At 30.2% G+C, this 57,671-nt stretch carries 57 protein-coding genes and 1 pseudogene (2 of these 58 only partly in view); 37 read left to right on the forward strand and 21 right to left on the reverse strand.

All coding sequences use genetic code 11. The annotated features are described in order from the left end of the window. The 4 genes from H0I28_RS13045 to H0I28_RS13060 all read left to right on the forward strand — a co-directional run. A protein-coding gene (locus H0I28_RS13045) for a hypothetical protein (protein WP_218759376.1) crosses the window boundary here: on the forward strand, positions 1-496 show its 3' portion. 428 nt of this gene lie to the left of the window's left edge; only the last 496 of its 924 coding nucleotides appear in the window; the start codon falls outside the window, past its left edge; it ends in the stop codon at positions 494-496. A 4-nt stretch (positions 497-500) separates the two neighbouring features. Then, entirely contained in the window at positions 501-2,486 is a 1,986-nt protein-coding gene (locus tag H0I28_RS13050) for a TonB-dependent siderophore receptor (protein WP_218759377.1), read from the forward strand. A gap of 39 nt (positions 2,487-2,525) precedes the next feature. Next, positions 2,526-3,398: an MbnP family protein gene (locus H0I28_RS13055; RefSeq protein ID WP_218759378.1), complete on the forward strand. Its 873-nt coding sequence runs from the start codon at positions 2,526-2,528 to the stop codon at positions 3,396-3,398. A 67-nt stretch (positions 3,399-3,465) separates the two neighbouring features. Then, positions 3,466-4,488, forward strand: coding sequence for a cytochrome-c peroxidase (locus H0I28_RS13060; RefSeq protein WP_218759379.1), 1,023 nt, complete (start codon positions 3,466-3,468; stop codon positions 4,486-4,488). Positions 4,489-4,553: 65 nt separating this feature from the next. Here H0I28_RS13060 and H0I28_RS13065 read toward each other — a convergent pair whose 3' ends face one another. Both H0I28_RS13065 and H0I28_RS13070 read right to left on the reverse strand, forming a co-directional pair. After that, complete coding sequence (locus H0I28_RS13065) at positions 4,554-5,846, reverse strand: aminopeptidase P family protein (RefSeq protein WP_218759380.1); 1,293 nt, start codon at positions 5,844-5,846, stop codon at positions 4,554-4,556. Between the two features lie 567 nt (positions 5,847-6,413). Continuing rightward, positions 6,414-7,739, reverse strand: a complete 1,326-nt coding sequence (locus H0I28_RS13070) for a DEAD/DEAH box helicase (protein ID WP_218731910.1) — start codon at positions 7,737-7,739, stop codon at positions 6,414-6,416. 165 nt (positions 7,740-7,904) lie between these two features. Between H0I28_RS13070 and H0I28_RS13075 the strand changes: the two genes are divergently transcribed. Beyond that, the gene (locus H0I28_RS13075; protein WP_218759381.1) at positions 7,905-10,730 is read left to right on the forward strand and encodes a sialidase family protein; all 2,826 of its coding nucleotides are present in this window, start codon (positions 7,905-7,907) and stop codon (positions 10,728-10,730) included. 171 nt (positions 10,731-10,901) lie between these two features. Continuing rightward, entirely contained in the window at positions 10,902-11,459 is a 558-nt protein-coding gene (locus tag H0I28_RS13080) for a transposase (protein ID WP_218759382.1), read from the forward strand. Positions 11,460-11,670: 211 nt separating this feature from the next. On the opposite strand, the gene H0I28_RS13085 is transcribed toward H0I28_RS13080, so the two are convergent. Then, on the reverse strand, positions 11,671-12,594 hold the full coding sequence (locus tag H0I28_RS13085) for an ABC transporter ATP-binding protein (RefSeq protein ID WP_218761751.1): 924 nt from the start codon (positions 12,592-12,594) through the stop codon (positions 11,671-11,673). Positions 12,595-12,912: 318 nt separating this feature from the next. Beyond that, positions 12,913-14,990: pseudogene (locus H0I28_RS13090) on the reverse strand (M13 family metallopeptidase). A 225-nt stretch (positions 14,991-15,215) separates the two neighbouring features. Here H0I28_RS13090 and H0I28_RS13095 point away from each other — a divergent pair. Further along, on the forward strand, positions 15,216-16,277 hold the full coding sequence (locus tag H0I28_RS13095) for an NAD(P)/FAD-dependent oxidoreductase (protein WP_218759383.1): 1,062 nt from the start codon (positions 15,216-15,218) through the stop codon (positions 16,275-16,277). 132 nt (positions 16,278-16,409) lie between these two features. Here the strand turns inward: H0I28_RS13095 and H0I28_RS13100 are convergent, their stop codons facing one another. Further along, complete coding sequence (locus tag H0I28_RS13100; protein ID WP_218759384.1) at positions 16,410-18,569, reverse strand: prolyl oligopeptidase family protein; 2,160 nt, start codon at positions 18,567-18,569, stop codon at positions 16,410-16,412. A gap of 336 nt (positions 18,570-18,905) precedes the next feature. Here H0I28_RS13100 and trxA point away from each other — a divergent pair, with 336 nt between their 5' ends. The 26 genes from trxA (at position 18,906) to H0I28_RS13225 (ending at position 39,555) form a co-directional block, all read left to right on the forward strand. Further along, a complete protein-coding gene (gene trxA, locus H0I28_RS13105; RefSeq protein ID WP_218731916.1) occupies positions 18,906-19,265 on the forward strand; it encodes a thioredoxin in 360 nt (119 codons plus the stop codon). Between the two features lie 234 nt (positions 19,266-19,499). Continuing rightward, on the forward strand, positions 19,500-19,838 hold the full coding sequence (locus H0I28_RS13110; RefSeq protein ID WP_218731917.1) for a PadR family transcriptional regulator: 339 nt from the start codon (positions 19,500-19,502) through the stop codon (positions 19,836-19,838). Between the two features lies 1 nt (position 19,839). After that, entirely contained in the window at positions 19,840-20,490 is a 651-nt protein-coding gene (locus H0I28_RS13115; RefSeq protein WP_218759385.1) for a hypothetical protein, read from the forward strand. Positions 20,491-20,494: 4 nt separating this feature from the next. Further along, positions 20,495-21,142 carry a hypothetical protein gene (locus H0I28_RS13120; RefSeq protein ID WP_218759386.1) on the forward strand — a complete coding sequence of 216 codons (648 nt, stop codon included), beginning with the start codon at positions 20,495-20,497 and terminating at the stop codon, positions 21,140-21,142. 2 nt (positions 21,143-21,144) lie between these two features. Then, entirely contained in the window at positions 21,145-21,798 is a 654-nt protein-coding gene (locus H0I28_RS13125; RefSeq protein ID WP_218759387.1) for a hypothetical protein, read from the forward strand. Positions 21,799-21,800: 2 nt separating this feature from the next. Further along, positions 21,801-22,478 (forward strand): hypothetical protein, encoded by a 678-nt coding sequence (locus H0I28_RS13130; protein WP_218759388.1) that lies wholly within the window; start codon positions 21,801-21,803, stop codon positions 22,476-22,478. Positions 22,479-22,480: 2 nt separating this feature from the next. Then, on the forward strand, positions 22,481-23,164 hold the full coding sequence (locus H0I28_RS13135; RefSeq protein ID WP_218731921.1) for a hypothetical protein: 684 nt from the start codon (positions 22,481-22,483) through the stop codon (positions 23,162-23,164). Then, a complete protein-coding gene (locus H0I28_RS13140; protein ID WP_218759389.1) occupies positions 23,161-23,868 on the forward strand; it encodes a hypothetical protein in 708 nt (235 codons plus the stop codon). Before H0I28_RS13135 ends, H0I28_RS13140 begins: the two co-directional genes overlap by 4 nt. A gap of 52 nt (positions 23,869-23,920) precedes the next feature. Next, on the forward strand, positions 23,921-25,384 hold the full coding sequence (locus H0I28_RS13145; RefSeq protein WP_218759390.1) for a DUF5687 family protein: 1,464 nt from the start codon (positions 23,921-23,923) through the stop codon (positions 25,382-25,384). Positions 25,385-25,411: 27 nt separating this feature from the next. After that, a complete protein-coding gene (locus H0I28_RS13150; RefSeq protein WP_218731923.1) occupies positions 25,412-26,113 on the forward strand; it encodes an ABC transporter ATP-binding protein in 702 nt (233 codons plus the stop codon). Positions 26,114-26,227: 114 nt separating this feature from the next. Further along, positions 26,228-28,450, forward strand: a complete 2,223-nt coding sequence (locus H0I28_RS13155) for a lipopolysaccharide assembly protein LapB (protein WP_254712777.1) — start codon at positions 26,228-26,230, stop codon at positions 28,448-28,450. Positions 28,451-28,493: 43 nt separating this feature from the next. Next, complete coding sequence (locus H0I28_RS13160) at positions 28,494-28,865, forward strand: polymer-forming cytoskeletal protein (protein ID WP_254712706.1); 372 nt, start codon at positions 28,494-28,496, stop codon at positions 28,863-28,865. Then, positions 28,831-29,049 carry an AtpZ/AtpI family protein gene (locus H0I28_RS13165; protein ID WP_208890791.1) on the forward strand — a complete coding sequence of 73 codons (219 nt, stop codon included), beginning with the start codon at positions 28,831-28,833 and terminating at the stop codon, positions 29,047-29,049. Before H0I28_RS13160 ends, H0I28_RS13165 begins: the two co-directional genes overlap by 35 nt. Further along, positions 29,042-29,431, forward strand: a complete 390-nt coding sequence (locus H0I28_RS17740) for a DUF6168 family protein (protein WP_368384399.1) — start codon at positions 29,042-29,044, stop codon at positions 29,429-29,431. Before H0I28_RS13165 ends, H0I28_RS17740 begins: the two co-directional genes overlap by 8 nt. 81 nt (positions 29,432-29,512) lie before the next feature. After that, positions 29,513-30,646: a F0F1 ATP synthase subunit A gene (gene atpB, locus H0I28_RS13170; RefSeq protein WP_218731926.1), complete on the forward strand. Its 1,134-nt coding sequence runs from the start codon at positions 29,513-29,515 to the stop codon at positions 30,644-30,646. A gap of 74 nt (positions 30,647-30,720) precedes the next feature. Then, positions 30,721-30,909 carry an ATP synthase F0 subunit C gene (gene atpE / locus H0I28_RS13175; protein ID WP_068447578.1) on the forward strand — a complete coding sequence of 63 codons (189 nt, stop codon included), beginning with the start codon at positions 30,721-30,723 and terminating at the stop codon, positions 30,907-30,909. Between the two features lie 94 nt (positions 30,910-31,003). Continuing rightward, positions 31,004-31,504 carry a F0F1 ATP synthase subunit B gene (locus H0I28_RS13180; protein ID WP_218731927.1) on the forward strand — a complete coding sequence of 167 codons (501 nt, stop codon included), beginning with the start codon at positions 31,004-31,006 and terminating at the stop codon, positions 31,502-31,504. A gap of 7 nt (positions 31,505-31,511) precedes the next feature. Further along, positions 31,512-32,069: an ATP synthase F1 subunit delta gene (gene atpH / locus H0I28_RS13185; RefSeq protein WP_218731928.1), complete on the forward strand. Its 558-nt coding sequence runs from the start codon at positions 31,512-31,514 to the stop codon at positions 32,067-32,069. Positions 32,070-32,090: 21 nt separating this feature from the next. After that, positions 32,091-33,668: a F0F1 ATP synthase subunit alpha gene (gene atpA / locus H0I28_RS13190; protein ID WP_218731929.1), complete on the forward strand. Its 1,578-nt coding sequence runs from the start codon at positions 32,091-32,093 to the stop codon at positions 33,666-33,668. A 30-nt stretch (positions 33,669-33,698) separates the two neighbouring features. Next, positions 33,699-34,037 carry a four helix bundle protein gene (locus H0I28_RS13195; RefSeq protein ID WP_218759392.1) on the forward strand — a complete coding sequence of 113 codons (339 nt, stop codon included), beginning with the start codon at positions 33,699-33,701 and terminating at the stop codon, positions 34,035-34,037. 29 nt (positions 34,038-34,066) lie between these two features. After that, positions 34,067-34,933, forward strand: a complete 867-nt coding sequence (atpG, locus tag H0I28_RS13200; protein ID WP_218759393.1) for an ATP synthase F1 subunit gamma — start codon at positions 34,067-34,069, stop codon at positions 34,931-34,933. A 173-nt stretch (positions 34,934-35,106) separates the two neighbouring features. Next, a complete protein-coding gene (locus H0I28_RS13205) occupies positions 35,107-35,571 on the forward strand; it encodes a hypothetical protein (RefSeq protein WP_218759394.1) in 465 nt (154 codons plus the stop codon). Between the two features lie 99 nt (positions 35,572-35,670). Beyond that, positions 35,671-36,591, forward strand: a complete 921-nt coding sequence (locus H0I28_RS13210; RefSeq protein ID WP_218759395.1) for a hypothetical protein — start codon at positions 35,671-35,673, stop codon at positions 36,589-36,591. 205 nt (positions 36,592-36,796) lie between these two features. Next, complete coding sequence (locus H0I28_RS13215; RefSeq protein ID WP_218759396.1) at positions 36,797-37,549, forward strand: SDR family NAD(P)-dependent oxidoreductase; 753 nt, start codon at positions 36,797-36,799, stop codon at positions 37,547-37,549. 1 nt (position 37,550) lies between these two features. Beyond that, positions 37,551-38,414 carry an aldo/keto reductase family oxidoreductase gene (locus tag H0I28_RS13220; protein ID WP_218759397.1) on the forward strand — a complete coding sequence of 288 codons (864 nt, stop codon included), beginning with the start codon at positions 37,551-37,553 and terminating at the stop codon, positions 38,412-38,414. Between the two features lies 1 nt (position 38,415). Further along, on the forward strand, positions 38,416-39,555 hold the full coding sequence (locus tag H0I28_RS13225) for an ATP-binding protein (RefSeq protein WP_218759398.1): 1,140 nt from the start codon (positions 38,416-38,418) through the stop codon (positions 39,553-39,555). Between the two features lie 644 nt (positions 39,556-40,199). Here H0I28_RS13225 and H0I28_RS13230 read toward each other — a convergent pair. The 13 genes from H0I28_RS13230 to H0I28_RS13290 form a co-directional block, all read right to left on the reverse strand. Continuing rightward, the gene (locus H0I28_RS13230) at positions 40,200-41,390 is read right to left on the reverse strand and encodes a DUF1501 domain-containing protein (protein WP_218759399.1); all 1,191 of its coding nucleotides are present in this window, start codon (positions 41,388-41,390) and stop codon (positions 40,200-40,202) included. Positions 41,391-41,402: 12 nt separating this feature from the next. Beyond that, on the reverse strand, positions 41,403-42,776 hold the full coding sequence (locus H0I28_RS13235; protein WP_218759400.1) for a DUF1800 family protein: 1,374 nt from the start codon (positions 42,774-42,776) through the stop codon (positions 41,403-41,405). A gap of 132 nt (positions 42,777-42,908) precedes the next feature. Then, positions 42,909-43,772, reverse strand: coding sequence for an SDR family oxidoreductase (locus tag H0I28_RS13240; protein ID WP_218759401.1), 864 nt, complete (start codon positions 43,770-43,772; stop codon positions 42,909-42,911). A gap of 99 nt (positions 43,773-43,871) precedes the next feature. Further along, positions 43,872-44,537, reverse strand: coding sequence for an aspartate/glutamate racemase family protein (locus H0I28_RS13245; protein ID WP_218754759.1), 666 nt, complete (start codon positions 44,535-44,537; stop codon positions 43,872-43,874). Between the two features lie 2 nt (positions 44,538-44,539). Next, complete coding sequence (gene egtD / locus H0I28_RS13250) at positions 44,540-45,541, reverse strand: L-histidine N(alpha)-methyltransferase (RefSeq protein ID WP_254712778.1); 1,002 nt, start codon at positions 45,539-45,541, stop codon at positions 44,540-44,542. A 4-nt stretch (positions 45,542-45,545) separates the two neighbouring features. Continuing rightward, complete coding sequence (gene egtB, locus H0I28_RS13255; protein WP_218759402.1) at positions 45,546-46,694, reverse strand: ergothioneine biosynthesis protein EgtB; 1,149 nt, start codon at positions 46,692-46,694, stop codon at positions 45,546-45,548. A 16-nt stretch (positions 46,695-46,710) separates the two neighbouring features. After that, a complete protein-coding gene (locus H0I28_RS13260) occupies positions 46,711-47,439 on the reverse strand; it encodes a siderophore-interacting protein (protein WP_218759403.1) in 729 nt (242 codons plus the stop codon). A gap of 6 nt (positions 47,440-47,445) precedes the next feature. After that, positions 47,446-48,072, reverse strand: coding sequence for a ferric reductase (locus tag H0I28_RS13265; protein WP_218731942.1), 627 nt, complete (start codon positions 48,070-48,072; stop codon positions 47,446-47,448). Continuing rightward, the gene (locus tag H0I28_RS13270; RefSeq protein WP_218759404.1) at positions 48,072-48,452 is read right to left on the reverse strand and encodes a nuclear transport factor 2 family protein; all 381 of its coding nucleotides are present in this window, start codon (positions 48,450-48,452) and stop codon (positions 48,072-48,074) included. Before H0I28_RS13270 ends, H0I28_RS13265 begins: the two co-directional genes overlap by 1 nt. Before the next feature lie 4 nt (positions 48,453-48,456). Then, positions 48,457-48,654 (reverse strand): hypothetical protein, encoded by a 198-nt coding sequence (locus H0I28_RS13275; protein WP_218759405.1) that lies wholly within the window; start codon positions 48,652-48,654, stop codon positions 48,457-48,459. A gap of 436 nt (positions 48,655-49,090) precedes the next feature. After that, positions 49,091-49,537 carry a MoaF C-terminal domain-containing protein gene (locus H0I28_RS13280; RefSeq protein ID WP_218759406.1) on the reverse strand — a complete coding sequence of 149 codons (447 nt, stop codon included), beginning with the start codon at positions 49,535-49,537 and terminating at the stop codon, positions 49,091-49,093. Positions 49,538-49,627: 90 nt separating this feature from the next. Continuing rightward, a complete protein-coding gene (locus tag H0I28_RS13285; RefSeq protein ID WP_254712779.1) occupies positions 49,628-50,497 on the reverse strand; it encodes an AraC family transcriptional regulator in 870 nt (289 codons plus the stop codon). Between the two features lie 341 nt (positions 50,498-50,838). Then, positions 50,839-51,003 (reverse strand): hypothetical protein, encoded by a 165-nt coding sequence (locus H0I28_RS13290; protein WP_218759407.1) that lies wholly within the window; start codon positions 51,001-51,003, stop codon positions 50,839-50,841. Positions 51,004-51,136: 133 nt separating this feature from the next. Between H0I28_RS13290 and H0I28_RS13295 the strand changes: the two genes are divergently transcribed. The 3 genes from H0I28_RS13295 to H0I28_RS13305 are packed head-to-tail and all read left to right on the forward strand — an operon-like array spanning position 51,137 to position 53,304. After that, positions 51,137-51,664, forward strand: coding sequence for an RNA polymerase sigma factor (locus H0I28_RS13295; RefSeq protein ID WP_218759408.1), 528 nt, complete (start codon positions 51,137-51,139; stop codon positions 51,662-51,664). 4 nt (positions 51,665-51,668) lie between these two features. Beyond that, a complete protein-coding gene (locus H0I28_RS13300; RefSeq protein ID WP_218759409.1) occupies positions 51,669-52,193 on the forward strand; it encodes a hypothetical protein in 525 nt (174 codons plus the stop codon). Continuing rightward, positions 52,174-53,304, forward strand: coding sequence for a hypothetical protein (locus tag H0I28_RS13305; RefSeq protein ID WP_218759410.1), 1,131 nt, complete (start codon positions 52,174-52,176; stop codon positions 53,302-53,304). The genes H0I28_RS13300 and H0I28_RS13305 overlap by 20 nt, the downstream gene beginning before the upstream one ends. Before the next feature lie 62 nt (positions 53,305-53,366). On the opposite strand, the gene H0I28_RS13310 is transcribed toward H0I28_RS13305, so the two are convergent. Further along, on the reverse strand, positions 53,367-54,908 hold the full coding sequence (locus H0I28_RS13310; RefSeq protein WP_218759411.1) for an aldehyde dehydrogenase family protein: 1,542 nt from the start codon (positions 54,906-54,908) through the stop codon (positions 53,367-53,369). Between the two features lie 113 nt (positions 54,909-55,021). Between H0I28_RS13310 and H0I28_RS13315 the strand changes: the two genes are divergently transcribed. Continuing rightward, entirely contained in the window at positions 55,022-56,074 is a 1,053-nt protein-coding gene (locus H0I28_RS13315) for an isoaspartyl peptidase/L-asparaginase family protein (protein ID WP_218733714.1), read from the forward strand. On the opposite strand, the gene H0I28_RS13320 is transcribed toward H0I28_RS13315, so the two are convergent. Next, positions 56,062-56,406, reverse strand: a complete 345-nt coding sequence (locus H0I28_RS13320) for a hypothetical protein (protein WP_218754769.1) — start codon at positions 56,404-56,406, stop codon at positions 56,062-56,064. The two genes, H0I28_RS13315 and H0I28_RS13320, sit on opposite strands and share 13 nt — an antisense overlap. Before the next feature lie 82 nt (positions 56,407-56,488). Beyond that, positions 56,489-57,671 carry the 3' portion of a PorT family protein gene (locus H0I28_RS13325; protein WP_218759412.1) on the reverse strand. The gene runs 149 nt beyond the window's last position, so only the last 1,183 of its 1,332 coding nucleotides appear in the window; the start codon falls outside the window, past its right edge; it ends in the stop codon at positions 56,489-56,491.

Consider the following 57,671-nt stretch of genomic DNA (forward strand, 5'->3'; position numbering starts at 1 on the left):
TGAAACTCAATCTATCGATAAAGTTATCACTGTAGAAGCGCAAACAAATATGAACCTAAACATGACGGCTTTTACAGGCAATGATAACGAGCAGTATTTTATTGCTTTAGTTGCACCTCAAAGTCCGCGTGTGGCACAAAACGATTTGGTTGCTGGTATTTACAAATACAACAAGCCAGCTAATGCGGCAGGAGAATTTCCTGATGTTACGCAATTTTCGTATTCAGCTGTAGAAAATCACACCTTGTTATTAGATCCAAGAATGCCAGAACCTTCTATGGGAAATCATTCATCACTTTATAATGAAGATTTATCCCAAGAAAGCGATGGTTTGTACCATGGAGTAGTAAATTATACCATGACAGGGAACTGGACGTTGAACCTCATTTTAAAAGATGAAAATAAACAAATAATAAAAGGAAACGAAGTTTCTACCGAATTTACTCCTGGAGTAGAAGGAGAAAGAGGTGAACTTCATATTGATATCTTATTTTAAAAATATGAAAGCAATAACAATAGCCATCCTATTATTAGCAACCTTGGCAAATGCACAAACTGTTGAGAAAAAAAAAGATAGTTTAGGAGGCATCTTAGATGAAGTAATAATTATAGCGGCTAAAAAAAAGAAAATAGAAACAGACATGAAAATGGCAGTTTCTGTTGATGAATTTTTAGCTTCTTCAGACAATATCAGTTTTATTAAGCGTGGTGCCTATGCATGGGAACCTCTACTTAATAATATGAGTACAGAACGTTCTATAATTACCATAGATGGTATGCACGTTTTTGGCGCTTGTACCGATAAAATGGATCCGGTAACGTCTTATGTAGAAAGTAATAATTTATCTGATATTGATATAAAATCAGGACAAGAGGGTAGTTTGCACGGAGCAACAGTAGCTGGTAGCATCGATTTGAAAAGGAAAAGTACCGCATTTACAATTGGGGAGAATTACAAAGGTGCCTACCAAACAGGATTCGAGTTTAATAACAAACAGTTTTTTAACCTTGCAAACGCCTCTTATTCTTCTGAAAACTTAGTAATAGATGGAAGTATCTCTAACAGAAAAGCAGAAAATTATACTGACGGTAATAATGACGAAGTACAGCATTCTCAGTTCGAAAAACTGAATGCTTCTTTAGGAGTTGCCTACAAAACGAGTGATTTATCATCTCTAAGAGTAGATGCAATTTTTGATAGAGCTAAGAATGTTGGTTTCCCAGCATTACCAATGGATTTGTCTTTGTCTAGAGCATTAATTACATCGGTTGCATACAAGCAATTTTTTGAAAAAGGAATTGTAAAAGTTTGGGATACCAAAGTGTATTTTAATGCTGTGGAACATTATATGGATGATACTACAAGACCAGAAAATTTGGTTCACATGGATATGCCTGGTTGGAGTACAACGTATGGTTTGGTATCTAAAATAAATCTTCAAAAAGACAATTTATCATCTGAAGTGCAATTAAATGCCTACAATAATTTATCGATTGCAGAAATGCGAATGTATCCGCAAGACAGAAGCGAAAGAACCATGTTTGCTTATAGCTGGCCATGGGTTACCACAACTTATGCAGGACTTTCTATGAATAATTTATGGGATATTTCTGATGCAAGTCAACTAAGTTTTGGAGGCTCTCTAGGTGTCAACTACAATTATTCTAAATACGCAGAATTCAATTGGATTTTTCACCCAGGAACACCACAAGAAAAAACAAGGTTTTTACCAAATTTACATACAAGTTATAATTTAAATATTGGAGATTTTAACTTTTCTGTTGGTGGTGGTTATGGGCACAGAGCGCCTTCTGTTTCTGAAGGTTATGGATATTATATTTATAATAGTTTCGATCGTTACGATTACATCGGAAATCCAGATTTAAAGAATGAAATTTCTTATGAAACCAATGCAAGTGCTGGTTTTAAAAATGAAAAATTGAGTGTGCAAGCCAAAGTAAACTATTTCTATATTCAAAATTATATTATAGGAAGAATTTTAAGTTTGGGGAGTCCAATGAATTATCAATCTGTAGGTGTAAAAGGATACACCTCTTTAGATTATGCAACATTGTTCAATTTTTCACTAAATACCAAGTACAATATTTTGGAAAACTTGCATTGGAAAGGAACACTGACGTATGCGAGAGGTTTAGATGATAATCAAAATAACTTACCATTTATCCGTCCGTTAAGTTACCAAACTTCATTACATTTTTCTCATAAAAATTTCGGTTTTGGAACAGCACTAAATGGTGATTTCAAACAAAATAATTACAGTCCAGAATACGGAGAAGACGAAACTCCATCCTACAAAAATTTTAATATTTCTGCAGATTATACTTTTTACATTAATAATTACAAAACAGTTTTTCAAGTAGGTGCGGAAAACCTGTTTAACGAATATTACAGCACCTACGCAGATTGGGGAAACATCCCCAGAATGGGACGTAACATTTTTACGTCTTTAAAAATCAATTTTTAAAAAAACACAATCAATTAATAATTACAAATTTAAAAAACAATGAAAAATTTAAAGAAGTACCTTTTAGCATCATTAGTATCATTATCAATAATTTCTTGTAGTGAAGATGGTATTCCTGTGGCAAACGATGTAACATTAGAGTTTAATAATACATTTGGAGCAACAACAATTGTTTTAGGAGATGCAACATCTGCAGAAGCAACAATAAATACTTCTTCAGAAAATCAAACACATCATTTTGAAGAACTAAAATATGTAATTAGCAACATTCGTCTTATAGATGTAGAGGGTAATGAGTTTCCTTATAACGTAAATAATTTAGATGAAGGAGCAACTATTATAGATCAATCTAAAACAGCAACTTTACAATATGTTTTAACAGATATTCCTTCGGATGAATACACGCAGATAAAATTTGGATTAGGAGTAAAATCTGAATTAAATACTTTAAATGAAGAACAATTCCCTAATTTTTATGCAGCAGCAGGAGCAAATGATACAGAAATGCATTGGGAATGGGGAACAGGTTACCGTTTTACAAAAATTGAAGGTTTTTATGGTACAGAAAACAATGAATTATCTTTTCACTCTGGAAGTACTGTTGAAGGTACAAGCGGAGAAGAAAGCACTTACACACAAGGTGTTGATGCTTATAGAGATATTACATTAGATCTTTCTACATCTGCAGTTGTTGGTAATAATGCACCAACAATTAAAATTAAAGCAGATTTTGATAAATTTTTAAGCGGAGAAAGTAATACTATAACATTAGTTTCTACGGCAGATATTACAAACAATGCTACGCCAAGTGCTCATACAGCTACAGAAATGATGAAATTTGTAGATAATATTGGAGGTAATGGAGGTACAGACATTAAAGGAATGTTCTCTGTAGAAAGTGTAGAAAACTAAACCTAAAAATAGAGCTGTCTTAAATTTTACTTACGACAGCTCTATTTTCTCTTTTTAAATATTGAAAATGAAAAAAATACTACTGAGTTTCTTTATCATACAGCTAATTTCATCTTGTACTAAAGAAGATGTTTATGAGCCTTTTATTTTTGACAACCCAGAAATAAAAATAAGTATTCCGGTAAATTTCCCAGAATTAAATACTTCATTTTATGCCAACGTTCCTACAAAATATGGAGTTGAATTAGGTAAAAAATTATTTAATGAAAAGAGGTTAAGTGCAGATAATACAATTTCTTGTTCTAGTTGTCATATGCAAGAAAATGCTTTTGCAGATCATAACGAAAAAGGAATTGGTATAAAAGGTAGAATAGGGCTACGTAACGCACCTCCTATCCAAAATATGGCATTTATGCAATTTTATAATTGGGATGGCAATAAACTGGTTTTAGAAAACCAACCGTTAGTTCCTATTATTACTTTCGTAGAAATGGATTCTTCTATTTTAGAGGTTATTGGCAAAATTGAAAATGATGAAGAATATCTAAATTTATTTTACAATGCTTTTGGTGATAAAGAAATTACTGCCGATAGAATTTATAATAGTATTGGTCAGTTTGAATATACATTAATTTCTGCCAATAGTAAATATGATAAAGTAAAGAGACAAGAGGGAGAAGAATATACCGATGAAGAAGCACAAGGATATCAAACTTTTCAAGACAAATGTGCAAGTTGCCATAGTTCCGAATTGTTTACAGACCAAAGTTTTAGAAACATTGGCTTCCCTATTAATCCTGATTCAGAAGAAGGCGGACGCTCTAGAGTTACTGGAGAAATAGATGATTATATGCGTTTTAGAGTACCTTCTTTACGTAACATAGAATATACTGCTCCTTATGGAAGTTTTGGTCAATTTGCTACGTTAAAAGAAGTCTTAGATTATTTAGACAATGGTGTTTTAGATGCCGATAATTTAGATCCAATTTTAAAAGATAATGGAAATAGAATTCCACTTACAGAAAACGAAAAAGAGAACCTTATTTCATTTCTAACAACATTAAGTGATTCTGAATTTGTTGGGCAATAACACGAAGTTTAGAGTATAAAAAAAGCGAGTCGTAAAACTCGCTTTTAAATATTTATTTCAAAGAATTAACTTTGCATTATATCTTCAATTTCATCTGCTTCAATAGGTATATTTCCCATTAAATTAAACGGTTCTCCTTTTTCTTGAACAACGACATCATCTTCTAAGCGAATACCAAAACCTTCTTCTGGAATGTAAATTCCTGGTTCTACTGTAAACACCATATTTGCTTCCATTGGTTTGTGTAATAAACCATAATCATGCGTATCTAAACCAATATGATGACTTGTACCATGCATAAAGTATTTCTTATACGCAGGCCAATCTTTAGGAGCATTCTTTACATCTGCCTTGTCTAATAAACCTAATTTTAATAATTCAGAAGTCATAATATCACCAACTTCTACATGATATTCTTTCCATAATGTTCCTGGAACCAATAATTTTGTAGCTTCCTTCTTAACATAGTTTACAGCATTATAAACGGCTTTTTGTCGGTCTGTAAACTTCCCCGAAACGGGTACAGTTCTAGACAAATCACTTTTATAATTTCCATATTCAGCAGCAATATCAAACAAAATTAAATCACCAGCTTTACATTCTTTATTATTTTCTACATAGTGCAAAACATTTGCATTATTACCACTAGCAATAATTGGTGTGTAAGCAAACCCTTTAGATCTATTTCTTACAAACTCATGCAACAATTCTGCCTCAATTTCATATTCCCAAACACCAGGTTTAATAAAAGATAAAATTCTACGAAAACCTTTTTCAGTAATATTACAAGCATGTTGCATTAAATCCAATTCAATTTGGTCTTTAACAGCACGTAATTTATGTAAAATAGGGCTGCTTTTAGCAACTGAATGTGCAGGATATTTTGCCAATAACCACTTTGTAAAACGATCTTCACGAGTTTCCGTTTCTACATTTGCTCTATAATGTTCGTTTGTGTTAATGTAAAAAGTATCTGCATAAGTAGAAAGTTCAAACAATACCTTCTCTAAATCTTGCAACCAGAAAACTGTTTTAATTCCACTTGTTTCAAAAGCAGCTTCTTTTGTTAATTTTGCTCCTTCCCAGACCGCAATATGATCGTTAGTTTCTCTAACAAATAATATTTCTCTGTAAGCTTCATTAGGGCAATCAGGAAACAAAAATAATACACTTTCCTCTTGATCTACACCACTTAAATATAAGATATCTCTGTGTTGCTCAAAAGGCATTGTACTATCTGCACTAATTGGATAAATGTCATTAGAATTAAAAATAGCCAAACTATTTGGCTTCATTGCAGCAGCAAAGTTTTTTCGATTTTTTATAAATAATTTTGAGTCTATTTTATCGTATTTCATACTGATGAATTTATATTGAAATACAAAGGTAGCAATATTTCGGTGGCTACAAATTCAACACTCATAAAATATAAAAATCTCTTATAACAAGTTTACTTATTAAATTTGACTCTATATTCAAAAACTAAAAACACCCCTTATATTTATTTTTTTTGGCATTCGAACGGGCTTGTAATTTATCTTGAGAAAAGTCGAAAGATTATATCTTTTTGCAAAAAAATCAAAAAGGATGCCATTACAAATGCAAAACATTCACGATTTCAACAATAATAAAAAAGGATGAGTACTCCCTAACGCAAAATAGATCCCAACAATTGTCATTTCGAAGTATTGAGAAATCACATAACAGTGATACCACAATGCCTAACAAACTTCATGTGATTTCTCCCAAAAGGTCGAAAATACAAACTGTGTAGAAGATTTATAAATCACTAAAAAAGCTCATTTCGAAATGACAAATCGAATGGTATTGTACAGAAGTAAAATACATTAATGCTTCTCTAAAAATAAAAATCCTACAAGGTTAACAACCTTGTAGGACAATAAAATTCGTGTAAATTAGAAAAATTAATCTCTAAAACGTTTCTTTTTTGGTGCTCCAGTTCTTCCTCTTCCAGAAGTAGAACCTGCTGGTTTATTTCCTTTAAAATGAGGTTTATTTTTTGGTTTGTCTCCTTGAGAAGATCCTCCATTAGAAGATCTAGTTTTCTTACCAAAAGATCCTTTACTTTGTGTTGCCGCTCTTTTAGGAGCTGCGGTATCTGTAGGTTCGAAGCCTTCTACAATAGAAGTGTTTAATTTCTCTTTTAGTAATTTTTCAATTTCGTTTTGGTACTCAGTTTCTTCACTACAAACTAAAGAAATTGCTTCTCCAGCTGCTCCTGCTCTACCCGTTCTACCAATTCTATGCACATAATCTTCTGGTACATTTGGTAACTCAAAGTTAATAACATGAGGCAATAAAGGAATATCTAAACCACGTGCTGCAATATCTGTAGCAACTAATGCCTTAATGGTGTTGTCTTTAAAGTTTCTTAACGCTTTAGTTCTTGCACCCTGACTCTTATTTCCATGAATTGCTGCTGCAGAAATACCTGCTTTTATCAATTTCTCGGTTAATTTATTAGCACCATGCTTTGTTCTTGTAAAGATTAAAACTTGGTTCCAATTTCCGTCTTTTATCAACTTAATCGTAAACTCTGTTTTTTGGCCTTTATCAACTTTATAAACATTATGAGTTACTTTTTTAGCCGTAGAATTCTGTGGCTCTGCTTCTACAGAGACAGGATTATTTAAAATACCTGACGCTAATTTTTTAATATCAGCAGAAAAAGTTGCCGAAAACATCAAATTCTGACGCTTTGCAGGCATAAAACTAATCAGTTTATTTAAGTCTCTTGCAAAACCCATATCTAACATTCTGTCTGCTTCGTCTAAAATTAAAACATCAATTCTGTTAAAAGAAACCGCTTTCTGACTGTGTAAATCTAATAATCTACCTGGTGTTGCTACCAAAATATCTACACCACTTCTTAGGGTTGCTATTTGTGGTTTTGCATTCACTCCACCAAAAATTACAGCAGATTTTATGTTTACATATTTACTATACTCTCTTACATTATCGTGTACTTGCGCCGCTAATTCTCTTGTAGGCGTTAACACTAACGCTCTTAAAGGTCTATATTTTGGATGCTTTGTTTCAGCTAAATGTTGTAAAACTGGTAATGTAAAACCAGCTGTTTTCCCTGTTCCTGTTTGTGCAGAAGCTAAAATATCTTTACCTTCTAAAATATGTGGAATTGCTTTTTCTTGTATTGGGGATGGTTTGGTATATCCTTTTTCTTCAACTGCTTTTACTAATGCAGCAGATAAACCTAAATCTTTAAATGTCATAAAAATACTTTTTTGAATGCAACTTTATGTAGTTGTTTCAGCCTACAAAGATACGTTGTTTAAAATTGAAGTTGAATTTTTCTTAAAATTCCTTTTTATGTTAATTTTTTTGATATTGATTTTACATGTAGTAATTTCATCACCTTAAAACAAACCTTACTTTTTATGAAGTCTATTTTCACTTTTGCAACACTCTTTCTTTCAGGATTTTTAATTGCACAAACAGTAACAAGTTCAGATATCACTCAACAATCCTTAGAGAAAAAGTCTCAAATGATGAACTCTTCTTTGGTAAAAAATGTTGAATTTACCAATATTGGCCCCACAGTAATGAGTGGTCGTGTGGTAGATATGGATGTAAACCCAAACAATACAACCGAATTTTATGTAGGGTATGCTTCTGGAGGACTTTGGTATACAAACAACAACGGAACAACGCTTACACCTGTTTTAGACAATGCTCCAACCCAAAATATTGGTGATATTGCCGTAGATTGGAAAACTGGAACCATTTGGGTAGGTACAGGAGAAAATAATTCTTCACGCTCTTCTTATGCCGGAATTGGAATTTTAAAATCTACAGATAAAGGCGAAACTTGGCAAAATGTTGGGTTACCAGATTCTCATCATGTTGGTCGAATTTTGATTAACCCAAATAATTCTGATGAAGTTATTGTTGGTGCTATTGGACATTTATACTCTTCAAATGAAGAAAGAGGAATTTTTAAAACTACAGATGGAGGAAAAACATGGAATAAAACCTTATTTATTAATGAAGACACCGGTATTATAGATGTTGATGTTGCTCCAGAAAACTTCAATGTTATGTATGCTGCTTCTTGGGAAAGAGAACGCAAAGCATGGAATTTTGTTGGAAACGGAAAAAATTCTGCTATTTACAAAAGTACCGATGCAGGTACTTCTTGGACAAAAATTGCTGATAATAGTGGTTTTCCTACTGGAGATGGTGTTGGTAGAATTGGATTAGCCGTTTTTAATGCTAACACTGTATATGCTCTGCATGACAGCCAATATAGAAGAGAAGCGAAAAAGAAAACGACTGCTTACAATTTAACAAAAGAGCAATTCGAGAATTTATCATCTGCAGATGTTTTAGCACTTAGAAATAAAACTTTAGACAACTATTTAAAAGAGTATGGTTTTAGAGAAAAATTTAGAGCTGAAAACGCAAAACAATTGTTAAGACCAGGAGGTTTAAAGCCAAAGGAACTAATGGCTTTTTTAGACGATGAAATGGCAATAGCTTTTGAAGAACCTGTAATTGGTGCCGAAGTTTTTAAAACAACTAATGGAGGAACTTCATGGAAAAAAACACACACTGAATATTTAGACGGAGTCAACAGTTCTTACGGGTATTATTTTGGAGAAATTAGAGTGAATTTACAAGATGAAAACAGCATTTATGTTTTAGGTATTGGCATTATAAAATCTAAAGATGGCGGAAAAACATTCTCTTCCATCAGTAGAGAAAATGTACATTCAGATCATCAAGCATTGTGGGTAAATCCTAAAAAACCAGGCCATTTAGTAGAAGGAAATGATGGTGGTTTAAATATTTCTTATGATGATGGAGAAAGCTGGATAAAATTAAACAATGCTGCCGTTGGGCAATTTTATTCTGTAAATGTAGATAATGAAAAAAACTATAATGTTTACGGCGGTTTGCAAGACAATGGTGTTTGGTTTGGTCCACATAATGCAAAAATTGATAAAGCATGGCATCAATCTGGACAAAATCCTTTTAAGTCAATTATGGGTGGAGACGGAATGCATGTTCAGGTAGACAACAGAAACCATAATATTGTGTATACAGGATATCAATTTGGTAATTATTACCGTATTAATTTAGAAACTGAAGAAAATATATACATTCAACCAAAACCAGAAAAAGGCGCAAAACCTTACAGATTTAACTGGCAAACTCCAATTCATTTATCTAAGCACAACCAAGATATTTTATATTTAGGAGGAAATAAATTACACAGATCTTTAAACCAAGGTGATACTTGGGAAACAATTTCAGATGATTTAACAAACGGCGGAAAAGAAGGAAATGTTGCTTACGGAACCTTAACTTCTATTTCTGAAAGTCCGTTTCAATTTGGGTTAATTTATACAGGTTCAGACGATGGTTTTATATATGTTTCTAGAAACGGTGGCGGAAACTGGATAAAAATTTCTGACAACCTTCCAAAAGATTTATGGGTTTCTAGAGTGATTGCTTCAAAATTTAAAAAGGAGCGTGTATATGCAACTTTAAACGGCTACCGTTTTGATGATTTTACACCTTATGTGTACATGTCTGATGATTACGGACAAACTTGGACAAATATTGGAAACACAATCCCTACCTCTTCTGTAAACGTAATTAAAGAAGATACAGAGAACGAAAACATATTGTATTTAGGTACAGATAACGGGCTCTATGTTTCTTTTAACAACGGAACTTCTTGGAATGCTTTTAGTAAAGAATTACCCAATGTTGCTGTACATGATTTAGTGATTCAACCAACAGCAAAAGATTTAATTGTTGCAACACACGGACGTAGTTTATATAAAACCAATATTACCGCAATACAAAAAATGAATGATAGCGTTTTAGCAAAGCCTATTGCGCTTTTTAATGTAGATAATATTAAAAAAAGTAAAAGATGGGGAAGCTCTAGAAGTCAATGGAGAAAAGCAAGTACACCAGAAGTTAAAATTCCTTTTTATGTAAATGTTGATAAAAAAATAACGTTAGATATTTTCTCTGGAAACGTAAAGGTAAATTCAATTTCTATTACTGCAGACAAAGGATATAACAAAGTTGTTTATGATGTTTCTTTTTCTAAAAAAGGATTGAAAGGCTTTAAGAAAGCTAATAAAAAATCTGAAATTGAAAAAGGAAATAACGATGAATATTATTTACCTAAAGGAAAATATACCGTTAAAATTGGTGAAGAAAAAACAAGTTTTAAGGTAGAGTAATTTATTTTGGTTTTTAAACAATAAAAAAATTATAACGTGTACTCGTTACAAACGAGCACCAACTTGTGAGAGCACATCATTTTAGAGGACTTTATCGCTAGCGCTCGTTTTTAACGAGTGCCAGCAACAATGAGAACATTCAAAATTATTTTTTTGTATTTTTGAAAAGCTATGAGTCGAAAATATAAGTTTCACAACAAATCTGCTTTATATTTTGTAAGTTTTGCTACTGTATACTGGATAGAAATCTTTACAAGGCAAGTATATTTTGATGTATTAGCAAAAAGCATCGATTTTTGTAGAGCGAAAAAAGGTATGGAACTGTATGCTTATTGTTTTATGCCTAGTCATGTACACCTATTATTTAGATCCTCTAATGAGCAACCTATGGAGCTGCTACGAGACTTAAAAAAACATACCGCAAAAAAAATAATTGAAGCTATAAAGAACAATCCACAGGAAAGTAGAAAAGAGTTGTTACTTTGGTTATTTGAAAAAGCAGGGAAAGAGAAAGCGAATGTAACTAAATATCAATTTTGGCAACATCACAATAAACCAATAGAATTGTGGAGCGAAAAAGTAATCAAGCAAAAAATAGATTATATTCACAACAACCCTATTGAGCTTGGTTTTGTAACAAACTCAATCGATTGGAAATATTCTAGTGCAAGAAATTTTCAAGATGACCATACCGTTTTAGAAATAGATGAAACTGGTTTTTTAGGTTAAAAAACTAAAGATAATAGTGTGAACGAAGATAAAAAAGCCTTGTGGGTACTCGTTACAAACGAGCACCAGCTTGTGAGAGCACATCATTTTAGAGGACTTAATCGCTAGCGCTCGTTTTTAACGAGTGCCGGAAACAATAAAAAAATAAAACTCAGTACTCCTTGTAAACCAGTTATAGCTTGTAATTTTCACATTTACAAAAGTGGTAGAACTACAAAAATTTCAGATAAATGTTAGCACCTCTATCCAAAATAGAATCATGATTAAAAAACACATTTTGCCCATTAAATTCAGCTTCAATTAACAAATAAGAACCTTTAAAATAAGAATTTAAAACAATTGCTTTTAAATTAGAGTTTTCTACTACTTTTATTTGATGTGGATATACTAAAACTGTTTTATTATTGATGGTAATTTCGTTGACATCATCAAACAAAGCGGCAACGTATTTTCCTGTTGGGTTGTTGTAAATCTCTTTCGGAGCATTGTTTGCTATTATTTTATTGTCTTTGATAATAATAAGTTTGTCTGCAAAGGAAAGTGCATCATTTTTATCGTGTGTAGCAATAATACAAGCAATATTTTTTTCTTTTAAATAACTGAATAAATTTCTACGTAAAGAGTTCTTTTTAAAATTATCTATTTGTCCGAATGGTTCATCTAACAACAATAATTCAGGTTCTTTTGCCAATGCTCTTGCAATAGCAACACGTTGTTTTTGTCCGCCACTTAGGTTTTTAACCATTGTGTTCTCAAAAGACTTCATTTGAATGACTTCTAATAATTCTTGGGTACGTAATTCACTTTCTTCTGGATAAAACCTCGACAAGAATTTTTTAATGTTTTCTGATACAGAAATGTAAGGCATTAAATCGAAGTCTTGAGCTACATATTTAAAGTTTTCGAAACCGGGAACAAGATGTTTCTTTGGACCGAAAATTTGTTCCTCTTTCCAAAATATTTTTCCTTTATTTAAGTCTACTAATCCGTAAATAGCTTTTAAAAGTGTCGATTTCCCACAACCACTTTCCCCCATTACGCAAAGGTGTTCTCCTTGCTGTAAAGTGAAATTAAAATCGTTTAATATTATTTTTTTTTTATGGTAAGAAAATGAAACGTTATCTACTTTTAGCATCTTACAAAAATAAGAATTATTAACAAACCCTAACATAGATTTTGAAACCATGTAAAAAAGTTGAATTTTATGTGGTTGTTAACATGAGACTTCTCAATACTTCTTAGTGAAAAATTTAAATTAAAATGACACTAACAAACCCCGCGTTAGCGATTGAACGGTTTGTCTGAGCTCTTTTTTAAGGTACGAAAAAAAAGCGAGTAGTGAAAGCGCGACCCTTGTGGTAACGCCCAAAAAAAACCGACACTTTCGCATCGGTTTTAATGTTGTTCTTAGGTATGTATTCACAAAAAAATCATACAAAAAAGGTCTGCGACCTTACCAGATTCTTACTCTTTCTTCTGGTTTTAAATACATTTTATCACCTTCTTTAACATCGAACGCTTCGTAAAAAGCATCTACGTTTTTAAGAGGCATATACGCTCTGTACATTCCAGGAGAGTGTGTGTTTGTCATGATTAAGTTTTTTAAAGCTTCATCACGCATTTTTGTTCTCCAAATTGTTCCCCAAGAAAGGAAAAAACGTTGTTCTGGTGTGTAACCATCAATATCTGCTGGTCTACCATTCTTTTGTAAGAAAATATGTAAACCTTCGTAAGCCGCTTGTACACCACCTAAATCTCCAATATTTTCTCCTAAAGTATATTCTCCATTTAAGTGCATAGAATCTATGGCAATAATATCTGAATATTGCTTGATTAATTGCCCGCCAATTTCTTTAAACTTTACAGAATCATCTTCTGTCCACCAGTTATTCAGGTTTCCATCACCATCAAAACGAGCACCAGAATCATCGAAACTATGAGAAATTTCATGACCGATAACAGCTCCAATTCCACCATAATTTACAGCTTCATCTGCTTTATAATCATAAAAAGGAGGTTGTAAAATTGCTGCTGGAAAAACGATTTCATTATTTACAGGATTAAAGTACGCATTTACAGTTTGAGGAGACATTCCCCATTCTGTTCTGTCTACTTCGCTACCTAATTTTGCCATTTCTTTATTGTAGTTCCATTTGGTTACATTAATAGCATTCTCGAAATAAGAACCACCATTTTCTAAACCTTTAACTTGTAATTCAGAATAGTCTTTCCAAACATCTGGGTAGGCTATTTTAACCGTTAATTTATGTAATTTTTCTAACGCTTTTTCTTTAGTAACTTCACTCATCCAAGGTAATTGTGCAATTCTTGCTTCGAAACCAAGCATTACATTATCAATCATTTCTTTCGCTTTTACCTTTGCTTCTGGTGGAAACATTTTTTCTACATACAATTTACCTAAAGCTTCACCAATTGCACCATTTAAGCTACCTAAAGCACGCTCATCTCTTGCACGTTGTTTTTTAGCTCCACGCATTTCTTTAGAATAGAACTCCCAATTTGCAGTTTCTAAATCTGTAGATAAAGAACCTAGAGAGCTATTTATAGTATTCCAACGTAATAATAATTTAAGATCTGCTACAGATGCTTTTGCAAAAACATCGCTAAAAGCTTTAAAATATCCAGGATCTGTAACAATAACTGTTTCTAAATCTGTTACTCCAATACCATCTAAATGCGCTTGCCAATCTATTGAAGGAGACAATTTTTGTAATTCTGCAATCGTCATTGGATTGTAGATTTTACGAATATCTCTGCTTTCTTCTTTAGACATCATTGGTGTTGCCAAACTAGTTTCTAAAGCAACAATTGCTGCTGCATTCTTTTTAGCTGAAGCTTCATCATCACCAAATTCTTGCAACATTTTTGCTACAAAAATTTCGTATTTTTCTAATTTGTCTTTTACTTTAGCATCAACATAGTAATCTCTAGATAAACCTAAAGAACCACCGCCCATATAACCTGCGTATTGGCTACTATTTTTTAAATCGTTATAAACACCAAAACCGTAAAAACCTCCACCACCATAAGGCGCCATATTTGTTAAATACGTTTCTACATCTTTCTTTGTCTTAATTTCATCTACTTTAGCTAAATAAGGCATTACAGGTGCTTTCCCTTGTGCATTTCTAGCTACAGTATCCATTATTGTTTGGTAATAGTTTACTGCTTTTTCTTGATCTGAATCAATTTCATTTCCTTTAGCATCTTTTATTTTAGGAAAATTACTTTCTTCAATTGCTTTGTTTAAAATAGTTAAAACATCTGCATCTGTTTTTTTACGTAATTGATTAAACCACCCCAAGAGGTTTGATCGTCTGGAATTTCGGTTTTATCTAACCAAGTTCCGTTTACGTGTCTAAAGAAATCATCTGTAGGTTTTACAGTTGTATCCATGTTTTCTAAAGCAATACCAGGTGCTTTTTCTTCTTTTGGGCTGTCTTGTTTACAAGCTACTAAACCTAAAGAGGCAATAGCTGAAACAAAAAAAACATTTTTAATTATCTTCATTATTATCTGATTTTTGTTGAGTTTAATTATTTGATTAGTAACAAAAATAGCATATTGTTACATATTTTAAGATTTATTTTTTACTGATTTAGATATTTATCAAAAAAAAGAAAATTTAAGAACGCATAATATTTACCGTTTTTTATTAAAAAATCTGTTTAACTAAATCGATATTCTTCTTGTAGCATTTTTAATTATAGTAGTTTTGTAGAGATAAAACTATTTATGAAGGATTATATAATTATAGGAGCAGGACAATCTGGACTTGCAATTGCGTATCATTTGGCCAAACAAAATGCTAATTTTTTAATTGTTGATGCAAATAAAGAAACCGGCGAACCTTGGTTAAAAAGATGGGATTCTCTAAAATTATTTACGCCTTCTGAATTCAATAGTTTACCGGGAATGGAATTTCCTTATAAAAAAGGACATTATGCTAACAAATATGAAGTTGCTGATTATTTAAAAGCGTATGTCTTTAAGTTTAATATTCCCATTGAATTTAACCAACGCGTAAATTCTTTAAAAAAAGTGGATGGTATTTTCATTTTAAAAAGTGAAAACAAAACTTTTGAAGCAAAAAATGTAATTATTGCTACTGGTCCGTTTCACAAGCCTTTTACACCGAGTTGTCATAAAAAAATATCCAAAGATATTTTACAGATTCATAGTGAACATTATAAAAGTCCAGATCAATTACAAGAAGGTGCAACTTTGGTAGTTGGCGCAGGAGATTCTGGCGTACAAATTTTAAATGAAATTTCTAAAGCAAAGAAAAAGGTTTACTTTTCTGGTAAGACAGATATTGTTTCGCTACCGCAAGAACTTTTAGGAAAAACACTTTGGTGGTGGTTTAGTAAAGTCGGTTTTTTAACAGCGAATAAATATTCTTTTATCGGAAAAAAACTAAGTAACAGCGGTCAGCCAGTTATTGGTACAGATGTAAAAACTTTATTTAAAAAAGAAAATATTACTTGTGTTGGTAGAACTTTAGATGCAAATAACGACACCATCATTTTTGAAAAACAAAAAGTAAACGATATTAAAAATATTGTTTGGGCAACCGGTTTTAAACCTAACTTTAATTGGATTGAAAACATCCAATTAAATGAAAACCAATATCCTAAAAACTACAGAGGTGTTAGCGACATGAAAGGTTTGTATTTTATTGGTTTGCCATGGCTCTACACAAGAGGTTCTGCAACTTTGGGAGGCGTAAAAAAAGACGCTAAGTATTTATGCAATTATATTGCTAAACAACAAAAGAGGCAGACTAAAACGGATTAAATCTTGTCATACTGAACTTGTTTCAGTATCTCAACTTACTGAAATTCAATTTTCATAAGAACCTGAAATAAATTCAAGTTAACAAAAAACTTACTTTTTAGACGACCTCTTTTATCAATCTAGTTTTATAAACTAAGATTTAATTTTAACCGATATCGGATTTGGTAACTGCTCAAACCCCATATTGAATAATGTAAAACCAAAAATATCTGCATATTGCTCAATGGTTTTTGCAACCGGAGTTCCGGCACCATGGCCTGCATTGGTTTCTATTCTAATTAAAACTGGATTTTCTCCTTTGTGTTTTGCTTGCAATTCTGCAGCAAATTTAAAACTATGTGCTGGCACAACTCTATCATCATGATCTCCAGTAGTTACTATTGTTGCTGGATATTCTACACCTTTTTTTACATTATGTACTGGCGAATAGGCTTTTAAATACTCAAACATTTCTTTACTGTCATCTGCAGTACCATAATCATACGCCCATCCTGCACCAGCCGTAAATGTATGGTAACGCAACATATCTAAAACACCAACACCAGGCAAAGCAACTTTCATTAAATCTGGTCTTTGCGTCATAGTTGCACCAACTAAAAGTCCGCCATTAGAACGTCCAGAAATTGCTAAAAATTCTGAAGATGTATATTTTTCTGAAATTAAGTATTCTGCAGCTGCAATAAAATCATCAAACACATTTTGTTTTTTTAGTTGCGTACCTGCATCGTGCCATTTTTTACCATATTCTCCTCCACCACGTAAATTAGGAACGGCATACACACCACCTTGTTCCATCCAAACTGCGTTTGCAATACTAAATGAAGGCGTTAAACTGATATTAAACCCACCGTAACCGTATAAGATAGTCGGATTCTTACCATTTAACTCCACTCCTTTTTTATGCGTGATAATCATCGGAACTTTTGTTCCGTCTTTAGAGGTATAAAAAACTTGTTTACTTGTATATGCATCCGCATTAAAAGCTATTGAAGGCTTCCAATAAGATTCATACGTTCCGTCTTCTGGGTTAAATTTGTATGATGAACCTGGCGTACTGTAATTGGTAAAAGAAAAATACAATTCTTTCGCTGCTGTTTTTCCTCCAAAACCACCGGCAGTTCCAATTCCTGGTAATTTTACTTCTCTAATTAATTTTCCATCAAAATCGTATTGCAATACTTTAGAAACGGCATCTACCATATACGTTGCAAAGAAATAACCTGCGCCAGAATTTAAACTCAATACATTTTCTGTTTCCGGAATAAAATCCTTCCAGTTTTCTGATGTTGGATTTGTTACATCAACAGTTACTACCTTTTTATTTGGCGCGTTTAAGTTTGTTACCAAATACACTTTACTTCCAATATTTTCTATCGGATAGGTATCACTGTCTGTATGATCTAAAATAGTTACCAAAGGACTATTTGGTTTAGACAGCTCTTTAAAAAACAACTTATTACCAGATGTTGATACACTTGCAGAGATAAAAAGGTATTCATTATCTTCAGAAACATTTCCACCAACATAACGGTGTTTTTCTGATGCCTTTTCACCAAAAACCACAACATCATCTTTTTGAGATGTTCCTAATTGATGATAATACAATTTGTGTTGGTCGGTTTTTGCAGACAACTCACTTCCCTCAGGTTTATCGTAACTAGAATAATAAAAACCTTCGTTTTTATACCATGAGATTCCTGAGAATTTTACATCTACTAAGGTGTCTTCTTTAATCGTTTTAGACTCGGCATCCATTATAATAATTTTACGCCAATCAGAACCTCCTTCAGAAATTGCATAGGCAGCAATTGACCCATCTTTAGTAAAACTTAACGAGCCTAAAGAAGTAGTTCCGTCATCAGAAAAATTATTTGGGTCTAAGAAAACTTCTGGTTCAGAATCTCCTTTGGTTCTGTATATAACACTCTGATTTTGCAATCCATTATTTTTAGAGAAATACGTGTAATCGCCTTCTATAAAAGGGGTACCTACTTTTTCATAATTCCATAATTCAGACAAACGTTCCTTTAATTGTTCTCTGTACGGAATCTTGTTTAAGTAATCGAAAGTAACCTCGTTTTCTGCTTTTACCCAAGCTTCGGTTTCTTTACTTCTATCATCTTCTAACCATCTATAATTATCTACAACAGCGGTTCCAAAAAGTGAATCTATTACTGGTTTTTTAGTGGTTTCTGGGTATTTCAAATCGGTGTTTTTTTGTTTAATTTCTTTGTTACAAGAAACAAAAATTGCACTTGCAAATAAAATAGGAATGATTAATTTATTTTTCATGAGTTCAAAGAATTTGGTAATACTAAATAAATTTTAAAATGATTGATGATAAATTTAAGTTATTTTTTCTTAACAAGAGATATAAAATCTAATCATAGCCTTAGCTACGATTCTATTTTATATTGAATTAGTAAGGAAAAAGAAATGAATTTAATCAGTCATTTTGATGTTTACTTGGTATAACTATCAAAATTAAGAATATTTAATTTATACACCGCTATTTTACCATTTTTAACTTTTGAAGCTTCAATTTGTAATTTATCAAGTATAAAAACGACTACTTTTGTGAAAATAGATTACATATTTCCGACTTTATCGGAAGCAAATTAAAATATTATGACAGAAAACTTAACAAAAGAAACTTTCTTAGAAAAGGTTTTTAATTTTGAAGAAAGCCAAGAATGGAAATTTAAAGGAGACAAACCAGCATTAATAGATTTTTATGCAGATTGGTGCGGACCATGTAAAGCTATAGCACCTGTTTTAGAGGTTTTATCTGAAGAATACGAAGGTAAAATTGATATTTACAAAATAGACACCGAAGCTGAACAAGAATTATCTGCAGCATTCGGAATTAGAAGTATACCTTCTATGTTATTTTGTCCTGCAGAAGGAGAACCACAAATGGCAAACGGAGCTTTACCAAAAGCAGAATTAGAACGCATTATTGCAGAGGTGTTAAAAGTAGAAAAGTAAAATACCTTATAAAAATTATTATAAAAATCCTGAAGATTAATTTTTCAGGATTTTTTTACCTTAAAAAAACTATACATAAGAATTCTATGTATAAGAAAATTATGTATATATTTGTATTTAAGAAATCGTCACAACGAAGAACAAATCAATCTGCTTTTAATGATAAGATTGCTTCGTAAACTCGCAATGACAATTAAACATATAAACAATTACACGATTACACATTTTTTAAACATGGGAAATCAGAAGTTATATAAAGGGTCTTTACAAACCATTATTTTAAAGTTGTTAGCAAGTAACGATAAAATGTATGGTTATGAAATCACCCAACACGTAAAAGAATTGACCAAAGGTGAATTAAAAATTACCGAAGGTGCTTTGTATCCTGCATTGCACAAACTAGAAGCCGATGGTTTATTAGACGTTGAAGTTGCAAAAGTTGGTAACCGGCTTAGAAAATATTATAAGCTTACCGAAAGTGGCACCAAAGAAACTGCTAACAAGTTAGAAGAAATGCAAGAGTTTTTAAAAACGATGCAACAATTGGTGAATCCTAAATTTAGTTTGGAGTAATATGGAAACACGCTATGAAATAACAGAAAAGCAATTGGCTTTTTTAGAAGATTATTTGTTAAGAAAATACCCAAGTATTACTGATGAAACTAGAATTGAATTGGTAGATCATTTGGTTTCTGACTTTGAGAAAACGACAGAAAACGGCAATTTATCTCAGTATTTGTCTAATGAATTAGGTTTTATTAAACAGTTTATTTTTGATAAAGCAAATACTCATCAAAAAAGCTATGGAAAGCAAACTTGGAAACAATTCTATAGTTTTTTGACAGATATTAAATTACTACCAATTACATTTTCTACATTAATTATTTTTTATTTTCTAAATGAAAACTTAGTTGAAAAATGGTCTTGGGGATCTTTAGCTATTATTCAATTATTAATTTTTCTTGCATCTATAATCTTTGGAGTGATTAACAAAAAGGAATTTAAAAAACTTGATGAAATAAAATATTTGAGCACTGATATTTGGTTACCATATATAATGGTTCAATTACCAAGTAGTTTTGGTTTTGACAACTTTATAATGTCCAATAGTTTTTCATTTACTTTTTACGCTTCTTTCACTATAATTTATGCTATTTCTGCTTTTATTGTAATTAGAGAAAAAAGAAAAATCATTCTAGAAAAATACAAACACTTGTTAAACTAGCGCTATGGAATTAACAACACAACAACTACAAAGAGTAGAACATTATTTAGATAAAAAAAACATCACTTATATTGATGTTCGTTTTGAAGTTTTAGATCATATTGTTTCTGATATTGAAACAAAAATGACAAAAGAAAATCTTGATTTTGAAACCGTCTTTTATAACGTTACGGAGAAATGGAATCCACAATTAAAAGAAACAACGAGTATGTTTTTTGGACTTGGATTCTCTGCGCCAAAACTGGTTATTCAAAAAGCAAAAAAAGTCTATTGGAAACAATACGTGCTTTTATTTACCTCTTATTTTCTGCCTTTTATATTATTAACTCATTTTAATTTCAAAATTCAAAACCCCACTGAATTTAATTTTTTTATAATTCTTAAAGGAATTCTAATAGTAAGTTTTGTGTCCTTTATGTTCTTGCTACTAACCAAAAACAATAAAATAAAAACTACGTATGGCTTTATACTGAAATCGCAAGGTTTAGGAGCGGTAACAGGTTTAATAGTTCTTCTAATGTTTTTTACAAGGTTAAAAGTGTTAAATGGAATTAGTGTTGGTATGTTCTGCTCTTTTATCTTTATGACCTTTAGTTATTTCCTTTTCTACAAAAAACACAAAGAAGCTATTAAAAAATATAAAATTTCATAATTATGGAATTAACAAACGAACAAATACAATTAGTAGAGAATTATCTTGATAAAAAAAGCTTCGATTTTATAGATTTAAAAGTTGAAATTTTAGATCATATGATTTCTGATATAGAAAGTTTTATGGATAAAGAGTATTCTTTTGAAAATGCTTTTAAAATTACTGTTTTAAAATGGGATAAACATTTTAAAGATTCGTCTAGTTTCTTTTTTGGTTTACAATATCACGAATCTAAAATTGTAGTTAAAAAAGCCGCACAAATATTTAAGCCTTTTTACTTTTTATATTTAACTGCGTATTTTTTACCAATTGTTATTTTTACCAATTTTAATATAGTATTTTCTAAAAGTAATACTGTTTTTTTAAACCAACTTTTCTTTGCTACTTCTATTATTTGCCTAATTTACTTGCTATATATCATTATTAAGAACATAAGAACAAAAATAAAAACAACCTACAGTTATGTTTTAAAAACACAATATGTTAGTACTGTTTTTTTAATTCTTCCTTTATTTATGGGAAACCTTTTTAATGATGACGGAAGTTTTATTCCTTTTTTAATTGGTTTTCAAAGTGCCGGTTTTGCAGTAACTTATATCTGCCATTATTTCTACAAAAAACATAAAGAAACCATCAATAAATATAAAATTATATAACAATGGAGTTATCAAAAGAACAACTTTTACAAATAGACAATTATATCTTTTCTTGTGGAATAAAGTTTTATGATGTTAGAACAGAAATTGTAGATCATTTTGCTCATATTTTAGAGCAAAAATTAGATAAAAACCCTGATTTAGATTTCAAAAAAGAAATTGAAAATATTCATAGAAATTTTACTGATAATGGTTTTAAAAGGCTTTTAAAAGAGAAAACAAAATCGGTTCATAAGCAGTTTTATAAACACTCTTTTAAACATTTGGTTACTTTTTTTAAACTTCCTAAAATAATAATCACCATATCGTTTTTTTATGCGCTGTTTTTGTTGATGAATTTGTTTGAGGATAAACAAGATTTTTTCTTCTGCACATACATCTTTCTAATTATTCTTATTGTTCGTATTTTCTATCAAAACAAGAAAAATAAAAAACAACATAAAACACGTTTTTTGGTTTTAAACAAAACGAATAGCTTCTTACAACTACTAAATTTTATTTTTATAAGTTTTAATGTAATTTCCAACTCTAGAAGCGAACAGAGTTTTTTAAATCCTAATCATAACAATATTCAATTAGCTGTTTTTGTGCTATTATTATTGTTTTATTGGTCTGGTGAAGTTGTTTTTTATCAGCATAAAAAAATGGTTAGAGAACAATATTCAAATGTAATTGTTTAGCTATGGAACTCACTAAAGAACAAATACAATATATAGAAAATCGTTTAGAAAATGAAGGTGTAAAATATTGGGACATTAGAATAGAAATGTTAGACCATGTGGTTTCTGATATAGAGAAAAATTTAACTCCAGAAAATTCTGAATATGAATTTAAAGAAAAAGTACAGACTGCATTTGTTACTTTAGGCTGGAAAGAGAATTTTAATGGTGGAGGTTTAGATGGTTCAGATAAAGACGCTTTAAAAAATGTGAATAAAGAGTATAGAAAATTGTTTTTTCAAGGATTTGTTAACTTTTTTAAATCTTTCAAAAACCTTGGCTTTCTTTTATGTTTTGTTATGATATATTATATTGTTTCTAACAATATAAACTACACTACTTTTAAAAGGATAAGTTTAGTTTTATTTCTTTTGCCAATGCTTTTTTTTCTTTTTTATTCTATAAAAATTTGGTCTAAAAAATATGGGAAATCAATCCATCTGAATTATGGTATTTTCTATTTTTCATTTGCTTTTATGATGTTGAATTTACCAATACAGCTTCTAAAATATACTACACAAAATAGTCAGAAATTATTTACCATCCTTTTAATACCAATTTATTTTATTGCTACCTCTATTGGATTCAAAGTTTACCAAAAAGCAATTGCTAAAGTAGAAAAAATGCGTAAAGAACTATTGTCATGAAACTAACAGAAAATCAAATTGATGAACTTTTTAAATTTACCAGAAAACACTATGTGTATCATTATGATGTACAAAGTGAATTGGTAGATCATTTGGCAAATGATATTGAAGAAATTTGGGTGACGCAGCCACTTTTAACTTTTGAGCAAGCACGAGATAAATCCTTTAAAAAATTTGGTGTTTTTGGTTTTATGGATGTTATTGAAGCCAAACAAAAACAGATGAATAAACGTTATTTAAGAATAATGTGGCGTTTTTTTAGAGAGTGGTTCTCTTTTCCTAAACTAGTAACAACATTAGGCGTTTTTTTATTGTTTTTCTGTATTCTTAAAATGCCATATGCTAAATATATTTTATTAAGCTTATTATTTATTTTAGTAGTTTTCGATTTAAGGAAACAAACGATTGCTAGAAAAAGTCATAAAATAAAAACTATAAAAAAAGAGAAAATATTTTTATTGGAAGAAATGATCACCGGAGCAAGAAATAGTTTTTCTGGCCTTTTATTTATCAATGTTTTTAATTCCATGAATGCTTTTAGAGTATCCTTTAATTCTATGGAAAACCATTGGTTATTACTGATTTCATTTTCGTTGACGGTAGTTGTTCTTTTATTTTATGTAACCGGTTTTTTAATTCCGCAAAAAGCAGAAGAATTGCTACAAGAAACCTATCCAGAATATAAAATGGTAAATAATATGTAACAAAATCCATTTCTAAACTACTTATTATCAATCAACTTAATTAACCAAACTTATGATTTCACATTTTTTAAAGCTAGAATGGAAACAATTTACACGTTCTGCTTCTTTAGGGAAAAGCGTTTCTATAAAAATATTAATGGGATTTTTGGCAATTTGGATGCTTCTTGGATTTCTTTCTGTTGGGGTTGGAGCCTATTTCTTTCTTAAAAAAGAATTCCCTAACAATGACCCTTTTATTATGGCGAATAAATTTATAATTTTCTTCATAATCTCAGATTTGCTTTTCCGTTATTTAATGCAGAAAATTCCTGTAATGGATATAAAGCCAATGCTTATCTTATCAATAAAAAAGAAAAAACTTGTAAACTATATTTTAACCAAATCTATTTTCTCTTTTTTTAATTTCAGTGCTTTAACACTCTACATACCTTTTGCTTTTATCTTAATTTCTAAAGGATATAATTTTACAGGTGTATTAGCTTGGACTTTTTTTATGCTGACAATTACTATCTGCGTAAATTTTATAAATTTCTTAATTAATAAAAATAATATTGCGCTGGGAGTTATAATTATATCTATAACAAGTATCTGGATATCTTTTAAGTATCAAATATTTGATATGACTCATTTTTTTGGAGATGTATTTTATACTATTTATAAAAACCCTTTACTTGCCTCTATCGGGTTAATATTATCAATAATATTATACTATTTAAACTTTAAACAACTATCTAATATTATATATTTAGATGGAGCCATAAAACAAAAAGAGGAAGAAGTAAAAACTGCAGATTTATCTATGATCGATAAACTAGGTGATGTTGCTCCTTTTATTAAAAATGATATTCGATTAATTTGGCGAAATAAAAGAACAAGAACAGTATTTTTAATGTCTTTTTTATTTTTACTAATTGGCTTAGTATTCTTCACTGTAAAAACATACAAAGATTCAGAAATATGGCAATTATATGGTTGCATTTTTTTAACGGGTGGTTTTGCCATGAATTACGGACAATTTGTACCAGCATGGGATAGTGAACATTATAGAATGTTAATGACTCAAAACTTTTCTTATCGAAAATTTTTAGATTCTAAATGGTTTTTAATGGTAGTTATGACCATTATTTTATTTGTCTTATCTACACCGTACATCTATTTTGGTTTTGACAAATACCTTTTAATTGTTGCAGGTTTTTTCTTTAACCTAGGTTTTACACCATTAGTAATGCTATACATGGGAGCGTTTAATAAAAAAAGAATAGATTTAAATGCTAGTGGCTTTGGTAATACACAAGGCACAAGTGCAGCGCAATTTTTAGTTATGATTCCTGTTTTAATTTTACCAATGATAATTTACGCTATTGTTAATCACTTTTTCGGTTTTAATACAGCGGTAATTGTTATTGCAGGTGTTGGTGTTATTTCATTTTTATCAAAAAACAGATTAATGAATTTGATAGAAGAAAAGTACCAGCAAAATAAATACAAAACACTTCACGGTTTTAAGCAATCGTAATAGATCAACCTTAAATTTAACATCAAAATGATTACAATAGATACAATTACTAAAAAATACGGAAAAACAGAAGTTTTAAATGTAGCTTCAATAGAAATTCCTACTGGACAAAGTTTTGGTTTGGTTGGTAACAACGGAGCAGGAAAAACTACTTTGTTTAATATACTTTTAGATTTAATTAGACCTACAACAGGGAGTATTACAAACCATAAAATTGTTGTAAACCAAAGTGAGGACTGGAAAAAATTTACAGGTTCTTTTATAGATGAATCTTTTTTAATTGGTTATTTAACCGCTGAAGAATACTTCGATTTTATTGGAGATTTACGTGGCATGAACAAAGCAGATGTAAAATCTTTTCTAACTCAGTTTGATGATTTCTTTAACGGAGAAATTATAGGAAAGAAAAAATACCTGAGAGATTTAAGTAAAGGAAATCAGAAAAAAGCTGGAATTGTTGCTGCATTAATGGGAAATCCGAAAGTAGTAATTCTAGACGAACCTTTTGCTAATTTAGATCCAACTACACAAATAAGATTAAAAACGATTATTAAAAAATTAACCGAAAACAGAGATATTACTGTCTTAATTTCTAGCCACGATTTAACACATGTAACCGAAGTTTGTGAGCGTATAGTAGTTTTAGACAAGGGGAATGTGGTAAAAGACATAGAAACATCTACAGAAACTTTAGAGGAATTAGAAAGCTATTTTTCTGTAGAAGCTTAGTATTCTTATTTTATTACTATTTTTACGCATCAATTTATACTATTATCCATAGATTTTAGTTTAAATAAGAGTTTCTTACTTTTAAAATTAGTTGTTTAATTAAGATATATCTGCGTGAAAACCACCAAAAAAATAGTTTTAGTAATTGCCGCATTTTCAGTTCTAAACTCTTGTAGTACAAGAAAAGATACTGTAATAAGCAGAAACTGGCATACCTTAAATACCAAGTACAATGTACTTTTTAATGGTAAAGAAGCTTTTAACAAAGGAATTGAAGGCATTAATGAAGGCTATAAAGATGATTGGTTTACACAAATACCTATAGAACCAATTAAGTTTGAAGAAGATAAAATTAACATCCCAAACTTTAATACAGGTATGGGTGCTGGATTTAATGATGATGGAAACGAAGAAGAAAAAGCGAGTACTCCTTTTGGAATTGCAGAAGAAAAAGCTGTAAAAGCAATCCAAAAACATGGAATGAACATTAAAGACGTAGAGCGCAACAGACAAATTGATGATGCGTATCTATTATTAGGAAAAGCCCGTTATTATGAACAACGTTTTATACCTGCCATAGAAGCATTTAATTATGTTATTGCTACGTATCCGGATGCTAATTTAATTGCTGAAACCAAAATTTGGAGAGCAAAAGCAAATATTAGAAATGATAATGAAGAGTTTGCTATTGAATCTCTAAAATTACTTCTTCAAGTAAAAGACACACTAGAAGTAGATTTACCAGAAATAACTAGAGAACAAGGGTATACCGCTTTAGCAATGGCTTATATAAAATCTGACAGTATAGATAACGCTAAAAAGTATCTAAATAAAGCTACAGAAACACTAAATAATAGAAACCAAGGTGCTAGAAATCTGTTTGTTTTAGGTCAGATTTATAGTTCAGAAAATAAAAAAGACTCTGCATCACTTGCATTTCAGAGAATTATCGATTTTAGAAAAGCGCCCTACAAATACAAAATGCACGCCCATATAGAATTGGCTAAAAACTCTACTAGTGATTCTACTTCCACAGCTATTTTAGAAAAAATTCAAGACCTAATTGAAGAAAGAGAAAACAGACCTTATTTAGATGAATTATATTATCAGGCTGGTTATTTACACGAGCAAAACGATAGTTTAAGTTTAGCTGTAGACTATTATAATAAATCTCTTAGAGCAGAATCTGACAATGTAAAACAGAAAACATTTACCTACGAAAAACTAGGAAACATCAATTATAAAAATTCAGAATACATCGTAGCAAGTTCTTATTATGATAGTATTATAAACATTGCAGCAGATACTTTAAACCTAAGATTTAGACGTATTAAAAGAAAGCACAAAAACTTAGCTTCTTTAATTAATTTTGAAAACATTGTTGCTAAAAATGATAGTATTTTAAGCATTGTTGCACTTTCTAAACCAGAGCAAGAGGCATTTTTTCAAAAATACATAGACGATTTAAAAAAGAAAGATGAAGAAGCAGCTCAGTTAAAGCTAAATCAGCAAGCCTTTGGAGATACATTTGGCGGAAATCAATTAAAATCTAATAATAAAGGAAAATGGTATTTCTACAATTCTCAATCGATAAGTTTTGGTAAAACAGAATTTGCAAAAATCTGGGGAAATAGAGCTTTAGAAGATAATTGGAGACGGTCGGGCAGAACAGCTACTAACAACACAGACAAAGACTCTTTGGTAATAAATACAAAAAATTTACGTTACGATTTAGCAAGTTACTTAGAAACGATTCCGTCAGAAAAAGAAAAAATAGACTCTTTAAAGATTAACAGAAATGTAGCTTTATACGAATTAGGTGTTATTTATAAAGAGCAATTTAAAGACACTAAACTAGCCTTAGATAGATTAGAAAGAGTAAACAGTCTAAACCCTAGCAAAGAATTAGTTTTACCAATTAACTGGCATTTATATCAAATTTATAATGAGTTAGGTAGTGCTATAAAAACAAATCAACATAAAAACATTATTCTAACAGACTACCCTTCCACTAAGTTTGCACAAATAATAAGAAATCCTAATAAACCTCTTGAAGAAGCTGTTTCTATAAATGAAATAGAAGAGACTTATAAAGAAATCTATTATTTATATAAAAAAGATAAGTTTGAAGAAACCGAAGCCAAAATAAACGAAATACTTCCAACATTACAAGACTCAAAATTATTGCCAAAATTCGAGCTATTAAGAGCTTACGCTATAGGAAAATACCAAGATATAGAAACTTATAAAATTGCAATGGACTTTGTAGCTGTTAGCTACGGAAATACAGAAGAAGGAAAGAAAGCAAAAGAAATAGTAAAACAATTAAGTAAGTAATATGTTTAGTAATAAAAGTAAAAAACCACAAAATAAAAAAATTATGGAAAGAAATGTTCTTGCTAAAAACACAAAAATTGTTGGCGACATAAAATCTGATGGTGATTTTAGAATTGATGGAACATTAGAGGGAACATTAGTGACAAAAGGACGAGTTATTATAGGTGCCGATGGTTTTGTAAAAGGAAAGGTAGAGTGTACCAATGCGGATATAGAAGGTAAATATTCTGGAAACCTTTTGGTATTAAATACACTAACCATAAAAACGAAAGCAAATATTTCTGGAGAGGTAATAATCGGAAAACTATCTGTAGAGCCAGGTGCTACATTTAACGCAACCTGTACTATGAAAGGAGCCGTAAAAGAATTAAATTCTAGTAATGACAAAAAAAACAGATCAGAAAAAACCGCTTAATAAAGCAATAAGACTCTCTGGTGCGGGTTTACAAATGGGCTTAACTATTTATTTAGGTTCATTATTAGGGAAATGGTTAGACCTAAAATTTAACACTGCTTTCTTAACAGAAGCTATTACATTATTCGCCATCTTTGTAGCCACCTATTCTTTGATAAAACAAGCCAATAAAATTAATGATTAGAATTGTCATCACGTATTGCATTGCCTTAGTTTTACTTTTTGCTATCAGTTATGGTATTCATAGTTTTTTGATAGAAAAAAACCAGGTAATATTACATTTTAAACTAGTAGAAATATACGAATTTAACGTTGGTTTCTCTGTATTGGTTTGTACTAATTTTGTTGCATTCTCTTTTGTTGATAAATTCAAAAAAAAATTAAGTTACATATATCTTGCCGCTATTCTTATTAAACTAATACTGTTTAAATTAGCCTTCTACGACACCCTATTTTTAAAGGAAACACTCACGGTTTCAGAAAAATTATCGTTGCTAATTCCAACCCTTATTTTTTTATCAACAGATGCATTTTTTGTAGCTAAAATACTGAACAAAAAACAATAAAATAAAATAGCTAAAAAAAAGAGTGTAAGTATTTGAATAATTACATACCTTTGCCGCAAATTTAGAAAGCGTATTTTAAAAATGGGTGTTGCACAAAAAACAATCAAATTTCTTACAATAGCTGTAATAGCTCTTATTACAACTACAAGTTTCGCATTTGAATCAGGTAAAAAGACCGACGACCAAAACGACGGAGGACAAGTAAATACCAAAGAAGAGGTAAAAGCTTATATAGAGCATCACCTTAAAGATTCTCACGATTTCGCATTTTACTCTTACACTAATGATGCAAATGAAAGAAAACATGTAGGTTTTCCCCTTCCTGTTATTGTTTGGACTACAGAAGGTTTAGTTACTTTTATGTCATCAGCATTTCATCATAATGACGATGGACATGTAATTGTAGAAAAAAACGGCTTAAAATTCGCAAAAATACACAGTAAAATTTACGAACTAGAAAACGGAGCTGCAACAGTTTCTTTTGACGATGCTCATCATGCTACAAACGCTAGCAGAGTTTTAGACTTTTCTATCACTAAATCTGTTGTAGGTATTTTATTTGCAGGATTTTTAATGTTCTTAGGATTCTCTAGATTAGCAAAACAATATAAATCAAGACAAATACCAAAAGGATTTAGTCGTGTTTTAGAGCCTTTAGTTTTATACGTTAGAGACGAAATTGCAAGACCAAACATTGGTGAGAAAAAATATAAAAAATTTACAGGCTTTTTATTAACCGTATTTTTCTTTATCTGGATCTTAAACTTATTAGGTTTAACTCCATTTGGATTTAACGTTACGGGTCAAATTGCAGTAACATTAGCATTGGCATTATTTACAATGGTAATCTATTTAGTAAATGGTACCAAAGATTTTTGGATGCATACATTATGGATGCCAGGTGTACCTTATATTTTAAGACCTATATTAGCCGTTATAGAATTAGCTGGTTTTATTTTAATTAAACCATTTTCTTTACTTGTACGTTTATTCGCAAACATTACTGCGGGTCACTTTATTGTAATGAGTTTAATTGCATTAATGGTAACAATGAAAGAAGCATTCGGACCTGTAGCATCTACAGGAATGTCTTTAGCATTGGCTTTATTTATAATGGTTATTGAATTATTGGTAGCCTTTTTACAAGCATATATTTTTACAATGTTATCATCATTATTTATTGGAATGGCTGTTGAAGAACATGACCATCACTAAAACCTTGGTGCAAACCAAGTATCAAAAGAGAGTATTAGAATTTGTTTAATTAATATATTTAAAAATCAATTAGTATGTACAATTTAATTGGAGCAGGATTAATCGTAATCGGAGGAGGACTTGGATTAGGTCAAATCGGTGGAAAAGCAATGGAAAGTATTGCTCGTCAACCTGAAGCAGCTGGTAAAATTCAAACCGCAATGATCATCATTGGTGCCTTATTAGAAGGATTAGCATTTGGTGCATTAATCTTAGGGAAATAATTTTCTCAAAAAAAAACGAAAACACATTTCTGTAACGGTTGGTTACAGAAAGTGTTTTTAAATTAAACAAAGAACAATATAATTAGTAAATAGAATGGAAACTTTATTAAACGACTTTTCACCAGGCTTATTTGCAATGCAAGTAGTAATCTTAATTATCTTATTAATTTTGATGAAAAAATTTGCTTGGAAGCCAATTCTAAACTCTTTAGAAGAAAGAGAAACAGGTATAGAAGATGCATTAGAAGCTGCAGAAAATGCACGTAAAGAAATGCAAAACTTACAAGCTGATAACGAAAAATTAGTAAAAGAAGCTAGAGCAGAAAGAGAAGCAATGATGAAAGAAGCTAGAGATATTAGAGATAATATGATAGCAGAAGCTAAAGAAGATGCAAAAGAAGTTACTACTAGTTTAATTGAAAAAGCACAAGCTTCAATTCAACAAGAAAAGCAAGCAGCTTTAGCAGAAATAAAGAAAAACGTTGCCGAATTATCTATTGGTATCGCAGAATCAGTAATTAAGAAAGAATTATCTAATAAAAAAGATCAGCTAGAATTAGTTGAAGGACTTTTAAAAGATGTTACTTTAAACTAATTTAAGCATGAAAAACGCAAGAGCAGCAATACGTTATGCAAAAGCAATTTTAAATCTTGCTAAAGATTCAAAAGAAGAAACTGCCGTAAATGACGATATGTTATTTATTGTTAGTACAATTTCTGAAAATGAAACTTTTGAAGTAATGCTAAAAAGCCCTATTGTTAAACCATCTGAAAAAACAAAAGTTTTAAAAGCTTTGTTTGAAGGTAAAGTAAACAATATTACACTTGGCTTATTTCATTTATTACAAGATAATAAAAGAATTTCCATGCTTCTTAGTATTGCAAAGCAATATGCTATTATTTATGATTTTGATAAGAATATAAAAGTAGCAAAGGTAACTACAGCAGTTCCTTTAACAGAAGAAATAGAAAAGAAAGTTTTAGCTAAAATCGTAGCCATAACAGGAGACAAAGCTAATATAGAGAACGTAGTTAATCCGGCTATTTTAGGAGGATTTATTTTACGTGTGGGAGATGTGCAGTATGATGCAAGTATCTCTAATTATTTATACGAATTGAAAAAGGAATTTGACAACAGTCATTTTATTCCAAAAATTTAATTATACATCAAATTATAAAAGATGGCAAGTATCAAACCAGCTGAAGTATCAGCAATTTTAAAGCAACAGTTAACAAATTTTGAAGCAAAAGCTACTTTAAACGAAGTAGGTACTGTTTTACAAGTAGGAGATGGAATTGCTCGTGTTTACGGTCTTTCTAACGTTCAATATGGTGAATTAGTAGAATTCGATAATGGATTAGAAGGTATTGTATTAAACTTAGAAGAAGACAATGTAGGTGTTGTTTTATTAGGAGCATCAACTTCTATTAGAGAAGGATCTAACGTTAAACGTACAGAACGTATTGCCTCTTTACAAGCAGGTGAAGGCGTTGTTGGACGTGTTGTAGATACTTTAGGTAACCCTATTGATGGTAAAGGACCTATTACAGGTAAAACTTATCAAATGCCTTTAGAGCGTAGAGCTCCTGGAGTTATTTATAGAGAGCCAGTAACTGAGCCATTACAAACTGGTATTAAATCTATTGATGCAATGATTCCTGTTGGACGTGGACAACGTGAGTTAATCATTGGAGATAGACAAACTGGTAAATCTACCGTTGCTATTGATACTATTTTAAATCAAAAAGAATTTTACGATGCTGGTGAGCCAGTATATTGTATATATGTAGCTATTGGTCAAAAAGCTTCTACTGTTGCAGCAATTGCAAACATGTTAGAAGAAAAAGGCGCAATGGCTTATACTACAATCGTAGCAGCAAATGCATCAGATCCTGCAGCAATGCAAGTATATGCACCATTTGCTGGAGCTGCAATTGGAGAATTTTTTAGAGATACTGGTAGACCAGCTTTAATTGTTTTTGATGATTTATCTAAACAAGCAGTTGCATACCGTGAGATTTCTTTATTATTAAGAAGACCTCCAGGACGTGAGGCATATCCTGGTGATGTATTTTACTTACACTCTAGGTTATTAGAACGTGCTGCAAAATTAATCAATGATGATAAAATTGCTAGTGAAATGAACGATTTACCAAATTCTTTAAAAGGAATTGTAAAAGGTGGAGGTTCTTTAACTGCATTACCAATTATTGAAACTCAAGCAGGAGACGTTTCAGCATATATTCCAACAAACGTAATTTCGATTACAGATGGACAAATTTTCTTAGATGGAGATTTATTTAACTCTGGTGTTCGTCCAGCAATTAACGTAGGTATTTCTGTATCTCGTGTTGGTGGTAACGCACAGATTAAAGCAATGAAAAAAGTATCTGGTACTTTAAAATTAGATCAAGCTCAATACCGTGAATTAGAAGCGTTTGCAAAGTTTGGTTCTGATTTAGATGCAGCTACAATGAGTGTAATTTCTAAAGGACAACGTAATGTTGAAATTTTAAAGCAAGCTCAAAATGATCCTTTCTCTGTAGAAGATCAAGTTGCAATTATCTATGCAGGTTCTAAGAACTTATTAAAAGATGTTCCTGTAGACCAAGTTAAGAAATTCGAGAAAGATTATATCGATTACTTAAACTCAAAACATAGAGATACTTTAGATACCTTGAAGTCTGGTAAATTAACACCAGAAACAATTGCTGTTTTAGAAGCAGCAGCTAAAGAAATTTCTACTCATTTTGAATAAAGACTAGTTAAGAGTTTAGAGCGATGAATTATGAGTAAGTTAACTGAAAGCCCTATAAGAGTTAAAAGCTTTCAGTTTGCTTGCGAAATAGTTAAATATTGTGATACTCTTAAAGAAAATAAAGATTTTGAATTAGCATCTCAATTAATAAGAAGCGGAACAAGTATTGGAGCCAATACAAGAGAAGCACAAAGAGGAGTTAGTAAAAAAGATTTTAAATACAAATTTGGTATTGCTTTAAAAGAAGCTGATGAAACCAAATATTGGTTAGAAATTTTAGAATCAACAGGTAGAAAAGTACCAGCTGAATTGAATAATAAGTGTGAAGAGTTAATACGTATTTTGGTAGCAATTATCAAAAACTCATAACTTAACACTCATAACTCATAACTTGAGAAATGGCAAACTTAAAAGAAATACGTAATAGAATTACCTCTATTAAATCTACAATGCAGATTACATCTGCCATGAAAATGGTATCTGCTGCAAAGTTAAAAAAAGCACAAGATGCAATTACGGCAATGCGTCCATATTCATCTAAACTAACTGAATTGTTGCAAAATTTAAGTGCAACTTTAGATAGTAATGCTGGTGGAGTGTATTCAAATCAAAGAGAGGTTTCTAAAGTTTTATTAGTTGTTGTAACTTCTAACAGAGGTTTGTGTGGTGGTTTTAACTCATCAATTACAAAAACAGTTATTAGAACTGTAAAAGAAAAATACAGTAATGTTGATGTAGACCTATTTACCGTTGGTAAAAAAGGTGGAGATGTTTTATCTAAACAATATAACATTGCAGAATCTAATAATGAAATTTACGACGATTTAACTTTTGACAACGTAGCTGTAATTGCTGAAAAGTTAATGAGTCTATTTGCTGAGGGTACATACGATAAAATTGAACTTATTTATAATCAATTTAAGAATGCTGCAACTCAAATTCCGCAAGTAGAACAATTTTTACCAATTAAACCTATTGAAGGTGGTGATAAAGAAGCAGTAAGCTCTGATTATATTTACGAACCATCTAAATTACAAATTGTTGAAGCTTTAATACCTAAATCTTTAAAGACTCAGTTATATAAAGCACTTAGAGATAGTTTTGCATCAGAACACGGTGCTCGTATGACTGCAATGCACAAAGCAACAGACAACGCAACAGATTTAAGAGACGATTTATTGTTAACTTATAACAAAGCACGTCAGGCAGCAATTACCAACGAAATTTTAGAAATTGTTGGTGGTGCGGAAGCATTAAACAATTAGACGAAACTTTTGTGAAGTCAAATTATTTAAAAGTGCGGAAGCATTAAATAATCAGACATTTTAATTATCCTGCAAAAGCAGAAACTTATAAAAAAAAGAGCTTATCAAAATTGATAAGCTCTTTTTTTTATACCTTGGCATATCGTTTGATTTCTATTATAAAAATAAGAATTATGAAAACTTTATCTATTTTGTTACTTATCTTAAGTTTTTCGCAATGCGGAAGTACAAAATTTCAAAAGAATACTTCTTTTATAATTGATTCGGCAAACTATATGACTTGGACTGGAGAACAACCAGGAATTCATGGTATTAATGTTCAAATTCAATTAAAAGAAAAATCGAATATTACGTTTGATTCTTTATACTTTAGAAACAAGGCAACAAAAGTCGAAATTAAAGAAGCATCTCTTATTATAGCAAACTATACAACTTCAAAGAGTAAAAACTTAGATATTACACTTCATTTAGATCCTAAAAAAGAATTTAAAAATAAAATTCCCATACAAGAAAAGATACCTTTTGAATTATCAAAAAAGGAAGCAGTTCTCTCCTATCAACTAAATGGGGAAACAAAATATTATAAAATAAAAGAGATTAAAGAGAGGGATACTAAACTTACTCAACAAATACAATAAACAGAAAAAACATTCCTTAAAAACTACTCAATTATGAGTGGTTTTTATTTTTGGCACGTATTTTGAAATTACATAAGCATAACAGTAAAATTCAAGCTTATGAAATCAATAAAACTACTTATAACAATAATCATTACCGGAACACTATTAAGTTCTTGCTCTAGAGTTGACGATAATTATGACATTTCTTTAGAACAAGTAGTCACAGATTATGACTTATGGTATGTAGATTATCATAGAACAACAGGAAGTGGAGACATACCTTATGTTTCAAGAGCATTTACTTTATCATTTATAAACGGAATTTTATACGCAAACAATAATATTGTAGATATTGGAAGAACCGGAAATGAATTTGGAATTGATGTTGGAACTTACAATACGTATAATGGTATCTTAGAAACTGATCATGATATAGACGGTGCAAACGACTTTGAAGTTACTGTACTTTCTAACAATGAAATAAAATTATACAACTACAGACAAAATGTAAGCTACTACTTAATTGGGTATCAGGTAAATCAATTTGACTATGATAAATTATTTTACGAAAACATAGAATACTTTTTACAAGAATATATTGGTTGGGAGAAAGTAAGTACAAAAGGAGGCTTAACAGATGCCTTTGATAATGAAAATTATTTAGCTTTTACCCCCGAAAATATAACAACATTTTATAGCTCTCAAGATCCTTCTGGCACACAAATTGATAAAATCTATTGGGATTACGTTGGTGCATATGAAATCTTTGATATCAATGGATTTGAGGATATAAAGGATTTAACATTATATTATGATGACGGAGATACAGAAGAGTTTGAGTTGGACGTTATTAATGATGGAACGATAGCACTTTATAATTATGAATCTGGAAAAACTTACGAGTTTTCTGGAAGAGGTTATTTAGAATTTAAGAAAAGTGAAAATTCTAAAACAAGTGCAAAAGATATTGTAAGGAATGATGGTAGAAAACGTACTAAGATAATAAGAGAAACAAAAGAAAGAAGAAATTTAAAATAAAGTTTGGTTAGTTGATTTTTGATTGGAGTAGTTACCAATTGAAAGATAAACCGTCCTGTGGAGGACGGTTTTTTCTTTGTTTATAATTTGATGAAAATTAAACCCTAAAATTCTGACTATCAAAATATGTTTTCTTAATTTTATAAAACAATTTCACGGAATAAATTAGATTACTGCTATCGCAGGAATAATAGAAAAAAGACAAATGAAACAAACAGCATTTATAACCGGAGCTACGTCTGGAATTGGAAAAGCAACCGCAGAAATTTTCGCAAAAAATAACATCCGTTTAATTCTTTGCGGGAGAAGAGCAGAACGATTATCAGAACTTAAAGAAACTTTAAGTAAACTTACAGAAGTAACCACTTTACAGTTTGATGTTTCTAAAAGAGAAGAAGTTGCAACAGCCATAAATTCATTACCCGAAAACTTTAAACAAGTTGATATTTTAATCAATAATGCAGGGAATGCACATGGTTTATCTAGCATACAAGATGGCGATATAGATGATTGGGATGCTATGTTAGATATTAACGTAAAAGGTTTGTTATACGTTTCCAAAGCAATCATTCCGCAGATGACAGATAGAAACAATGGTTTTATTGTAAATATTGGCTCTATAGCGGCAAAAGATGTTTATCCTAACGGAAATGTATATTGCGCTTCTAAACACGCTGTAGATGCTTTAAATAAGGCAATGAGAATCGATTTAAACAAACATAACATTCGTGTTTCTGCAATTCATCCTGGGGCAGTAGAAACTGAGTTTTCAGATGTTCGTTTTAAAGGTGATATAAAAAAGGCAAAATCTGTGTATGCAGGTTATAAAGCTTTACAAGCAGATGATATTGCAGATATTATTTATTTTGTAATTTCTAGACCGTATCATGTTAATATAGAAGATTTAGTAGTGTATCCTACAGCACAAGCATCACCAACAATTTTGAATAGAGATTAAAATGCCAAAATCAGAAATTATAATCGGATGCATGTCTTGGGGAAAATGGGGAAAACAATTTTCTACTAAAGAACAAATTGATATGATTCAATTCTGCGTAGAAAACGGCTATGCAACTTTTGATCATGCAGATATTTATGGTGATTATTCTACAGAAGCTGAATTTGGAAAAGCATTTGTAGAAACTGGCATTCCACGTGAAGAAATTCAATTAATATCTAAATGTGGTATCCAACTTGTTGGAGAAGCTCGAAACAATAAATTAAAACATTATAATTATTCGAAAGAATATATTATTTGGAGTGTAGAATCTACTTTAAAAAACTTAAAAACGGATTATCTTGATACTTTTTTACTGCACAGACCAAGTCCGCTTATGCAACCTGACGAAATTGCAGAAGCCATTACTGAATTGCAAAAAAGTGGTAAAATAATCAATTTTGGAGTTTCAAACTTTACGCCTTCTCAGGTTGATTTAATTGCTGATAAAATTCCTGTTTCTGTAAATCAGATAGAATTTTCTTTAACACAACATAATGCAATGCAAAATGGCAGTTTAGATCAAATGCTACAAAAAAATATGCAGCCAATGTGTTGGAGTCCTTTAGGAAGTGTTTATAGAGAAAAAACTACAAAAACAGAAAGAGTAAAAGCAGTTTTAAAAACATTAGTCGCAAAATATACTGTTTCTGAAGATGTGTTATTATTAGCGTGGATTTTAAAACATCCTTCAAAATTATCTCCAGTGATTGGAACCACTAATAAAGAACGAATTTTAAACGCGAATAAAGCTTTAGAAATTAATATAGAACTACAAGATTGGTTTCTACTTTTAGAAGCTAGCCAAGGAGAAGAAATGCCATAAAATGATAAACAAAAGACTTTTAATCAAAAACCTACTTTCTCACAACGATGAGAATAGTTTTTATGATAAAAAGCAAAAATTGTCATTAAGTGCAAAAGATGGAAAAGCAAAGTTTTTAAAACATATTTGTGCCCTTTCTAATTCCAATCCAGAAAATAATTCTTACATCGTTATTGGTGTTGAAGATGAAGAAAACAAAATTATTGGTGTCGATTTTTATGATGATAGCAAGATTCAGAATTTAGTGAATGCTTATTTAAAAAACCCTCCAAAAATTGAATATGAAAATGTTCCTTTTCCTAGCTTACAGCGTCATAAAGTTATTGGTTTGGTTACTATTCATCCGAATAATAAAATTACATCACTTTTAAAGAATACTTGGAAATATAGAAAAGGAACTACTTTTTATAGAAGAGGAAGTAACTCTATACCTTCTTCCGGAAATTTTGAATTGCGAAACACCAATAAAGATATTGTTGAGGCTATCGAAAAAAATGCGCGTAATAATATAGAATTAACCTTAGATGGTGTTTTCGATTTCATCAACAATCATAAATCAGCCTACAACCCCCAATATAAAGTTTTTAATGAGCAATTTGTACTGTGTTGGGCAGGAGAAAAAAAGCTTATAAACGATGAAGTTTACTTTTCTAGGGTAGATATCGAATTAATTAGCGAGCAAGTAAAGTTGTTTTTTTCTGCTTTAGATGACGTTCAAATTAGTTATAATCAGCAATCTTTCATTATAACTGAATACATCTACTTAGGATTAGAAAAGCAAGAAGAATTGTATCCATTAGAGAAAACAATTATCAATTTTAAAGAAAACGGGCAGCATGATATTGTAAAAGAGTTTTTGTTTGTTCCTCCAAAATTTGATATAAACATTATACATCACATTTACAATGACTGCAATGCTATTGTAAAAAAAATTGAAAACAACATACCTCTTTCTGTAATTGAAGGTGTGGATGTATTACGTTTACCAACCAATTATTTAATCTGTTATTTACACGGTTATGTAGACGTTTCCAAACAGTTAAAGAAGGTAAAAACGTACCTAAAAGATTTAAAAGATAAAACAACGTACATAAAGTATAAAGAAGCAATGCGTGTAATTAGAAAAGTGCAATATCATTAAATAAAAAGAGGTTGTCTAAAAAAGTTTTTTTTGTCAGTAAGACAAGTTTAATACTTTTAAGACAACCTCTTCTTGTAAAGGGATATTTAAATTTATAGGTTACTTTCTAGACTTCCGTTTCTTCATTTTTTTATCTTCTAATTTCTTTAAAATTTTCTCTTGTTTTTTCTCGTTTAATTCTGCTTTTGTGAGCTTTTTTCTCAATACAGCCATGATATTATCATTTTAAATTTATATATAAAAAAACAGTATCGTAAACTCTAAATTGACACATTATTACATATGCGAGTAAAGCCATTCAATTTGTTATTTTGAATATCTTCTATAAGAAATAATGAAATAGAGCTGTGTAGGCACACTCGAAATGCCTAATTAAGACACAAAGATAATTTTACGTTTTCTATACATTGCAAAAGAAAAAGAAGCACAAACAAAGCCATGGACAAGCGTCTCATAAAATCCTTGTAGATATTTTCTTTTTATTGATTTCATTGCAGTATTAAAATAAAATATTGATTAATTATCAAAGATAACTTTAAGTTTTCGACTTTCCAAATTTACATGCATAGCTTAATTTTAATCCCTAAAAACAAGATATATTCCTATAAAAGTTGAATCTAAATGTATCTTGGATATGAGAAGTATTAAACAAAATTTAATTTAGAAAATGATTTGTTCAAAATAGCAACATCATCTACTTGCAACCATTTGTCTAAAATTGTTGCATAAATTTCTCTAAAATCTATTTCATAATTAAGGTTTCCATTTTTATCTAAATCACCCAAATTAGGTAAATTATTATACAAACCTTGTTTCTTTAAGTTTTTTCCCATCACAAAAACATTGTTAGCTGTTCCGTGATCTGTTCCTTTAGATTCGTTTTGTTTTACACGTCTACCAAACTCAGAAAAAGTAAGAATTAACACATCATCAAATGTGTTGTTTTTTTGTAAATCATTTATAAACACTTCCATACTTTCTGCATAGACCTTTAACAATCTTTCTTGTGTTCCTGCTTGGTTTGCGTGTGTATCAAAACCACTTAAACCTGCATAATATACTTGTGTTTCTAAACCAGAATTTATAAATTGAGAAATAGTATTAAGCTGTTTTCCAAAGATATTTTTAGGGTATTCTGCAGTCCTACTTCTGGTGTTGCTTTTTTCGTAAATGTGTTTTGCAGATGATTTTGCATCAATCATAGTATTGTACAAATAGCCTAAATTATGTTCGCTTAAATGCGCATCATTATAATTGGTTACCACATTGTTAAAAAATGGTGCACGCATAGAATTATAAAACATTTTTGGGTCTGTAATTGCCAATCCGTTTTGTGTATTCCCTTTCATCATTAAGGAAAAACTTTCATCAACTTCAATAGCAGCATATGGATTTCCTTTGGTGTAATCTAAATAACGACCTACCCAACCATTTTGTAAATACTCATTACTATCACTAGCTGTTTGCCAAATATCTGTAGATCTAAAATGTGATAAATTAGGGTTTGGATACCCTACATTATTTATAATACTTACAAAACCTTTGTTATATAAATCTTGTAAAGGTTGTAGGCTTTTGTGGAGCCCAACCTCATCAGAAATTTTAAAGACATCATTTTGTTTTATGGCGATATTATTTCGTTGTTGATAATAAATATCGTTTTGAAAAGGAACTACCGTATTTAAGCCATCGTTCCCTCCTTTTAATTGAATAATTACTACTTTTTTATGGCTAAGTGTTTTAATAGGAAGTTGTTCAAAAGCCTTTAAAAATTGAGGCACAAAAAACATTCCTGAAGCAAAAGTTGTTTGTTTTAAAAAATCTCTACGTTTCATAATCTCAAAAAATTAGCAAAGTTGATATTCAGGTAAACTCATTAATTGCACAACAAAATCTCTTTTAGAAAGTTGCTGATTTCTTTCTAACATTTCTTCAGTTCCACTATTAATTTTTGATGTAATAATTTGATGTACAAGTTCCTTATTAGATTCCTTTTTATAATTTTCTTCAAAAGAATTCCAATCGGCAGAAACTTTTATAAAAGCTTTTTTACGCAATTTTCTTTTCTTAAAATCGGTAATCATAGCTTCTTCATCACCAATTTCTGAATATGCAATTTCTGCATTGTTTAATAATACAGAAGGCAAACGCAAACGGGTAACAATGGTATTACTGTCAATCCAATTTCTACCGGTTTTCCAACCAGCAACATTTGGCGGACTCAATAGTTTTTGTCCTAATAAGCGTTGTAATAATAAAACTTGTTTCGGTTTCTCTATTTTATAAGGTACAACTGTGTTTATACCAACTAAAAACTCAATAGGCGATTTTATTTTGTTTCCAATATTTTCATCAGCATAAAACCAATTAGAAAGCAAAACAAAACGCATTAAATTTTCTATATTATAATCTTTATAGAACACCTCTACCATTTCATCTACATGGTTTTTATTAGTGTTTTCATTGACAAAATAGGTGTAAATTTTTTCTGATATAAAACGTGCACATTGTTCTTTTTCTACAATCAGATCTATAATGTCATCACCCTTAAAATGGCCCGATTTACCAAAAAATGTCTTTTCTCCAACATCATGTTGTCCTTTTTTAAAGTTGAATTGTCCTTTAAAATCATAACTATATCCTGTAAATGATCTTGCAGACTCTTTTATATCTTGTTCTGTATAATTGTCTTGCCCCAACGTAAAAAGCTCCATTAATTCACGTGCAAAATTCTCATTCGGACTTTTTTTCTTGTTCTGTTTGTTGTTTAAATAAGAAATCATTGCGGCTTCTTTAGAAACTGCTTTTGTGAAATTTCTAAAATCACCCAAAGCATTTTTTCGCAACATATTATTGTAACTCTCTACATATAAAATGTTTTTGTTTTCACACACAAAATGATTCGCCCAAAACAAGGTCATTTTTTCACGTAAAATTTCTGATGGATTATTTAAGCGTTCAAACCAAGCTGTAGAAAGCTCTTGTACTTTTTTTCTACTAATTTTTTGAAGTTCTTTACGTTTGTTTTTATCCTTGGAATCTTTAAAAGAAATACCTTTTAAAAAAGAAGTATCTACAGATAAAACAGTTGTTTTCTTTGATGAAATAAATAATTCGTTAACTACGTTTTTTTTACTTTTCTTAGATAAACGAGCCAATTCTTTTGGTGAAATACCAAAACCAACCCTGTTATATAAATGTTGTATATGTGCTGATTTCATAAACTTAAGACAATAAAAACTAAAGATAGTTTAATTTAAAGCATATAATTCTAAGGATATGAAAAAACAAGCTCTTACAAATATATTATTCTAGGTTTTGTGCTATAATTATAAGTTTAAATTCTAGTATTCTCAAAGATTGATTTTGAGATTTTTTTTAAACCTTTTTATCATTTCTAAAGGAGATTGATGCAATCTGCCAGTCGCTTTTTCAAAACCTGAAGGAACCTCATTTTCGCCTCCTTTTATGCCTTCGTAAATTCCAGCAATTACAGTTCCTATAAAATCTCCCAATGCTCCTTTTCGTTCAGCGGCATAAGCATCAAAAGAAACAGAATTGTAGGTTAAATTAGTGTCATAAACTTGGTTTATTAAGGATGCTAATTCACTTTGGGTAATTGCTTCTCCAACTAAATTGTAGGTATTACCATTATGTTTTTCTTCTAAAAGCATTTTTGAATATGCAAAACCTAACTCTTCTCTGCTTGTATACATACATTTACCTTCTCCTGCACAATTTCTAATTGCGCCTTCTTTTACATAGGTATCAATATATTCTAAATCGGGTTCAATATAAATACCGTTTCTTCCAATAACCCAATCCAAACCAGAATTGATAATGTCTTTCTCTGTTTGTCTATTTGTTTGCACAATAGGACTAAATGCATTGTTTTCTTCTGCACCTACAATACTTGTGTACACAATTTTTTGAACGCTGTTACTTTTTGCAGCTTCAATTACATTTCTATGTTGTATAATTCTTTTTTGAGGATCATCCATTCCAGAAACTAAAAGAACAGCATCTACTCCTTGCAACGCCTTCTCAAAATCTTCTCGGTTGTTATAATCTCCTTTTCTTATTTCTACATCTAAATAAGCTGCCTTTTCGGGCGTACGAGCAATTCCTATTACATTTTCTTTTCCTATCGCTTTAATTAAATGTTTTACAATGGAAGCTCCTAATTTTCCGCTTGCTGATGTTACTGCTATTTTCATAATATCTTTTTAATCCGTTTTATTTTAGACTACAAATATCTGAATGTTACTTTTTTTCGGACAGATACAACTTCGACTAAAAATGGTAAAAATTAGCTTTTATAAGATGTTTTTTACTGCTGCTTCAATTTGAAGTTGCGCCATATCTATAATATTTATTTGGTCTGTAGGTTTTATGATTGACAACTCCGTACAACCAAGAACTACAGGATAATTTTCTCTATATTTTTTAATCAATTGATGGTACTTATTGATGATTTCTTTGGTTTCCGTAGTATTATAAATGTGTTTTCTAACCTCATCTATAAATATCATATCTTCTGAACTTGGAAGCAGAATTTCAATAGAATTTAATTGTAAATAAGAACGAATATAACTGGACTGCATGGAATGTAAAGAACCAAAAATCACGACTTTCTTAGCATCAATTTCTTTCATTTTTAAAACTGATAAAGGCAACGGATGTAAGATGTTTTTTTGAAATTCTAACCGATCTATCGTTTCATGCAATGTAATATTGGGAATTAATATTTCCGTAACTTCTAAGGCTTCCATTTGATCTAAATAACTTTGTAAAATAGTATCTAATTGCAATGAAGTATTTGGTAAAAGCGGATTTATGGTATCAAAATCTGTATTTAACAAAAAAAACGGACAAGTACTATACCCTCCTTTTTTAACATTGTATACCTTATTTAGTTGCTCTAAATAATATAAAGTAGATCTGCTTCCCAATCCTAATATGGCAAGTTGCGTTTTAATCATTTTTAATTTCTAGTTAAAATATAATCTGCAAAATAGGCTTTGCTATCCATAATTTTAGTGTCGATACTAAAATCTGTATTCGCTATAATTTGTTGAATCAATTCATCATTATATTTTCTAGATATTTCTGTATGAATTTTTTCACCTTTGGTAAAACTAAAAGATGTGCCTATAGACTTAATGGTCACTATTTGATTTTCTGTACTTACAATATAACTCTTTGCAATACCTTCTTTTTCATCATATTCTGGCTGATGCTGAAACTGATTAAGGTTAAAATCACCACCTAATTCATTATTGATTCTATCTAATAAATTCAAGTTAAATGCAGCAGTTATTCCTTTGCTGTCATCATAAGCTGGAAGCACAATTTCTTTCGATTTTATCAAATCTACGCCTAACAATAATTTATCACCCAGATTTAAATTTGCACCTAATTTAGAGAAAAATTTTGCAGCCTGTTTATCGCTCATATTCCCAATATTAGAACCCAAAAACAAGATGATTTTTGGCTGTTTGCTCTTTTTTAAGGAATCTAAAACTTCAAAATAATCTCCTTGTTGCGTTTTTACAGACAAGTTTGGTATTTCAGTATTTAAATCCTCTTTCAATTGACGCAAAGCATTCGAAGAAATATCTATTGGAAAATATTCAAAATTATAATTTTGCGTTGTTAAACTTTTTAATAGTTCTTTTGTTTTTAATCCATCTCCAGCACCTAATTCTATCAATTCAAAATAAGAATCGACTTTCATATTAAAACTATCTATTAAATCTTTTGTTTTATTTTTGAATATATCTAGTTCGCTGCGTGTTAAATAATACTCAGGCAAATTCATTATTTCTACAAAAAGTGCATCGCCTTTTTTATCATAAAAATATTTTGAAGAAAGCGTTTTTGGATTGCTCAGGAGTCCTTTTTCAATATCGTTTCTAAATGTTTCATTGATTTCTAAATTGATTGTACTCCCTTTTTTATCTTTGTTCTTAACGATTTCAATCATATTATTATTTTGCTAGTCTAATTCCTGTAAATTGCCATCTTTCGGTAGGGTTAAAAAAGTTACGATATGTTGGTCTACTATGATCTTGAGAAGTTGCTACCGAAGCGCCTCTCAACACCATTTTATTGCTCATAAATTTTCCGTTGTATTCTCCAACCGCTCCATTTTCTTTTTTAAATCTTGGGTAAGGCAAGTAGGCGCTATTTGTCCATTCCCAACGTTTTCCCCAATCTAATTTTTGGGCTGCAATTTCCCATTCAAATTCGGTTGGTAGTCGCATTCCTTTCCATTCTGCAAAAGCATTGGCTTCGTAATAATTAATATGACTTAAAATAGCAGCTGTATCCACTTTTTGCAAACCTGCAAGTGTATAAGAATGCCATTCTCCATCAATTTTATGCCAATACAAAGGAGAATTAATATTTTTTTTATTTACCCAAGACCACCCCTCATCTAACCAAAGATTAAAATCTGTATAGGCGCCAGAATCCATAAAATCTATAAACTCTCCATTGGTTACCAAATGATTATTAATTTCAAAATCATCTAGATATACTTTATGAACTCCCAATTCATTATCATAACAAAAATCTGTTCCTTGGTGTCCTATTTCATAAATTCCGGCAGGCATTTGTATGCTTTTTGTTGCAGTATTTTTATCTTTAACTAGATTATACTCATTATTAAAAACTGGAAAAATAGGATTGTGCCCAAACATATATTTCACATCAGTTACTAATAATTCTTGATGTTGTTGTTCGTGATTTAAACCCAATGTTACCAAATCAATTATTTTTTCATCGGAAAGATCATTTAAAAAAGCATTCATTTTAGCATCTACATACGCACGGTATTCATAGATTTCATTGGTACTTGGTCGAGACATATTACCTCTATTTGCTTGTAATATTCTAGTACCAACATTGTTGTAATAACTATTAAAAAGAAAGTTGAAATCCGCATTAAATTCGGTGTAATCCGCTATGTATTCTTTTAAAATAAAAGTTTCAAAAAACCAAGTAGTATGTGCTAAATGCCATTTGGGGGGGCTAGCAAATAGCACTACCTGAATAGCATAATCTTCTATATTTAGATGATTACAAAAAGTGGTCGTTTGCAATCTTACTTGTTTGTATTTTTCTGCTAATCTCATTTAGGTTTTTATAGCTTTATTCCAATCCTTTTTTATCAGGATTCCAAAATGGTTTTGTTTTAATTTGTTTCGTACTCCAGTTTAGTTCATTTCTAAAATATTTATTTAATGCCACACAAACTCTACTGTCTCCTGCAATATAAACAATTTTATTTTCTTTTAATTTAGGTGTAATTTTTTTTACCTTTTTTAAAATTTCGTTTATTGGATTTTGCTTTAAATAATACCTATTAAATGGTTTAGAATCATCTATATCATCAAAAAAAGCACTTTGGCTCTCACTATATAGTATACTTTCTACTTGCTTATTATTCGGTAAGTTTCTGTTTAGAATGTATAAATGTGATAAGGCAGATAAATCTCCAATCATTAAATAGCTTTCTGCAGTTTCGTCTAATAAAAAGTTTCCTTTTTTCCATTTAAAATAGACAGTCTCTCCTACTAAACAATTAGCCACCCATTGCGATCCAATACCTTTGCTATCGGTTGCAATGGCAATATCTAAGTAGCCTTCGGTTTGGTTTATGTCCCAAACACTATAGCTACGTACTTTATCTTTCATTGATAAATTATCATTACCAATTCCGATTCCTAAACGTAAAAAATAGCCAGGTTTAAAATCTGCTTTTTTTATACTTTCACTTTTCAACCTGATTTTATAAACTGATGCTGAAATTTTCTCCTTATGTTCAATAATAGCAGCTTCTAAAACGACCTTTTTGATTATGTTTTCTAATAATCCCATCTTAATTTAAGATTTTAGTATTTTTCGTTTTCTTCTTTCTATGAATTTATTTTTGATAAAAGGAATTCTTATCATAAAACCGAGACCAACAACTATTGCATAAATAAGCCATGTTTTATCTAAAATAGCCACGTGTAATACGCTTAAGAAAATAGCTGCATACGCATAACTTTGTAATTTTTTCCAGTTCGATTTTAGGAACTTCATAGACTTTCTGTTAGAAGTAAAAAACAACGGAATTAAAATTAAAATAGCAACAAAACCAGCTACATAATTAACTTGTGTAAAGGTTTCTAAAAAACCTTCTGCCCAAATAAAAATAATAAAATGCAGAAAACTCCAAACAGCTGTTGCAATTCCCATTGCCTGACGTACAAAAAGGTTCATTACACCAAAAATGATAAAAACCGGAGTTAACGTTAATACAGCCGTCATCCAACGGATGGCAAACTCACCAGAAACATGATACAACATTTCTAAAGTGGTTTTTCCGTCAGCTCCTTTGCCTTCTATCAACGAAAGAGAAAATCCGTTGGACAGATCTACATCAAACATATTGATGATAACAAGCATTGGTAATAGCGCTAGAATAGCAACAATTACCCAACCGTAATTCTTTTTTATTACTTTCATTATTTGTACATGGTATTATTGTTCAAAGCTTCTTTTGGTACTTGTTGAATGCTGTCCCAGTGTTCTATAATTTTACCATTTTTATCGAACCTAAAAAAATCCATGGTCACATAATTATCGTTGTCTGGCCATTCTTGATAGGTATGTAAGGCAACCAAATCTCTTTCGGATATTGCTCTTACAAACTCAATCGTTTTTACCGGAAATTCCTTTTGCATTCTATCAAAATAATCAATAAACTCCTGTTGTCCATCTCCTACCATTGGGTTGTGTTGGATATATTTTTCACCTACATATAACGCAACAGCCTTTGTAGGGTTTCCTTCATAAGCCATTTTGTAAAAAGCAATTGCATTTTTTTTATTTTGCTCTATATTCATGGTATTATAGATTTGCTTTTAAAATAGCTAATTCTTTTTCTAAAGTTTCTGCTTTTAGCTTAAATTTCTCCATAGCTTTTTTAATCTGACCTATTTTTTTGAAGGCTTCATCATCTTGTACTGCCGTATAAATAGTATTTCCTTCTTTTTCTTTTATTTTTGATTTGCTGCCACATGTTGGGCAAATTCCTACTTGACTCATATTATTTGTTTTATAATTTACAAAGGTCTAATTATCTTCTTATTATAAAAGGTAAATCTAGGGTCCTTTATGGTAAATATGAGAAATCTATTATTATTTATTCATTGATATTAAGACTACTTTCTCTTCAAATTTAGACTCTAATTCATATTTATCGGTTTCAGCAATTACTTTTGAAAACACTTTAGATGCTGACATATTTGCATTATCAACATAAATAATTGTTTGCTTATGAAAGTTAAGCACAAGCATATTGAATAATGGTAAATACAATTGTTTTTATCAAAAGAAGCCTAAAAACGGTAAATATGAACCTCTTATAAATTAATTGGATTTCTATAACGCAAAAAAAAATCTGATAAACACTATAAGGAATTTATCAGATTAGATATATTGAATTGATAAGTAGTAATTACTTCTATTATTATAAAACTTATTAAGGTCTTTTTAAATGATCTATAATACCACTTGTAAACACTGTTCTCAAAGTTCTTTCTGGTTTATTTTGATAACCCACTATAATAGAACTGTGCATTAGCATTTTGTCAAAATCAAAAACAATGGTTAAATAGTCTTTTAAACCTATTTCGTGCCAATTCACTAAATACATATCGTTTCCAAGTTTTGTTGATCTGTACGGAATGTCTTCGTTTCCGTTTCCCTTATTTGGTCCAGCAACCCATTGGTACTTTGCTTTTCCATCATTAAACTCCATATGCAAACCAGCACCGTTTTGATATTGAAAATTAAAAGAATACCCGTCTAAAAGGTGTTCTGCTTGTTCAAACTGGAAGTTGTTTTCTGTTGTTGTTTCGTTTTGTGAAAAACCAAGTCCTACTGTAAATAGTGCAAGACATAATAAAGTAATTAATTTTGCTTTCATTTTTATTGAGTTTTAAATTTAATACAAAGTTGCTATAAAACTCTTTTATGAGAAAGGTAAATCTTCCGGTAATAATGGTAAATCTAGGAATTAAAAAAACTGTTGATTCTTAAATTCTTTCGGACTTACCTTCATTTTCTTTTTAAAAAACTTTGTAAAATTAGTAACCTCATCAAAGCCAGTATCAAATGCAATTTCTTTTAAGCTTTTGTTGGTACTCATCATATCTCGCTTTATTTCTAAGATAACATAATCATCTATAAAATTTTTAGCCGTGTTTAAAGTAAATTCTTTTACGGCAATATTTAAAGTTTTGGTAGTAATAAATAATAAATTTGCGTAGTCTTTTACATTTCTAGTGTTTGTAAAATTAGTCTCTACCAAGCTTTTAAACTGATCAAAAGTATAAAACTGTTTCGACTTATTTTTTGGAATGTAATTATCAGGAGATTTACGTTCTAACTTTAATAAATACAAATCTAGAAACGCCGCCATAATATTACGATGTGCAAAACTATTCTCTAGTGCAATTTCCGATTGCAGTTGATGTATTAGAATCTCATTGTCTATTTTATTTTTAAAAACAGGAGAAGATAAATGGTAATTGTATAAATTAGAAATTAAATTAATAGAAGATTTAGAGAAATAATTCATCAGAAACTCTTCTGTAAAAATTATTAAAAAACCTTGGTATGTTGCATTTCTTTGAAAAGAATGTACTTGCCCTTTCGCTATTTTAAGAACCGTACCCTCTTCAACCTTATAATCCTTTAAATCTATTTGATGAGTACCAGTACCCTTTGTAACAATTAGCAAGGCAAAAAACGAAATTCTATGTGGTTGCCTTGGCTCATGATCCTCAATATTATCTAACCTTTCAAATAAATCTGATAAGTTTAAAAGCTCAAAAACACTTTTACGATCTTTACCTTGAAAGGCTATATTTGGAATATTTTTCAATATATCAATTTATTTTTTTTGATTAAAAATAGTATTCGTTCTGTAGACCATAATAGAGAATATAATTATCTTTTTTAACTCTTTGTTAATAAACGAGTCAATTCTTCTGGAGAAGTTTCAAAACCAATCTTATTATATAAATATTGTATATGTGCTAATTTTACGCTCTTTAAACTTAAGAATCTAAAGATAGTTTAATTTAAGATTAAGTAAAGAATCCCAAAAATAAATTATATAGCAATAATTCCTATGATTAAATTTACAATTTGTTCTTTTTGAATTTGTGCTTTAACTCGCTTCCGAATTTTAAGTTTTTCTGATTCATTTAGTTTTTATAAAACTTATATTGACTTTTTTTTAGATTTTAACCTTTCCATTTCATCTCCATAAATGGATTTTATTTTATCAAAAGAAACTTTATTTTTTCTAGTAAAAAAGGAAGTTTTATTACCAGATCCAATATAACCAACACCCGGACTCATTCTTCTTCTGTTTTCTCTTTTCATTTTATACGAGTTACTTGGTTATAATTAATCTAAACGCATTAAATTCGAAGTAAACATAATTTTAGAAAAAATAGAAAAAACTGAAACTTATGTATTTCTTTATCGTTTTTAATAATAGAACTAACCAAATTGAATGTCTAAAGAATTAAATCTTTTAATTAAAAACAGTAAAAGAGGAAGTCAAAAAGCTCAAATAAAGCTTTACGACCTGTTTTCTGAAGCTATGTTTTTTATATCCTATAGATATCTAAAAAACGAAGAGGAAGCAAAAGACGCTATGCAAGATGCTTTTCTTAAAGCCTTTTTAAGTTTAGATACTTTTAAAGAAGACACCAGTTTTGGTTCTTGGTTAAAAAGAATTGTTATTAATACTTGTATTGATAAATTAAAAAAGAAAAGTATAGAAACGGTTTCTTTAGAAAATTATCCTTTGGAAGTTTTAGATGATAACGATTGGAATTTTGATGTAAAAATTGATAGAATAGAAATTATTGATGCAATTGAAAATCTAAAAACTAAGTATCAATTGGTTGTTAAATTATATTTATTGGAAGGTTATGATCATTCAGAGATTTCAGAAATTTTAAAAATTCCGATTAAAACATCAAGAACACAATTAAGAAGAGGAAAATTAGAACTTAGAAATCTTCTAAAAACTTAGAATTATGGAACATGATATAAGAGATTTATTTAAAAATAAAGAGCAACTCAAAAAAGAGTTACCAAAAGGTCATCGTACAGATTTTATAAAAAAATTAGACGGAGTGAAAAATAGTAAGAATAAAAGGAGATCTTATTATTTCTTAAAAATTGCAGCATCAATTTTATTCCTTCTTTTCTGTGGGTATTTTTTCCAGAATACGAATTCCAAACCCGAAAAAACTGCACTTGAAATTCAATTTGAAGGAATAGAAAATGAATATTTAATCAATATAAATAAAGAATGGAATGCTTTTATTGATATAGCAAAGGATACTGTTTTAATTAGAAAATATAAAGAGAAATTAAAAGAGTCTGATACTGATTATAAAAAAATAACTACTCAATTAAAGGAGTTTCCAAACAATATAAATGTTTTAGAATCTTTAATAGATAATTTGCAAAGACGTTTGCAATTAATCAGAGATATTAAAGAACATATTAATGAGTTAAATCAAAAAAATACAAGTAATGAAACCATATATATATAGTATTTTATTTCTAATAAGCATCCATTTTTCTTTTTCACAAACAAAAGAATTAGTCTTAAAAGAAAGTTACGAAATTGACAAAAACACCATATTAGAGATTGATATTGACAATGCATCAATTGTATTTGAAGAATCTAATGATCATAAAGTTTATCTTGATTATTCAATTCTTTTTGATAAAGATTCAGAAGATATTCAATATAAAGTTTTTAAAGGACTTAAAGCCAAATCTTCAAAAACTAATAACAAAATAAAATTAGAGATAAAAAACTCAATGTACCTTGGGGAATTACATTCTTTAGATGTTGATATAGAAACTTACAAAGAACATATTAGAGGTTTTTTTAAAAAGAGGAGAGCAAATGAATTTTACTATAAATCAAAAGATTCTATAGTAAAAGAAATCGACTTTAGTTTGGGTACAGATTCTAATGATTATTTTAAGAAACTTAAGTTAGAAAACCCATATAAAAATTACGGAAAATCACCACGAAAATTTAAACAAGATTTTATAATCAAAACACCAAAAAATGTAAAAATTAAAATTAAAGCACTTCATTCTAGAATAGATTTCACATATAATGTTAATACGCATCTAGATGTAAGTTCATTCAAAACTTATTATAAATTTAAAGGCATCAACAATGAGAATAACTCATTTAAATTGATGAGTGGAATTTTTCAAGCAGAAGCTATATCAGGAGGAAATTATGATTTAAAAGACATCTACAAAGTAAGAATCGGGTCATTTTCTAATGCAATGTTAATAACGGAAACCTCAAAAATTCAGATTGGTGAAATAGGCAAAAAAGTTTCATTTAAAGATTTTACAAGTAAAGTACATTTATATAATTTTAGTGAAAGTTTTGCTGATTTTAATTTTGAAGGAAAATATTCTGAATTAAATGTATACAAAGTAAAAGAAAGTAATTATTCTGTAAAAGTTTTTGGTTTCAATACCGTTTTAAATATGGATGGTACTAAAACTACTTTTGGTAATTCTAAAGAAGAGAAACTCACAAAAATTCTTGAAAAGAAACCAAAAGAAAATATTATTTCTAACGGAAATATTGCAATTGAGTTAGAAAATGGCATTTTAAATATTAAATAAAAAAAAACAATTCTCATAAATTTATGAGAATTGTTTTTTTTTATAAATGTAAATCTATTTTTTTATAAATCGAATTTAATTCCTTGTGCCAAAGGCAATTCATCGGAATAATTAATGGTATTTGTTTGTCTACGCATATACACTTTCCAAGCATCAGAACCAGATTCTCTACCGCCACCAGTTTCTTTTTCACCACCAAAAGCACCACCAATTTCTGCTCCAGAAGTACCAATATTTACGTTTGCTATACCACAATCTGAACCAGCATAAGATAAAAATTTCTCTGCTTCTTTTAGCTCATTCGTCATAATTGCTGATGATAAACCTTGCGCAACTCCATTTTGTTTTTCAATAGCATTTTCTACTTCTCCAGCATATTTCATTAGATATAAAATAGGTGCAAAAGTTTCATGCTGAACAATTTCAAAATGATTTTCTGCTTCTATAATTGCTGGTTTTACGTAACATCCAGATTCATATCCTTCGCCTTCTAAAACACCACCTTCTACTAAAACAGTTCCTCCTTCTGCTTTTGCTTTTTCAATTGCAGCTAAATAAGTGTTTACAGCACCTTTGTCTATTAACGGACCAACATGATTGGTTTCATCTAAAGGATTTCCAATTTTAATTTGTTTGTAAGCACCAACAATGGCATCTCTTACTTTATCATACACCGATTCGTGAATAATTAATCTTCTAGTAGATGTACAACGTTGTCCGCAAGTACCAACAGCACCAAAAACAGCACCAGGTACCACTACTTTTAAATCCGCCGTAGGCGTAATAATAATGGCATTGTTTCCGCCTAATTCTAATAATGATTTTCCAAAACGTTGGGCAACCGTTGCTCCTACAATTCTTCCCATTCTGGTAGAACCTGTTGCAGAAACTAGAGGAATACGAGTATCTGTAGTCATCATCTCTCCTACTTTATAATCGCCATTTATAATGGAAGAAATTCCTTCCGGTAAATTATTTTTCTTTAAAACATCTGCAATAATATTCTGACAAGCAACGGTACATAAAGGTGCTTTTTCAGATCCTTTCCAAACACAAACATCACCACAAATCCACGCTAAAGAGGTGTTCCAAGCCCAAACAGCAACTGGAAAATTAAATGCAGAAATTATACCAACAACACCTATTGGATGCCATTGTTCTCTCATAACGTGTCCTGGTCTTTCAGACGGAATTGTTTGTCCGTTTAATTGACGAGACAAACCAACAGCAAAATCGCAGATATCAATCATTTCTTGCACTTCTCCGTAACCTTCTTGTAGAGATTTTCCCATTTCATAAGAAACTAATTTTCCTAAAGGTTCTTTTAAATCTCTTAATTTATTACCAAACTGACGTACAATTTCTCCTCTTTGTGGAGCAGGCATATTTCTAAATGATAAAAAAGATTTTGTAGCAGTTTCCATCACTTTTTCGTAGTCTTCTTTTGATGTAGATTTTACTTTTCCTATTAATTTTCCATCAACAGGAGAGTAACTTTCTATTAACTCACCATTAGAAAAATTATTAGATCCTATAGAAGTACCATTATTTATAGCTTTTAAACCTAGTTTTTGTAAAGCTTCTTTAATTCCAAAGTCTGTCATTTTGCTATTCCGTTTTTGTTGTTTACATTCGAATGACAATTTACAAATAATTTCAAACAAAAGTAAATTAAACAAAAACAATAGCAATTGTTTTATTTTAAACACAAATTATGATGAAATCCTTTTTTATTACCCTGTTATTATTAATTTCTTTTGGATGTAAAAAAGAAATAACATCGCCAGAAGAAAAAACAGCTACTACAAAAAAACATGAATTTGCAATTATTATTCATGGTGGAGCAGGAACTATTTTAAAGAAAAATTTATCTGATGAAAAAGAAGCAGCTTACAAAGCAAAATTAGAAGAAGCTATTAAAGTAGGACATACAATTCTTAAAAACGGAGGAACAAGCCAAGAAGCAGTTATTAAAACCATACAAGTTATGGAAGAATCTCCATTATTTAATGCAGGAAAAGGAGCTGTTTTTACACATGAAGAAACCAATGAATTGGATGCTTCTTTTATGGATGGAAAAACATTAAATGCTGGTGCAGTTGCTGGGGTAACTAATGTAAAAAGCCCTATTGAATTGGCTGTAAAAATTATGACAGATTCTGATCACGTAATGCTTTCTGGAAAAGGAGCTTCTATTTTTGCTGAAGAAAAAGGATTAGAAATTGTAGATCCAAGTTACTTTTATACAGAAAGACGTTTTCAATCGCTTCAAAAAATAAAAAATAAGAATAAAACAGCGTTAGATCATGATGATAAAAAAGCCGCTTTTTATGATGCTGATATTAAAAATGCAAAATTTGGTACTGTGGGTTGTGTAGCTTTGGATAAAAGTGGAAATATAGCTGCAGGAACTTCTACTGGAGGAATGACAAATAAACGTTGGGGAAGAATTGGAGACGCACCAATTATTGGTTCTGGTACGTATGCAAATAATTTAACTTGTGGTGTTTCTTCTACAGGTTGGGGAGAATATTTTATTAGAAGCCAAGTTGCTTATGATATTTCTGCACAGATGGAATATCAAAATAAATCTTTAAAAGAAGCAACTACAGACGTTATACAAAACAAACTGACTAAACTTGGAGGAACGGGTGGTGTTATTGCTTTAGATAAAAACGGAAATATGTCTTTTGAGTTTAATACTGCAGGAATGTACAGAGCTTCTATGAATGATAAAGATGAATTAATTGTAAAAATTTACAAAGAATAAGCCAACCATTCTTCTGGAATTGGTCCTAAATCTAGTTCTATCTTTTTAGATTTTACAATCTTTTTATACCCTAATCTAGAAATTATAGGTACAGATAAGTTTATATTATTCTTTTTATTAATAATTTCTAAAACCTCCCGGATAGATCTTTTGGTACATAAAACTAAGCTATTCATCATAGCATTAGATTCTTTTTCTAAATCGTAAAAATCTACAAAATAAGCAGGTTTTTCATCCTTATAAACAACCCATTGTGTAGCTTTTCTTTCTAATGTTTCTATAACTTCTTTCGTTCCGCTTAAAGTTCTATATGTAATTGCTAAAAATGTCATCTTATTTTCTTTTAAAAAATCAAATTTAATATAATGCATTAGTAATTCTTTTTTAATTTCGATAGAACTACCATAAACATCGTTAAAATGTATATTTAATACCTGAATATATGCCAAAATTGAAAGGAGAAAAACCATTGGAATTCTCACTAAAAGTATCTAACTGAGCTTTAAACATGGGGTTTAAATTTAAAGACCATTTATTATTTAAAAAATAATTAAAATCAAAACCTAGATTCCCACTAAAGTTAATATTATTTAAATTGTTAGCACTACCCGAATTAGTAAAAAATTGAGAACTAAAATTAACTTCATTTTTATTTAAAAACAAAGAACTGAACCCAGCAACCACCTGTGTATTGAAATTTTTAACAGTTAAAAAATTATATTTCACTTCTATAGGGACTTCAATATAACCAAATATTTGATTCAAATCTCCATTTAAACTCGTTCTACTTATCAATGCACTGTTATCAAAATCTGAAGTTTGTACGGGAGCTGTATTAAAAGATAGAGAAACACCACTATTAAATGCAACAGGTGATGTGCTTTTAGAAATTGAAGAAACAGCTGTTACCTGATTGTTCACAAAACTCATTTCTTGCAAATGCACACCAGATTGAATGCTCCATTTTTTATTGATTTGGTAGCCTATTTGAAAACCATAAGAAAAAGAACTCTTACCTTTTGTGGAGTTTGATAAACTTCTATTTACAGGAGATGAATTTGAAAATGAATTAGAATTTAAAACTGCAAAAACAGGTGCAATAGACCATTTATGCTTTAAATGTTTAATAGAAAAAATACTATCCTTGTCTTTTATAAATTTATTTAAATCGACCTTCTTGTTAGGCAATTCTTTTTCTACAGCTACATTCTCTACTATTTTCTCTTTCTCTTCAGTAAAAACCTCCTTATTTTTATTTACATCTATCTTTTTATCGTTCACAGAAACTAACATCTCCTTAGCTGTATTATTAGCTAACAAAGTTTTTTCCACAACGTTTTTATCACGAACGAACTTCTTTTGAAAACGAGGTTTTTCTATATCCTTTTTTATATTTTCTTTCGTTTTTTTATTTGCAACTAGTATCTTTTCTTCAATTTTTGTATTTTGAATAAGTGAATCTATTTTTGGCAGGTCATTTTTTTCTACTTCATTTTCGGTACTCTCTGTTACAATCGTTTTAGAATCGATTTTCATAAAATCTGTTTCGTTTGTAGAGACAGGAAAGAGTAACATTCCTAAAAGTAACATCGCTGCT

This window comes from Polaribacter sp. AHE13PA (genome assembly GCF_019278505.1).
Taxonomy (GTDB): domain Bacteria; phylum Bacteroidota; class Bacteroidia; order Flavobacteriales; family Flavobacteriaceae; genus Polaribacter.

Bases quoted from the DNA above. Each gene is read 5' to 3' on its own strand.
- H0I28_RS13225 (WP_218759398.1), top strand. From the start codon at position 38,416: ATGATAAACAAAAGACTTTTAATCAAAAACCTACTTTCTCACAACGAT.
- H0I28_RS13060 (WP_218759379.1), top strand. From the start codon at position 3,466: ATGAAAAAAATACTACTGAGTTTCTTTATCATACAGCTAATTTCATCT.
- H0I28_RS13150 (WP_218731923.1), top strand. From the start codon at position 25,412: ATGATTACAATAGATACAATTACTAAAAAATACGGAAAAACAGAAGTT.
- H0I28_RS13315 (WP_218733714.1), top strand. From the start codon at position 55,022: ATGAAATCCTTTTTTATTACCCTGTTATTATTAATTTCTTTTGGATGT.
- H0I28_RS13120 (WP_218759386.1), top strand. From the start codon at position 20,495: ATGGAATTAACAACACAACAACTACAAAGAGTAGAACATTATTTAGAT.
- H0I28_RS13160 (WP_254712706.1), top strand. From the start codon at position 28,494: ATGGAAAGAAATGTTCTTGCTAAAAACACAAAAATTGTTGGCGACATA.
- H0I28_RS13095 (WP_218759383.1), top strand. From the start codon at position 15,216: ATGAAGGATTATATAATTATAGGAGCAGGACAATCTGGACTTGCAATT.
- atpA (WP_218731929.1), top strand. From the start codon at position 32,091: ATGGCAAGTATCAAACCAGCTGAAGTATCAGCAATTTTAAAGCAACAG.
- H0I28_RS13280 (WP_218759406.1), bottom strand. From the start codon at position 49,537: ATGAAAGCAAAATTAATTACTTTATTATGTCTTGCACTATTTACAGTA.
- trxA (WP_218731916.1), top strand. From the start codon at position 18,906: ATGACAGAAAACTTAACAAAAGAAACTTTCTTAGAAAAGGTTTTTAAT.
- H0I28_RS13240 (WP_218759401.1), bottom strand. From the start codon at position 43,772: ATGAAAATAGCAGTAACATCAGCAAGCGGAAAATTAGGAGCTTCCATT.
- H0I28_RS13265 (WP_218731942.1), bottom strand. From the start codon at position 48,072: ATGAAAGTAATAAAAAAGAATTACGGTTGGGTAATTGTTGCTATTCTA.
- H0I28_RS13230 (WP_218759399.1), bottom strand. From the start codon at position 41,390: ATGAAACGTAGAGATTTTTTAAAACAAACAACTTTTGCTTCAGGAATG.
- H0I28_RS13310 (WP_218759411.1), bottom strand. From the start codon at position 54,908: ATGACAGACTTTGGAATTAAAGAAGCTTTACAAAAACTAGGTTTAAAA.
- H0I28_RS13205 (WP_218759394.1), top strand. From the start codon at position 35,107: ATGAAAACTTTATCTATTTTGTTACTTATCTTAAGTTTTTCGCAATGC.
- H0I28_RS13100 (WP_218759384.1), bottom strand. From the start codon at position 18,569: ATGAAAAATAAATTAATCATTCCTATTTTATTTGCAAGTGCAATTTTT.
- H0I28_RS13115 (WP_218759385.1), top strand. From the start codon at position 19,840: ATGGAAACACGCTATGAAATAACAGAAAAGCAATTGGCTTTTTTAGAA.
- H0I28_RS13305 (WP_218759410.1), top strand. From the start codon at position 52,174: ATGAAACCATATATATATAGTATTTTATTTCTAATAAGCATCCATTTT.
- atpB (WP_218731926.1), top strand. From the start codon at position 29,513: ATGGGTGTTGCACAAAAAACAATCAAATTTCTTACAATAGCTGTAATA.
- H0I28_RS13300 (WP_218759409.1), top strand. From the start codon at position 51,669: ATGGAACATGATATAAGAGATTTATTTAAAAATAAAGAGCAACTCAAA.
- H0I28_RS13210 (WP_218759395.1), top strand. From the start codon at position 35,671: ATGAAATCAATAAAACTACTTATAACAATAATCATTACCGGAACACTA.
- H0I28_RS13135 (WP_218731921.1), top strand. From the start codon at position 22,481: ATGGAACTCACTAAAGAACAAATACAATATATAGAAAATCGTTTAGAA.
- H0I28_RS13080 (WP_218759382.1), top strand. From the start codon at position 10,902: ATGAGTCGAAAATATAAGTTTCACAACAAATCTGCTTTATATTTTGTA.
- H0I28_RS13165 (WP_208890791.1), top strand. From the start codon at position 28,831: ATGACAAAAAAAACAGATCAGAAAAAACCGCTTAATAAAGCAATAAGA.
- H0I28_RS13065 (WP_218759380.1), bottom strand. From the start codon at position 5,846: ATGAAATACGATAAAATAGACTCAAAATTATTTATAAAAAATCGAAAA.
- H0I28_RS13140 (WP_218759389.1), top strand. From the start codon at position 23,161: ATGAAACTAACAGAAAATCAAATTGATGAACTTTTTAAATTTACCAGA.
- H0I28_RS13295 (WP_218759408.1), top strand. From the start codon at position 51,137: ATGTCTAAAGAATTAAATCTTTTAATTAAAAACAGTAAAAGAGGAAGT.
- H0I28_RS13145 (WP_218759390.1), top strand. From the start codon at position 23,921: ATGATTTCACATTTTTTAAAGCTAGAATGGAAACAATTTACACGTTCT.
- H0I28_RS17740 (WP_368384399.1), top strand. From the start codon at position 29,042: ATGATTAGAATTGTCATCACGTATTGCATTGCCTTAGTTTTACTTTTT.
- H0I28_RS13195 (WP_218759392.1), top strand. From the start codon at position 33,699: ATGAGTAAGTTAACTGAAAGCCCTATAAGAGTTAAAAGCTTTCAGTTT.
- H0I28_RS13180 (WP_218731927.1), top strand. From the start codon at position 31,004: ATGGAAACTTTATTAAACGACTTTTCACCAGGCTTATTTGCAATGCAA.
- H0I28_RS13290 (WP_218759407.1), bottom strand. From the start codon at position 51,003: ATGAAAAGAGAAAACAGAAGAAGAATGAGTCCGGGTGTTGGTTATATT.
- atpG (WP_218759393.1), top strand. From the start codon at position 34,067: ATGGCAAACTTAAAAGAAATACGTAATAGAATTACCTCTATTAAATCT.
- H0I28_RS13235 (WP_218759400.1), bottom strand. From the start codon at position 42,776: ATGAAATCAGCACATATACAACATTTATATAACAGGGTTGGTTTTGGT.
- H0I28_RS13245 (WP_218754759.1), bottom strand. From the start codon at position 44,537: ATGATTAAAACGCAACTTGCCATATTAGGATTGGGAAGCAGATCTACT.
- H0I28_RS13070 (WP_218731910.1), bottom strand. From the start codon at position 7,739: ATGACATTTAAAGATTTAGGTTTATCTGCTGCATTAGTAAAAGCAGTT.
- H0I28_RS13125 (WP_218759387.1), top strand. From the start codon at position 21,145: ATGGAATTAACAAACGAACAAATACAATTAGTAGAGAATTATCTTGAT.
- H0I28_RS13270 (WP_218759404.1), bottom strand. From the start codon at position 48,452: ATGAATATAGAGCAAAATAAAAAAAATGCAATTGCTTTTTACAAAATG.
- H0I28_RS13275 (WP_218759405.1), bottom strand. From the start codon at position 48,654: ATGAGTCAAGTAGGAATTTGCCCAACATGTGGCAGCAAATCAAAAATA.
- H0I28_RS13260 (WP_218759403.1), bottom strand. From the start codon at position 47,439: ATGGGATTATTAGAAAACATAATCAAAAAGGTCGTTTTAGAAGCTGCT.
- H0I28_RS13050 (WP_218759377.1), top strand. From the start codon at position 501: ATGAAAGCAATAACAATAGCCATCCTATTATTAGCAACCTTGGCAAAT.
- H0I28_RS13215 (WP_218759396.1), top strand. From the start codon at position 36,797: ATGAAACAAACAGCATTTATAACCGGAGCTACGTCTGGAATTGGAAAA.
- atpH (WP_218731928.1), top strand. From the start codon at position 31,512: ATGAAAAACGCAAGAGCAGCAATACGTTATGCAAAAGCAATTTTAAAT.
- H0I28_RS13085 (WP_218761751.1), bottom strand. From the start codon at position 12,594: ATGCTAAAAGTAGATAACGTTTCATTTTCTTACCATAAAAAAAAAATA.
- atpE (WP_068447578.1), top strand. From the start codon at position 30,721: ATGTACAATTTAATTGGAGCAGGATTAATCGTAATCGGAGGAGGACTT.
- H0I28_RS13110 (WP_218731917.1), top strand. From the start codon at position 19,500: ATGGGAAATCAGAAGTTATATAAAGGGTCTTTACAAACCATTATTTTA.
- H0I28_RS13075 (WP_218759381.1), top strand. From the start codon at position 7,905: ATGAAGTCTATTTTCACTTTTGCAACACTCTTTCTTTCAGGATTTTTA.
- H0I28_RS13320 (WP_218754769.1), bottom strand. From the start codon at position 56,406: ATGACATTTTTAGCAATTACATATAGAACTTTAAGCGGAACGAAAGAA.
- H0I28_RS13220 (WP_218759397.1), top strand. From the start codon at position 37,551: ATGCCAAAATCAGAAATTATAATCGGATGCATGTCTTGGGGAAAATGG.
- egtD (WP_254712778.1), bottom strand. From the start codon at position 45,541: ATGATTGAAATCGTTAAGAACAAAGATAAAAAAGGGAGTACAATCAAT.
- H0I28_RS13130 (WP_218759388.1), top strand. From the start codon at position 21,801: ATGGAGTTATCAAAAGAACAACTTTTACAAATAGACAATTATATCTTT.
- egtB (WP_218759402.1), bottom strand. From the start codon at position 46,694: ATGAGATTAGCAGAAAAATACAAACAAGTAAGATTGCAAACGACCACT.
- H0I28_RS13055 (WP_218759378.1), top strand. From the start codon at position 2,526: ATGAAAAATTTAAAGAAGTACCTTTTAGCATCATTAGTATCATTATCA.